This window comes from Bartonella rhinolophi, assembly GCF_036576165.1.
In the GTDB taxonomy this organism is placed as follows: domain Bacteria; phylum Pseudomonadota; class Alphaproteobacteria; order Rhizobiales; family Rhizobiaceae; genus Bartonella.
Window position 1 is genome coordinate 346028 of sequence record NZ_JBAFWY010000001.1, and the last position, 57671, is coordinate 403698.

Below are 57671 nucleotides of genomic sequence, written 5' to 3' on the forward strand. Positions count from 1 at the left end.
ATTATCACCGTGGCAAAAAACACAAGTGGCTCGCCATCCTGATCGTCCCCATTTTATGGACTATTCTGCGCAATTATTGAGTGATGTTACACCTTTGGCAGGTGATCGTAAATTTGCTGAAGATGAAGCTATTCAAGCAGGCTTTGCACGCTTTAAAGGTGAAGCAGTTGCGTATATAGGTCAAGAAAAGGGTCATGATACGCAAACACGTTTACGCTATAATTTTGGTTCTGCACGTCCAGAAGGGTATCGTAAAGCAGCACGTATCATGGAAATGGCTGACCGTTTTGGTTTGCCATTACTGACTTTTGTGGATACAGCAGGTGCTTATCCTGGTGTGAGTGCTGAAGAGCGTGGGCAAGCAGAAGCAATTGCTCAATCAACGGCAGCGACTTTGCGATTAAAAGTTCCTGTTGTTTCAGTTATTATCGGAGAAGGTGGTTCAGGGGGGGCGATAGCAATTGCTGCAGCCAACAAAGTGTATATGTTAGAACACTCAATTTACTCTGTTATTTCACCAGAAGGGGCAGCTTCTATTTTATGGCACGATTCAACTCGTGCCAAAGATGCGGCAATGAGTATGCATATTACTGCCCAAAATTTGTACCAATTAAAGATTATTGACGGCATTATTCCAGAGCCTTTAGGAGGAGCACATCGAGGAAAAGAGGCTACGGTTGATGCAGCGGGCAATATTATCTCAGCTGCTTTAAAGTCTATGGCTGGGAAAAGTGGTGAAATTATCAGACAAGAACGTTGGGAAAAATATCTTCAAATTGGCCGATCCCTAGCATAATACATTTTTTGCAAGGAATAAGAGATTGGAGTTTTATTTGATGATATTAAACAGATTTTTCGCAGTATGTATTTTGTTTGCGATTGGAACGTTGACAGCGTGTGAGGTAAGATTACCAGTTTCTGTTCAGGATAAAATTGAGCAGCCACTCCCGCAAGATGTTCAAGATAGGATGATTCTGTATAATGTTGATCAATATGCTCCGATTATGATGCGGTTTTTTAAGGAAGAAAATTTTGCAGAAATTTGGAAGCAGAATCGTAGAGGAATCTTTGTGCTTATTGCGCGCTATGGTATTTGCAAGTGGTCAGGTCAGCTTGGACCTAAATATAGGGAGGGAGATCGTCAAACACCAGAAGGTTTTTATACTATTAGTGCAGACCAAATGAATCCCTATTCAAAATATTACCTTTCCTTTAATATAGGGTTTCCTAATCTTTATGATCAAGCGCATGGTCGTACAGGAAGTCATCTTATGGTTCATGGTTCTTGCAGTTCTGTGGGGTGTTATGCCATGAGTGATAAAAATATGGCACAGATTTATGCTTTTGCGCGGGACGCTTTTAGAGGAGGACAGAGAGAATTTCAGTTCCACGCTTTCCCTTTCCGCATGACTGCTGCCAATATGGAACGTCATCGTGCTAGCCCACATTATCAGTTTTGGGTAATGTTAAAAGAGGGTTACGATTTTTTTGAATTGAAGCGTACCCCTCCAAAAGTTTCTGTTGATGATAAAAAACGTTATATTTTTAGTCATGATGCTCAGCAAGTTTCAGCCCCTGTAGTGCCGTGAGTGTAATTTTATCGTAAAGATAGAGGTTTCTTTATTGCTTTCAGAATGTTTTCTTCTTCTTCTTATAAAGGGGATGGGTGCGTTGATGTTTATGCTATCATCATAGGGGAGCGTGTTTAAAAATTTACCATAACATATATGTTTGTCAAAAATTTTTACTCATTAAGAATTGGAGAAAAAATTAAAATTTCATCCCTAGAATAGTTAAGGGATTCTCCAATAAAGCGGTTCTATCTGCAGTATCTATTGCTGGTCTGTTTAAAAAAGCATCAAAGAGCTTTTGTATTGCTTCTTTCTCAACCCCGTCAGCAATGATGACAAAGCGGGTTTGTGTGATTCCTTTTGGCCATGCTGAAAGCCTTATTGGTGGATGAAAAAATGTTTGTACGCCGTGCAAGACAAATGGTCGATGTGGGTCATCGCGCAATGCAATAATTGCTTTGATACGTAGTAATTTTGCACCATAGAGGTTTTTTAGGGTGTCTAAAAAAGCTTCTATCGTGGCATAATCAATAGGCTCATCACAGTCTAGTGAAAAGGTACGAATGGTTCTATGGTGAATGTGATCGTGTGGAGCAGCAGTGGTAAGCCATCGTTTAAGTGCAGCACTTTCTCCTTTTTTATCTGATAATGTTTTATTGGTTAATACGCTTGATAAGCATTGATCAGAATGCACATCGATGATTTGCGCTGTAGGATTAATCGCTTTGAGTGCACTGATGAGTGTACCAGAGAGCGTTTTTTGGTCAGTGAGATCTGTTTTTGTGAGGATAATTTTGTCAGCGAATACTAATTGTTTTTGTATTTCAGGATAACGTTCGAGTATGGAAAGTGTGCTTAATGTGTCAAATGTTGCAATAACAACATCAATGGACAGTGCTTGAATTAAGGTAGGATGGCTCAAAATAGCTTGTAAAATAGGAGCAGGATCAGCCAAGCCTGTTGTTTCAATAATAATGCGATTGAGTTGTTTTAGATGTCCTTTATGAATGCGATCAATCAAATCAATCAATGTATCAATGAGATCACTACGCAAATTGCAACATAAGCAACCATTGGCAAGCTCGATGATCCCTTCAGTCGTTTTTTTTACAAGAAGATGATCAATACTTACCTCACCAAACTCATTGATGATGACAGCACTATCTGCCAAAAGGGGATCTTGCAGCATTCGGTTGAGAAAAGTTGTTTTGCCAGAACCTAAAAATCCCGTAATAAGAGTAATAGGAATGCGTATTGTTTTCATATTCATCATTAATTATGGTTTGCTATCTTCGTGAAAGAGGAGGGGGGATTGGTTTGGGACGTGGTAGCGGTTTTGCTTTGATTTTATGTGTCTGTGGCGTGCTAATAAGTCGCACTGGTAAAGGAAGAATAGAAGAGGGTGAATCGGTGATTAAAGGTGAAGTAAGTATAATATTCCCTTTATTGTCATAAGAATCCACATTTACCTTCATAGCTTCAGGAGTACACGTGTGTTGCCTCATATCGGTTGCTTGTGCCATTTTTGTCCCATAGGGCTCTAATGTTGCTAATGTTAACTGGAGCGATCCTTGGTGTGAAAAGCCTGTGTCAAGAAGTTGTGCAGCTTTTTTTTCTCTTGAGCTAATGTTATGAGACCCTAAAACAACAGCAATAATTGTGCGTTGATTGCGGGTTGCTGAAGCAACAAGATTGAAGCCAGAGGCACAAATAAATCCTGTTTTCATGCCGTCTATTCCATCAAAACGACCAATGAGATTGTTTGAATTAGGCTGAATCTTTTGTTTATTACCAAAATCAATGGCTGGAATGGAAAAATAATGAGCATACTGAGGAAATTCTCGACGAATCTGAACTGCTAAAAGAGCAATATCACGTGCTGTGGAATAATTGTGTGGATTAAATAATCCACTCGCATTAGCAAAATGGGTTCCAAACATGCCTAAGCGTTGAGCTTCAGCGTTCATTTGTTGTACAAAAGCTTCTTGTGAACCAGCAACAGCTTCACTCATGGCAATGGCCAAATCATTGGTAGATTTAACCATAGTAATAGTTAAAGCGGTATCAAGTGTCAAAATGGAGCCCGCTTTATAACCTGAACGGTAAGCGGGAGCCTTTGCTGCATATTCGCTGATGATAACGTGTTTATTGGGTGAGATTTCCCCTGTGCTCATAGCGCGGAAAATGACATATGCAGTCATTAATTTTGTTAAAGAGGCAGGATACCAACGTTCAAAGGCTTGATTGTGTTCTAAGATACGTCCAGTTGCAACGTCAACAGAGATAAAGGGATGAGCGAGAGCAAGGGTGCTCATCAAACTTAACATGAAAGACAAAAACAAGTTATAGAATAGTTGCCGCATTAAGAAAATCCAATGACTTTTTACTAGATATTTAGAACTGTTTTAATGTATCATACAACGATTTTAAGTCTACACAATAAAGGACAAGTGGTTAATTAAGGACTCGTTTATTTTCAATGATAATCGAGTGTTTGTAATTTTTTCATTGCAGAGGGAGGTAGAGGGGGAGGAGTGGGGTCTTGAGCTGCGAGTAAAAGCAGTTCATCACAAGCTTTTTCCGTTTTTTGTATCAATTGATCTAGGAAATCACGTTTATTTAGTCCAGCTTCTATGGGAGGAAGAATACGAACACGAATTGTTCCTGGGTAGCGGCGAAAATTATTGCGTGGCCAATATAAACCAGCATTGTGGGCAATAGGAACAACAGGAAGTTTCAATTCATTATAGAGAGCAACAATCCCTGGTTTATAGTCTGGTTGTTGACCAGGGAGGCGACGTGTCCCTTCGGGAAAGATTAAAATTTGACGTCCTTGTTTTACTTTTTGTTTTGCCTTTTGTATTATGGTTTTAAGGGATTTAACAGGGGTTGTGCGATTGATTGGGATAATTTGTGTTTTCGCCATGTACCAGCCAAAAAGGGGAATCCAAGTAAGTTCACGTTTTAGAATGAGAACGGGATCATCTAAGTGGGGTACAAGGCTAAAGGTTTCCCATGCAGATTGATGTTTTGGAGCGATGATGTAAGCTCCATTTGGCAAATTTTCTATGCCTTCAATTTCATAATTGGTACCAGCAATATATTTTTGCAAAAATAATGTAACGCGTGCCCATGTTTTAGGTACAATCCATGCTTTTTTGCGTGGCATGAGAAAATAAAAGGGTGCATAAAGTATCATTTGAAAAAGGGTTGTTGTATAAAAAGCGAATGTAAAAAGAAGAGAACGAAAAACAAGCACTGTATTTTCCCATTTCGTATCTGAAAAAAGAAACCAATGTATAATGCAATTTACATGAAAAACATACTTCAATTACATATTTTTCTTTTAGATCTTCAAAAGAGACAGGGTTCATGACATCACAGATTGGTAAAGACACATTTTTTATTCCACGGATTTTATCTATTGCTGGAACTGATCCTTCTGGTGGAGCTGGAATGCAGGCGGATTTGAAGGTCTTTTCAGCAATGAAAACCTATGGCATGAGTGTGGTTACAGCTGTGGTTGCACAAAATACACAAGGTGTACGAGCTTTTCACGCATTGGATGCATCTTTTGTTGCTGATCAAATTGATTCGGTTTTTGAAGATATCCATGTTGATGCAGTTAAAATTGGGATGGTAGCGAATGCTCAAATTGCTCAGGTTATTGCAGAACGTTTAGCTTATTATAAGGTGCGTTTTATCGTTTTTGATCCTGTGATGGTGGCAAAAAGTGGTGATGTTCTTTTAAAACCTGATGCAATTGAAATGATTCGCGACGCTCTTGTTCCTATGTCAACTCTGATCACGCCAAATTTGCCTGAAGCTGCTATATTATTGGGAAATGAAGTGCAATGGTCGTTAAATACTATGCACCAGTATGGCGCACAGTTATTAGCACTTGGCTGTGGTGCAGTTTTATTGAAAGGTGGGCACTTAAACACTCTTGATCGCACGAAAGGGATCAATCACGACAGTTCTAGCCCAGATATTTATTGTGATTGTGAGGGTATTGTAACGCTTGAATCCCCCCGTTTCATAACCACCAATGATCATGGTACAGGTTGTACCCTTGCAGCTGCAATCGCAGCACTTTTACCGAAAGAATCTTTAGTTTGTGCAGTAAAGAGAGCGAAAAAGTATCTCAATAATACTTTAATAACTTCAAATGCTTTGAAAGTAGGAAAAGGGCGTGGTCCAGTTCACCATTTTTGTGAATTGTGGGATGAAAAATGAAGATGAAAAGGGGTCAAAAAAACATATTGTTCAAGGAACTCAAGTCAGGTAACATGCTAAAATGATTGTAATTTGACAGGAAATTTTGTACTAAGCGGGTAAAAGTAAGATTAGAAAGAAAATTATGATAAGCCATTGTTTTTACGAATAATTTCTTTCATTGAGTAAGTGTATTTTAATATCAAAAAATTGAAATTTAGTAGCAAAAAAGAGAGAGGGCTTTTAAAAAACTTTTTGAAAAAAATCAAACAAAGAGTGAAGTTAGCTTAAAAATCAACAAAACATCACTAACAAAAAGATTTTCACATTCATTTTTTATTTTAAATGGCTATTAAGCATGCGTTTTGTATCTTTTTAAATGTGCTTTTTCAGCTTCAATTTTATGCTTTAAATATAGTTTGAAAAGCGGTAAAGGCAGTTTTCGACTTCTTCTCTATCATGAATGTTTTAAACAAGCTCTTGCAGCTTTCCATAAGGTTCTGCCACTAACTCTGTTATACCTTTAGGGAGCTTTATTTTGAATCACGATAGGGGTCGTATAAGGGCTGCACGTTCATAAAATTAGAGAGAGTAGCTGGTACTTTAAAACTTGATGCTTTTGCTTTTGTTATGTCCATAAATATTTCATCTTCGCCAGTTATAAGCCAGTCTCATGCAACATCGCAAATATTTTTTAAGTTAAATCAGTTGCATAATTACAGATAGTGCTTTCGATGAATATTGGGAAAGATGCTTGGCAAATTGTTGCGCTCTGTGAACCCAAGTATATGTCGTATTTTACGAAACCGTTTTGCTAGTTCGATTTTAAGTTTTTTTCAGTTTGTGCCAAAAAAGTGCTCCAAATTCATATTTAGAGTTGAATAAGTCATAAATACGAATCACATTATTACTACCCATTATTATAGGTAGTTACTGTACGCATGATCCCACGACGGGTATATAGCGTCCGTTTCAGTAGGAGAAAAAGTTATGATAATCACAAAAATAGGATCATCATAGTATTTTAATCGAGCGATAATGCGTTGGAATATGGTCTTGGCAAAGCAAGAAAGTTTACCACATACCGTTTTCCAGTATTCAACACATTTGTGAAAATAGCCAAACGAAAAAACAAAACTGCACATTGCCGACTTCAATCGATGTTGATAGCATGGTTCACTGGAACAGAAAGTCCAGCTTGATGACCAGCTCATTAAAGACGATATTCCTTACAAAGATTACTCCAAATATGGTGTATTGCGCTATTATTCAGCAAAGAGTATCCATTATATGGTGATATTTGGGAAGACTAACTCAAAATTGCTACCACACAAATTACTGATTTCCACATGACGGAAATTGATATTTTCAAGTGCTCCAATTTTCTGAGGTGTGATCTACACGATGATGGTCGTTATTTCATTGTAACTGATTTTTGAAATTTGGAGTGGTGTTTTTTCCCGCAATGATAAATGGACGGGCGGTGCGCCGTTGGTGGTTGCAAAAACCACTCAGTGCAGCTTTTGATCGTTTGCAAGCGCATTTATATGTTTTGCTGCTGCGAATGATTGAATTAATCTATTTGAGACTGCAAATACGGCATACAAAACAAAAAACTAATTGTATCAGTTTAGCAACAGAAAATTAACTGCGCAAGCTCTTGCTCAAATATTGTAATGATTACAGTTTGGTCCGTTACAAAGTATCGGCGCTGATAATCATGTGTTTCAACAATGACTATTCATAAAATCATTGAAAATGGGCGATTCACTGCATGATTGATTCCATCAATTTTGGACGTAATTGCATGGTTAAGATACGGCATTTGCTAGGAGCACATATAGTTGAGATTGGTTCGGATAAAGTTTTCCAAAATTTACATTTACGAGCAAGCCACGATGCCGATTAAAGCCGTTATGGCGGTTTGCAGAGACGGATTTTTGTTGTAAGAAGCAATAAATTGAGAAGCTATGTTATGCTTGTGGCTTTAAAGTGCCAAACGTTTCAAAGATCATCTGATTTTGGATCTGCTGAAGCTGTTCTATAAAGTCGATAGCTTTAGCAATTTAGGTTGCTCCCTTTCATAATAAATGTGAAAGAGGATCTTCTCAAACTGGTTAAGTTTTTTGTGGTTGCGTTGCTTGATGTGCAAATGTCAACACTTTCACTGAGATCATGACGATTACAGCAGGTGAAGTACAGTACAGAATTTGGTGATGATGATGACAATTGCTTCATATTTCGCCCATGATATATAATTTAAACAATTCATAAATTTATGTCTATAGGGACAGATATTAAAAATGCTTTTTTACGTGTTTGCTGAGAAGTGTTTTTATAAATGACTGAAAAAATATTTTTATACTCTTGCCATTCTGCTTATCCGCTTTATTTGAAAGATAAAATTGCTCTTTAAGTAGGGGCGATGTTTGTATCAGGAGATAAATCGTTATGTTTTGGAATGGAGATTATACGATATTTGTATTTTTTAAATTGTATGTTTTCCTTCATTTTTTAGCTTGAATCCCTTCAATTAAAAGGGTTGGGGACTTTTATAGATTCAACATTTTTTCAGAGATTTCGGGATGATGCTGTGATGGATGTCGGTATCAGGGAGGGGTGTTTTGTCTTTATTTATTAATTTTTCTGGTGCGCAAAGCAAGAAAGCGTGAGAGTTTTTGTGCGTTGTGATGATGTTGGGCTTAGGTGGAGAAAGTTCTTATGAAAAAATTATATTCAAACAATTTGGTTAAAGCAGTTGCGTTTGGAAGTACAATGGCTGCACTCTTATCGAGTGTTTCCCCTGTTTTTTCTGCAAATAATGCTATAACAGAACAAACTATTCACAGCACAAGTAATCTTAATGTGGTTTATGCTAAAGGTAGTGATAGCAGCCCCATCTTAAGTGATGATGATAATTATTGTGCCTTGGCTGGTGATGGGCTTACAAGTAGTGATGGTGGTTCTATTGAAGCGTTAATGGGCAGTGGTACTAATATTATGCCCGATGTTTTTAGTATTTATGCTTTTGCAACTGATTGTAAATCTCCAGCAGTAGGAAATGATTTAAAAGCATTTAGTGTAAATAATGCAGCCGTAAAAGTTAGGAAAGCACGAGCCATATCTGTTAGTAGTACAGGCGGTTTTGCTGCGGGTGATGGTGCAAGTGCGCAGGGTAATTATTCTGTGGCTTTAGGTAATACTGCAAGTGCACAGGGTGCTTATTCTGTTGCTTTAGGGAGCGGTGCGCTCGCAAAGGTGGACTATGGGATTGCTATAGGCCGTCTGGCGGAAGCTAAAGAGCGAGGTGCTATTGCAATAGGTAGTATTGACGCTGCAGATAGCGGTACTAACCCAGGAATGACAAGAGCACTTGGTGAAGATGCGATTGCTATAGGTACTAATACTTACACTGATAAATTTCATGCAGTTGCTATTGGTGCTGGTGCACAGGCAACTGTTGTAGATGGTGTTGCTGTGGGTGCGGCGTCTATCTCTAATGTTGCCAAGTACACTTTTGGTTATGATCCTTCTCTGAGTGGTCAAACAACAGACACAGACATTGCATGGAGAAGTACTGCAGGTGCGTTTAGTGTTGGTGATACTGATGCTGATAGTGAAATAACACGGCAAATTATAGGGGTAGCAGCAGGGACTAACGACACTGATGCAGTAAATGTTGCACAGCTAAAAGCTCTGGAGAAATTAATAGCAGGAGAGTGGGAACTTTCTGTTAATGGAGAAACTGCAACAGCTGTTAAAGCGGGCAGTATAGTAAATTTTTCATCTGGAAGTAATAATAATATAAATATTACAAAAAACGAGAATAATCAAATCTTATTGGAGTTGAATGATACTATTACGTTGGCAACAAGTATTACTGTAGGAAATAACTCTTTAACGACCGATGGTTTAAAAATTACAGGTGGTCCGATGGTGCTTGTAGCTGGTATTAATGCTGGCAATAAAAAGATCACAGGATTGGCAAACGGGACTGCGGGTACTGATGCAGTTAATTTTGCACAATTAGAGGCTGTAAAAAATGTTGTTGAAGCGGGTTGGCAGCTTTCTATTAATAATGAAAATCCTATAACTATTGGACCAAACGGACGAGTAAATTTAGAATCATTTTTTAATAAGGATACTCAAACTGAAAATGACAGAAATATTATAATCGCAAAAGACAATAGTAACAATATAACATTTGATTTGGCTGAGCACATTCAAGTTGGTCGTGTTACAACAGGGCTTAGCAGTATAAGTTATGCTGGTTTTATGATTAAAGGTGGTCCAAGGATGACTGTTGGTGGGATTTATGGAGATTTTAAAGCGATTTCAGCAGTAGGAGATGGGGTGCTCGATAATGATGCAGTTAATCTTTCACAGTTGAAAGGGGTAAAACAAGAGTTAAAAGATTTAATAGCTGGCAGTATGGGTGATAGTGGTGGAGGCAATAATATTGTTGAGTATCACGAAGAAGGTGATGAAGGCGAGAGTTATATCTCTATCGGTGCAAAAAAAGACAGTGCTATAATCAATATTGAAAATAAAGATAAAAAATCTCGAAAAATTTCTGGCGTTGCAGATGGTACGCTTTCTAAAACTTCAACAGATGCAGTAAATGGTTCTCAGCTCTTCAAGGTCAATACTGAGATTACTGAACTTGTTGAGGACTTTAATGATCTGCAACAAGGTGTGTTCAAAATTGCTAAGAATACATCAAGCTATCTTGGTGGTGGTGCAAACGTGCTTGATGGTGTTCTACCAACTTATATTATTCAGAATAAAGAATATCATGATATTGGATCCGCTTTTGAGGGTGTTGATACTTCTATAACAGATCTTTATAAGCAAATTAATGGTGTTGCAAGCAATAACCTTGTTCAACAGAAGGGTGATAATGTTATCACTATTGGGGAAGCAACAGGTGGTACTGAAATCAATATTTCAAATAAGGATAAAAACCCTCGAAAAATTTCTGGTGTTATGGGTGGGAAGCTCACTGCAGATTCAACAGATGCAGTAAATGGAGCGCAGCTTTGGGAGACAAACAATCGTATTAATGGTGTTGAAAAGGATGTTCAGCACCTTGGAAATAGGGTTGACAATATTTTAGATACGATTGGAGATATTGGTGATATTGTTGAAGGTGCTGTTAGTTATGACGTAAATGAAGACGGTGAAAAGACAAATAAAATCACTTTAGCAGGAGGCGATGAAAGTGAACCTGTATTAATTGATAACCTTGCTGATGGTAGTATTAAAAAAGGATCAAAAGAAGCAGTAAATGGTGGACAGTTGCATGATTACACTGAACAGCAAATGAAGATAGCTCTTGAAGATGCAAAAAAATATACAGATCAACGGGTAAACAATATTGTTGTTGATGCTATCGATGATGCCGTTGAAAAGTCTAAACAATACACAGATATGAGATTTGATGTTTTAAATTATGGTATAGAAAATGCACGAAAAGAGGCAAGACAAGCCGCAGCTATTGGGTTGGCAGTGTCTAACTTACGTTATAATGACACACCTGGAAAACTGAGTATTGCATTTGGTACCGGTATATGGCGTAGTCAATCTGCATTTGCCTTTGGTGCTGGCTATACGTCTGAAAATGGGGATATCAAGTCTAATTTATCTTTAACAAGCTCTGGTGGTCATTGGGGGATAGGTGCAGGGTTTAATTTTACACTGAACTGACAGTGAATAAAATACATTAGCAAAAAGCTGTTCGCCCTTGTCTTGATTGAAGGCAAGGGCGAAATTTTATTTGCAAAAAATATTTACACTCAACTATGAGTCCCATAATAATGCTAAAGAAACAGTTTTTATAAAAATACACCAATATTTTTCCATTTTAATAAGAAAAATTGTATTATTATTTTATCTCGCATTATATAAAACAAAAAGAAATTTATTATGATTTATTTTAAAATAAATATTCTGATTACTGAAAGAAATAAAATTAAGATAGTTTATTAATAAATTATTATGAAATAATGATTTTTGTGTGCGAAAATTAAAAAATATTCTATTAATTACTGTTAAATTATAAATTATGTTTTTTTTATATTTATTTAATGAGCTTTTTAGTTTAAAGACTCATTACGAAAAAAACTTACTACGCATAAGCGTAAAAATTTAAGATTCTATACACAGTCACAAGAGAGTGAAACTAGCGGCGAAATATATCTTTTATGTTTTTAATATATTTTGATTGGGGGATTTCATGAAAAAATCATATTCAATACAAAGTTTGGTTAAAGCGACTCTTTTGAGAACTACGGGAGTTATACTTTTATCGAGTGCGTCTCCTGTTTTTGCTGCAAACTTTGCGATAACAAAATACCCTATCTTAAATATAGATAGTTCTCATGCACTTTTTACTCAAAGTAGTTACGATAATATTGTTTTCACTAATTATTACGACCACTGTGGTGTAGATAGGGTTATTGGTTGTAAAGGCAATACTTTAAGTTCTGATAAAGCAATAATTACAGGTATGATCACTCAAAAATTAAAGTGGACGGGTGATGATCTTGTGAGCGGGAATGATAATTATTTTGTGATGACTGATGTTGTTTCTGATGCTATGCGTGATGCTTATAAAATAAAGAGGGAACCAGTCTTTTGGGATGAAGATGCACGGGCATTAAGAGGAGCTGCAGTTTCTGTTAAATCAGCTACAGTAACATGGGATGAGAGTAGCGTTTATATTGGTTTAAATGCAACAGCACGAAGTGAGAATAGCGTTGCTTTAGGGATGCAGGCGTCTGCTGTAATGGCGTCATCAATAGCTATTGGGTTTAACGCATTAGCAATTGTTGAAGGTGGTATTGCTCTAGGTGAGATGTCTATCGCTCGTGTTGGGCGTGGTGTACTAGGTTATGATCCTTTAACAGATGTTAGTACAACTGATAACAATATTGTGTGGAGGAGTACTAATGGTGCTTTGAGTATTGGTGATATTGAAAATGGAGTAACACGGCAAATTATAGGGGTAGCAGCGGGAAGTGAAGATACCGATGCAGTAAATGTTGCGCAGCTAAAAGCTCTAAGAGAATTGGCTGTAAAAGGGTGGCAATTGTCTGTTAACGGAGAAGATCCAACACGTGTTACAATAGATGATTTGGTAGATTTTTCGGCTGGAAGTAAAAATTTCATCATTACAAGAGGTGATGGAAATAATAAAATACAGTTTGATTTAGCGAAGGATATTACACTCAATAGCGTAAAGATAGGAGGTAATACCTTAGATGCCACTGGTTTAGTAATGATTGATGGCCCAAAAATGACGATCGATGGTATTAATGCTGGCAATAAAGAGATAGAAGGCATTAAGGCTGGAGAACTTTCTCAAACTTCAAAACAGGCTGTTAATGGTTCCCAGCTTTTCGCTACTGATCAGAATGTTGCTAAGATTGCTGAAAATGTATCAAAATATTTCGGCGGTAGCGCGGATATATTGAATGGTGTCGCACCAACTTATACGGTGATGGGTGAGACATATAAAGATGTTGCTTCTGCGTTTGCTGGGGTTAGTGACTTTCTCACGGATATAGAGAATGGTGGTACTGTTGGCAATAAGCTTCCAAATGCTTTGTTGTGGAGTGATACTGATGAAGCTTTTGTTGCTCTACATGGAAAAGGAGAAGCAAAAAGCAATAGCAAACTTAAGTATCTTCTGGATGGAAGTATCTTTGAAGGTTCAACGGAAGCCATAACGGGTAATCAGCTTTATTTGATGAGTAATAAGCTTGCTGCGTATTTAGGTGGTAGCGCGGATATATTGAATGGTGTTGCACCAACTTATACAGTGATGGGTGAGACATATAGAGATGTTGCTTCTGCGTTTGCTGGGGTTAGTAACTTTCTCTCGGATATAGAGAATGGTGGTACTGTTGGCAATAAGCTTTCGAATGCTTTGTTGTGGAGTGATACTGATGAAGCTTTTGTTGCTCTACATGGAAAAGGAGAAGCAAAAAGCAATAGCAAACTTAAGTATCTCCTAGATGGAAGTATTGCAGCAGGTTCAACAGAGGCTGTAACAGGTAACCAGCTTTATTTGATGAGTAATAAGCTTGCTGCGTATTTAGGCGGTGGCGCTGGATATGTGGATGATCAGTGGATCTCTCCAAAATTTGAGGTTGTACAACTCAGTAATGCGGGTAAATCTGGTGAGAAGAATGTCTATAACACTGTTTCAGATGCTTTTGATGCTGTCAGTGATGGTCTGTTAAGCGTTAATGATCGTATTAATGATCTTGAAAGTAATATTCCATCTAATGGTTTAACTTGGGATAGTGATAAAGGTGCATATGACGCTAGCCATAATGGGACATCTAGTAATATTACCAATGTAGCCAAAGGTGAGGTTAACAAAGGTTCTACGGATGCAGTGAATGGAGAGCAGCTTTGGGAAACTAACCAGAAGGTTGATAGTGTTGCCAAGAAAGTAGACGATATAGATCAAAAAATAAAAGATGTTGAAAATAAGGTCGTTGATGGTGCTGTTACTTATGATAGAAACTCAGATGGTACAAAGACCAATACTATTACCTTAGCTGGCGAGAAGGAAGGTGATCCAGTTGTGATTGACAATGTTGCTAATGGCAGTGTTGAGATAGGCTCGAAGCAGGCAGTAAATGGAGGTCAATTGAAAGAAAAGACAGACTTTGTTCTTAGTAGTGCAAAAGAATACACGGATAATAAAGTAGCGAGTATCGTCAAGGAAACTCAATCCTATACAGATATGAAGTTTGATATTTTAAATTATGGTATAAAAAATGCACGAAAAGAGGCAAGGCAAGCTGCAGCTATTGGTTTAGCCGTATCTAATTTGCGTTATAATGATACACCAGGCAAGTTAAGTATTGCATTTGGTAGCGGCATATGGCGTAGCCAATCTGCATTTGCTTTTGGTACTGGGTATACATCTGAAGACGGAATTATTCAGTCTAATATATCAGTTACGGGATCTGGAGGACACTGGGGTATCGGTGCAGGATTTAATATGATGCTGAACTGATAAAAATACATCCCTAAAAACCTACTTGCCTTTGTTTTTATTGGCAAAGGCAAGAAAGCGATTCTGGTTCTATAAAACAAAATATACTATTTATACAAACTACCTCTATAGCTTTTATAAAAAGCAATCATTGCTTGTTACTATTTTGGTTAATACCCTATATATAGCTAAGCTAGCTGAATTTAATACCTATTATAGTTGCAATAAAATAAGCTGTTAAAAAATAAATCTCTTTTTATTTCTCACAGACACTTAAAAAAATCATTTACTTAGTTTTTCCTAAAGTATAAATGTACATTTATGTGTTTTAAATATGTTTTTATTAGGATATGAAAAAGTTATATTCGAATTAAAATTTAATTAAAGTGGTTTTGTTGGGAATTACGGTATTTATACTTTTATCGAGTGTGTCTCTTATTTTTGTTATGGATTTTACGATAACAGGGGCAGAGAATTTAGGTAACAATGATGTTGATCAGGTAAAGTATAATAAACGTTCTACAAAACAAAATGAGAAGATTTTTAGTTATGGTACTATCATTTTTACGAGTAATGATGATTTTGTGGTACAGATAATGTTATTGGTCGTGAAAAATCTAGTATTGATGAAATTAAGACAGGAATAACTGCAGAAGAGCAATTTAATAAATTTATTGAAAATGCACAATTTGGAATTGGAAACATGCATCTTGTGGCGTACGTGAAGAAGTGATGAATTTTATTGTTAAATCTCTGCTTATAATGAATTTGCTTATTGATCTCAGCTTATTATGAGGCGTCAGAATCTGAGTTCCCAGAACCAATGAAAATGGCTCAATTTTATTAGCAATGCTTTTGATAATTGTATCGCATCAGATTTAAAAGAAACGGTAAATGACAAAAAGTTATAAAATTATAGATTGGAGGTTATCCTCGAAAAGGTAAAAAATATGGATGGGCAAGTCAACAGTATTATAAGTGATGGTATTAATGAGGATAAATTATACTGATATGAAGTTTTAAGTGTTAAATTTTGTCATTGAGCGCTTTCAGAAAGAAGCGATACAAGTTGCGGCTATTAATCAGGTTCATATCTAAATTATATTACAAGTTCCAGAAAGTTCGATATCTCGTTTGGTAGCGGTATATGGCATAGTTAGCCTGCATTTATTTTTACACGGGTTATACATTTGAAGGTGGAAATATTTGTTCTAATTTATCAGTAACCAGTGCAAAGAGCTTAGTGTGGGGGAGGGGTAAAATGCCCTCTAAGATTAAAATGACGATAAAAAAAGTTAGTAAAATTATAAAAGAACAAAATATTTTAGTAGGATTTTTGCTTATATTTTTTTTATTAGGCAATTGTAAAAGCTTTGCTAATGAGAACAATGATGTTTATACGGTGCATCCACCACAATTGTCCGTTCCTAGAGGAGGACCTGGTGAAACGCGCCGAATCATTATGCAGTTTTATAATTGGACTTTGATCTGCGATGAAAAAAAATCACTTCATCAAGGTATATGCAATGTGACGCAGACTGTCCATGATCAAAGAGGTAACACTATTTTTAGTTGGTCTCTTGTTTCTACGAAAAATGGTCAAGCAGCCATGCTTTTTCGAACATTGCCAAAAGCTGATACGAGTGTTCCTATTCAAATGTTTGTAGATGGAGTTAAAAAGCCTATCCTTATTCATTATAAACAGTGCAATCGAATAATTTGTTTAGCGCAATCACCGGTAGGACCAATTTTAAGTAGGCAAATAGAGCAAAACAAGAATGTACGCATTTCCTATAAAATGAAAGAGGGGAACACATTTTCTTTCATTGTACCATTTAAAGGACTTAGTGCAGCACTTTATTCTTTGCAAAAATAGATTGTAAGGGTGGTATATTTAGTTTTCAAATCTGCATGGAGTGCAGTGATTAAACGATTTTATAAAGTATAAAGATCATTTATTTGAATTATGGTGTATTTTATGATCATAAAATCATAGTAGGCTATTTGTATGTAATAGAAAACCATTGTTTTCATAGAGTTTCATAAAGCAGGTCGTGTTAGTTTTTAACAGTAAAAAAAATCACTTAAATAACTTATAAAAATAAATGAGAATAAGCAAAAATATTTATTTTTCTTGAATAAGAAGGAGAAAAAATTTATTTTGTTTTTGTAAAAGTTGATATGGGTTTTTAGAAAAAGTTCAATTCAAAATAAATAGATATAAACTCAATTGCTATAGTATCTTTAGTTGGATCGTATAAGCTTTTGTTTTCCCCACAAATTGCTATTATACTGTAAATGCAAATGAGAGTAGTTACTTGAAGTATAAATTCATTTTTTTAATAAGATCATTTAAATGGGGAAGTTATTCATAGTCTTCTTTTTTGTTATCAAAGCGCAATATGTCTTCAATTTTTTTATAATAGAGTTTCTTAAAAACGCGTTCAGGATGAGTTATGCAAGGCAGGATGAGTTACGCAAAGAGAGTCTGGAAAATTAAAAATAAGTGCCAAAACATAAATGATTAATCTACAATTCTAAGTTTATAAAGAAAAATATGTTGTTGTGGGAAAATTTTTTTAACTGAGGTTTTGATCTCTTTATGTAGCCCTTTATCGAGGGAACTAATAGTTATCATTTTTTTATTGCGCTTTTTAATCGACTGAGGGTTTTTCATGTATTTTACAGTTGGAAGAAAGGTTATTAGGTAATGGCTTTGTTAATATACAAGCTATGGATCGTGCGATTGAAGCATTAAAGGTTTGTTATTTAAAGTTGAAGGATGCGAGTATGTTAAATTCTATTGTTTGATTACACCGGAAGTTTTCCACTCTGTTAAAAATACAAATATTTCATTTAACAAATTTTAGAAAAAATTGGTTTTGAATTAGAATTATTGATCAGGAAATAGAAATGTCTCCTGTCTTTTATGGTGCGATATATGCTGCCCATTGAATCATGTATCAATGTAATTTTTTTGAAGATCCCTTGAAAGCTCTTTTAAAATTCTTTGAAAAGAATAAATTAGCGCAAAATCTAGTGGAAGACTATAAGAAAAACGCAAATTATGGAGCGGGCGATGGGATTCGAACCCACGACCCCAACCTTGGCAAGGTTGTGCTCTACCCCTGAGCTACACCCGCTCATATATTTGGAACGTATTCCACTTTAAGCACTACCTGTATGGCGTAGGCTTATCTGAATTGCAACAAAAAAATAATGTTTCAGTGTAAATTTATTTTTTAATATTAAAAAAATGGAAATAATGATTAATTTTGAGTCCTCTTTAGAAGGACGTGTATTATAAGTTCAGAAAAACACAACCACGTTACGTCCTCTGTGATTATATAGCAAAAATTACAGAGAGGAGGAGTACTATAAGCTTTTACCTACTTTGCATTATGTTTCAAAATGCTTTTTCATCCTTAAAGTTTAATTGCGAATCTATATTGCGTTATGAATACGATAAAAAATGTTTTTAGCTATTTTTTAAGGTTTTTATCTTTTCAGTTTTGGCAATTTTAAGAGTTTTTAAGGTGATCATTTTCGTCATTTTTGAAATATAGAGACAATATACTCCTTACTAAGAAATTTTGTTACACAATTCAAAATAAATAAATCCATCAACTGTTACGTATCATTCTACAGAAGTCTAGATAATACTAGATTACTAACGATAAAATTTCTATTTTCTACAAAATTGAAATGACAAAATACGGCGTTGATATTAATTAATTTTACATCAAAATATAATTATTAATATAAATCTTTAGTGAATATATCTTGATTTTTTATGGTAAGCGTAAAGTGTTTACTTCAATTTAAAATTGATCACTATTTGCGTAGGAATAAATTGCTATACGACCAATAATAAGTTTGGAACAGAGTATAATGTAATGAATCTTAACACAGGAGAAATGGATTATTATACGGTAAATGAATAGGCGCAAGATGTGTGGTTAAGAGCTGCTGAGTTAGCGTGCTCGTTTAAAAAACGCAAAAGCTGTTAATGTTGCGTTTTTTTTTAAGGCACTATAAAATTTATTCCAAGAAAATAGATGAAATTTTTGATACAAATTTAGTGTGTTCCTTCGACTTTAATAAGTGCTTTGATACCCTAGGATAGCGGAAATGCTTGATAAATTAGGTAATTGGAGTGTGTAAAACAACAATGTTATTTGAAAAAAAATTGAGTTTTTATAGCAGGGTGTTTTTATTTTTCTTTGAGTTGCGCTGTCACTACCTGAAAATGTACAAAACGTGGAATAATGATTGCGTATTCATTGGAGTGCCATAAAAGGTTGGATGTGAATGGTTTCATAGATACGTTCCAAAGAAAATTTGTATTGAAGTTCTTGATGATAACAAGCTTTTAGTGGATTAATGTTTTGGCTCAAAAAAAAGCGCATGAAGTTGATCGTTTTCTAACGCGTTTTTCACGTTCTTTTCCCATTGTTCTCATTTATGGACCTGATCGTGGTCTTGTTTGTGAGCGTGTACAGCGTTTTATTAAGCTTGTGCAGGTAGCAGTGGAAGATCCTTTTGCAACTGTGCGCTTGGATGCAGCTGAGATTGATAAAGATCCTGCACGATTGGGAGATGAGGCACGTACTTTATCGCTTTTTGGTGGTGATCGTTTGATATGGATTTCTAACGGTGCTAATCAAAAAAATTTCCTTGCTGCACTTAAGCTTTTAATTAAAGAACCACCAGAAACAAGTTTTGTTTTAATTGAGGCAGGAGATCTAAAAAAAGGAACGGGACTGCGTAATGTTATTGAAACAGCATCCCCAGCAATGGCGTTGCCCTGTTTTGCTGATGATATTCGCTCTCTCGACACGTTAATTGATGAAATCTTAAGTCACTTTAATATGACTCTTTCTTTGGATGCACGCAAGTGGTTGCTTCATAATTTGGGAGGAGATCATCTTGTGTCGCGTGGTGAATTGGAGAAACTCTGTCTTTATGCCTTAGGAAAAACACATATTTCTCTTGAAGATGTGAAGGCTGTAGTAAGCGATGTCAGTGCGCTTTCTTACGACGAAGTAATTGATGCTGTTTTACTGGGGAATGTAGTGGGTTTTGAAGCATATTTTAGCCGACATGCAGCTATGCAAGGCACGCATTTTTTTATTTTGAGTACTGCACAAAGGCATTTTCAGCAATTACAACTTTTGCGTTATCAAGTAGATGTTGAAGGTAAAAGTGCTGCTACAGCGATTTCTCAAGCACGGCCGCCGATTTTTTTTCAGCGGAAAAAAACAATTGAACGTGCCTTGAAATATTGGGGAATGGAACAAATTTCTTACGCAATGGAGCGAATCCAACATGCTGTTTTGGATAGCCGTAAAAATCCGCTTTTGGGTGAAGCTATCATTCGTCAAGCTTTGTTGAGATTGACAATTATTGCGCGGCGCCAAATGAATTCTTAAAATATTTGCCAAATGGATTTTTAAAATATTTGATTGCAATGGTATATCTATTGCTTTTTATCAGAGTATTAAAGATATCACGTTTTTTGTTTGCATTATTGAGAAGAGAAGAGTGACTTTAGAGTTATCAGATCTCTCTGCATGGTTTCACTGAATGTTCAATGTAAGAAAAAGTTATGCGCACTATCGCAGATATAGAGGTATAAAATTATTTTATTTGCAAAGAGTTAAAAATAAAGCATTAAGTTGCAGGGATCTGATTGTGGTGAAAAATCAATGGCTTTTGTATAGATTTATTATCGTTTTTGATTAATAAATTTGTGGTAGAGAGAGCTTTTATTATGTACAATAGAGAATATTAACCAATGCATTAACAGTTTTAAGGTCGAATGTTACGCTCTCTTTTGCAGTTTTCTGATATATTTTCCAGATAAAACAATTTATTGGCGATTTGCGCGGTGGTTATTGGTGGATGCGTAGCTCTACTGCTTAGCCGTGATTGTCAAAATGCTTAACTATTTTATTATCAGTATCAGGTACTTACCGTGGTCTTATTATTATTTTAAAGGTGAAAAATGCCTCCTATTGGGTTTGAAAAAATAGCACTAATTGGAATCGGTTTGATTGGTTCTTCTTTAGCAAGGATTATTAAAAAGAAAGGTCTTGCAAACCAAGTCACTATCGCTACGCGTAGTCAAAAAACATTAGAAAGAGCACGCGAATTAGAGCTTGGAGATTTTTATACAACCGATAATGCAGAAGCTGTTAAAGGAGCAGATTTAGTTATTATTGCTGTGCCTGTTGGAGCTAGTGCGGAGGTAGTAAAAACCATTCGTGACCATTTAAAGTCGGGGACGATTGTGAGTGATGTTGGTTCTACAAAAGCATTGGTGATTGCAGAAATAGCGCATTTATTACCAAAATCTGTTCATTTTATCCCAGGACATCCAATTGCTGGAACTGAATATTCTGGACCAGATGCTGGGTTTTCTGATTTATTTATGAATCGTTGGTGTATTTTAACGCCTTCTGCCGATAATGATGCTGCTGCTGTAGCAAAATTAACTGCCTTTTGGGAAGCTTGTGGTGCACGTGTTGAGACAATGGATCCTAAGCATCATGATCTTGTTTTGGCTGTTGTTTCACATTTGCCGCATTTGATTGCGTACAATATTGTTGGGACAGCGAGTGATTTGGAGAAGGTAACCAATTCAGAAGTGATTGCTTATTCAGCTTCTGGATTTCGTGATTTTACGCGTTTAGCATCTTCTGATCCTGTTATGTGGCGGGATATTTGTTTGCATAATAGGGATGCTATCTTGGAAATGCTGAGCCGCTTTAATGAAGGTCTTGCATATTTAGAGAAAGCAATTCATCAAGGAGATGGGGAAGTGCTGTTTAATTTCTTTACGCGCACGCGAGAAGTACGACGCAGCATTATTGCTGCAGGGCAGGAAATTGATGCACCTGATTTTGGGCGTCAAGTAGTTCTTCAAGAGGGCATAGAAAAGGTGTAAAGTATTCACTTCTGCTTAGCGGAAAGATTTGTTTGTAAGTAATTCGGTATGTTTTAATATCTCAATTTATTTTCAGAGATGATGAAAAGTTTGGTACCAAGAGATGAATATGCTCATATTGTGTATGCAATCAGGATAGATCGTTGCTTATTATGAGTCATAATGATGCTTGCAAGGGTTCGTGTGCAAAATACAGTGAAGTGATTATACTTTCCTTTTATTCGCTGAAGGCCATTGAGAAGATTTGTTCATTCGTTTTTGATGATTTGATATATAGTGATTGCCGCTTGATTATATTTATTCTTGTTTTAAAAATATGCTTGATTTTTGCACGGGGAGACCTTTCTTTATCAAGTATAAATAATTTTTAAAATATAGGCCTTTAAAAGAAAGATTCCTTCAGAAAGTGTTAAATTTTGATAAGAAATGTGTTTGGGTATAGCTATCGTATTCTTGTCAATGCTGTGAGCCATTATGTGCGTGATAATGGGAATGCGTTTGCAAGCCATGTCGCGCTGTCTGGGCTTTTGTCGTTTTTTCCTTTTTTTATTTTTGGAACTTCTTTTGCCCGTTTTCTCGGAGCTTTTACCTATACACCGCAAAAAATAAAAGCACTTGTACAGTTATTGCCAGATGCGATTGCAGAGCCTTTGTCGCAAGAGGTTATCAATGTTTCAACTATTCATCGGGGAGGTTTGTTAACAATTTCTGTTATTGGAGCAGCATATTTTGCTTCTAATGGAGTGGAGGCTTTGCGTACAGCTTTGAATAAAGCTTATCGCGTCGTTGATCGGCGGAGTTTGTTTTTTTGTCGTTTGCAAAGCTTATTTTTTGTGATTATTGGAGCAATCGGTCTTGTGGTGCTTAGCTTTTCATTAATTATAGTGCCTTTGTTAATCAAAATTATGCGAGATCATTCTTCTTTTATTGATGAATATATTGGTGTGTTTCGTCTATGGCGCTACGCAATTGTATTTGTTGTCCTCTTCATAAGCCTTTTAATTATTCATAGATGGTTGCCAGCTGGGCGACGAAAAATTATAGATATTTTGCCAGGAGTTTTTGTAACTATGTTTCTCTGGTTTATAGCTTCTACGGCTTTTGCTCAGTATCTAGCAATGTTTAATTATATTTCTACCTATGCGGGATTAGCGTCCATCATGGTTGCTATTATTTTTCTTTATATGTTAAGTGCGATTTTTATTTTGGGAGGTGAAATAAACGCGGCAATTATGTTTTATCGCAATCATTTGCAACATTTAGATAAATGAAAGAGTCTGTTGTTGAGTGAGAGCCAACAGATGAATACACAGACAAAGCCTGCCATCACTTTGTTGGTTGATGCTGATGCTTGTCCTGTAAAGTCTGAAATTTATCGTGTTATGAATCGTTATCAGCTTAAAACATTTATTGTTGCAAATCGTTTTTTAGTCCTTCCAGATGAAGTGCTTCTTGAAAGAGTTATCGTTGCTAGAGAGCCTGATTGTGCAGATGACTGGATTGTTGAGCATGTGCATGAGGCTAGTATTGTAATCACGAGTGATATTCTTTTAGCTGCGCGCGTTGTGCGAGCTGGGGGTGTTTGCCTTTCACCGACAGGGCGCATTTTTGATGTCAATTCGATTGGTCAAGCTTTAGCAATGCGCAATCTGATGGAAGATTTACGCGGGCAGGGTAACGCGACAGGTGGTCCCCGCCCTTTTGGTCACAAAGACCGCTCTGTTTTTTTGTCGGCACTGGATTTAGCGGTACAACGTTTAAAAAGGCGCGGTTATTAAATTATTGTGTTTCTTTAATGGCAGCTTCTATGAACGCTTTGGCATCATCATTAGCCCATGGAGCCATACCGTTGAATGAAGCAATGAGATGACCATTTTTATCAATTAAAAATGTGACGGGCAATCCTAACGCTAGTCCTTGTTTCCTAATATTTGTAAAAATATCCATCGTTGGATCACGGTAGTAGATTAAATTATCAGCATCAATATTCTGTAAAAATTGCTGAATTTTTTCAGGAGAAGCTGCTTGCTCAACATTAATAGCTATTACATCGAAATTTTCTCCACCTATTTCACGCTTTAATTTTGCCAATTCTGGCATTTCAATGCGACATGGTAGGCACCAAATTGCCCACAGATTAACGAGCACCAGTTTTCCATGAAATTCAGCAAGTTTATGGTCTTTTCCTTGAATATCTTTAAAAGAAAGCTGACTCATATCATGAAGAGTATCAGCAAAGCGCATATGGGTAAAAAGGCCTTTAGTTGCCTTTTTTATTGCTATTATTTTTTCTTTTTGTTCTGGTGAAAGAGAGTTGGGAGTGAAAGATGTTTTTTGATCAGTGTGATTTATTGCTGCGTATATCCATATACTTAAGACGATAATCAAAAATGTGATGAAGAATTGCATTTTTCTATTCTTCTTGAAGTTGCTAAAAAATTGAGAAATCATAATTTTGCCCTTATTTATGGATGCTTTTAAAGTGTGACGGATGAGAAATGAAGAAATCAAATATAAAATTGGTTGAATGTAGTAAGGGTTGATGCAATTGCGAAAAAAATTAACATTTTAGTTAATTTTGATCAAAGATTTTATCGATAAGATACTGAAGATCCACTTTCTCATGTAGCAATGTTAACGTAGGTGAGGGTCATTCCACAATTCAATTATAAAAAAAATTGCTCATAGTTTAAAGTTTCTTCATCAAAACAAAGTTAATATATTTATTCTGTCACAAAAATTTGAAAATATTCGTAGGAATATTGGAATAGAATGAAAAAAATTGGTTGATTTTGTAGTAGAGTATTTGCCTATGGTGTATTCAAAAGCCTTTTGCCAAGTTACTTGTTGGAAAAAATGTCTTGTAATCACTTAGGTGATTTTATTTTTAACACAAAAAAATGCAGAAAGAGATCAATATGGGGAAAGAGGGCATATGAAAATTATTTTTAAGCGTTTGATGATTGTCCTTTTTTTGGGTATCGCTTGTGTGGGATGTGGGCGTAAAGGTGCATTAGAATTGCCTTCTTCAACTGTAGCGCAAGCGACGCAGGAGACACTTTCTTCCAAAAATACAGCAGATAAACCTTTTATTCTTGATCGATTGATACAATAGAGATTTCTATGCACTTTTTTTCTTATCATCAGGGTGTGCTCCACGCTGAAGGTCTTTCGCTTTCTGCATTGGCGCGGGATGTGGGAACACCTTTTTATTGTTATTCAGCGCGTGCGGTGGTTGCACGTTTTAAAGAGTATCAAAATGCATTTCAAGATATACCAAGTTTGATTGCTTACGCCGTTAAGGCTAATTCCAATCAGGCAATTTTACGGCTTTTAGCAATAAACGGAGCGGGGGCTGATGTGGTTTCAGAAGGTGAGTTGCGGCGTGCACTTTCTGCGGGTATTCCTCCTCATCGCATTGTTTATTCTGGCGTTGGTAAAACAGTGAGAGAAATAGATTTTGCGCTTGCGCATGATATTTGTTGTTTTAACGTCGAATCAGAGCCTGAACTTGAACAACTTTCAGCACGTGCTGTTGCGCTTTCAAAAACAGCGCGTATTTCATTGCGCATTAATCCAGATATAGATGCCAAGACTCATAAAAAAATTACAACGGGTAAATCTGAAAATAAATTTGGTATTCCTCTATCCTTGGCGTGGGATGCGTATAAAAAAGCCGCGCAATTGCCTAGTCTTCATGTGTGTGGTGCAGATATTCATATCGGTAGTCAGATCTGTGATTTGAAGCCGTTTGAAGATGCATTTCTTATCGTTGCAGATTTTGTGCGTCAGTTGTGGGATAATGGATATGCGATCACTCATATCGATATTGGGGGCGGGCTTGGTATTGCATATGGTAATGAACAACATTTAGTGCCGTCTCTTGCTGATTATGCAGCACTTGTAAGGAAGCATATTGCACCTTTGGGAATTAATATTATCATGGAGCCTGGGCGCAGTATTGTCGGAGAGGCTGGTGTATTGGTGACGTCTGTTGTATATTTAAAAAGAGGAGAAGGGAGAAATTTTGTTATTGTTGATGCTGCGATGAATGATTTTATGCGCCCAACGCTTTATGATGCTTGGCAAAATGTGGTACTTGTAAAACAAGCACCGATGGATGCCTCACTTATGAAAGCAGATATTGTGGGTTCAATTTGTGAAACTGGTGATTATTTAGGGTTAGATCGCTCTATTCCCGTTTTAGCGGCAGGTGATCTCTTGGCGATTACTGGAGCAGGTGCTTATGGTGCAGTGATGGCAAGCACCTATAATAGTCGGCTTTTGGTGCCAGAAGTTCTTGTTCAAGATACCCGCTACGCGATTATTCGTCCGCGTCTTGATTATACGCAACTCATAAACAGTGATCATGTTCCAGACTGGATCGAACATTGCTAAATATCTTCTGTCTTATTTTTACTAAACTTTGATGAAACAATTTATTTTCTGGAACTTGTCTTGCATGGAGTCTATGATCCCGATTTATTACTGTGAAAAAGAGCAAATATTTGTCTATGAAAAATGAAAACATCAAAAGTTCTGCGGTAATGAAGCTTTTATCTGTACGTGTTTTGGTGTGGTGTATCCTATTTTTTGAACGGATATGGCTGCGGTTGTTGCCGTTTTTTCTAATTCTGAGCTTCTTTTGTTCACTAAGTTGGTTTGGCATTTTTGGCATTTTGAGTTATTGGCTACATTTATTCTTACTGTGGTTGATGCTTTTTTTGGGTGTGGGGAGTCTGTGTTTTCTTGTCCGCTTTCGGTTGCCAACCATTAAGGATGTTCATCACCGTATTGAGCAAGTCAATGGTCTCAAAAATCAGCCTTTAAGTGTTCAAACAGATCATTTATGTCCAGAAAATGATGAAGGTTTGAATGTAATTATCTGGCGCGAACATCAGCGTCGCATGGCAGAACAATTGTCTCATTTAAAAACGGGATTTGCTTATCCCAATAGTGCAGCTTATGATCCCTTGGCTCTTAGGACTTTATGTATTTTACTTTGTGTGTGCGCTTTTAGTTTTTCTTTTGGCTCTCTAGGAGGGCGTTTGGCAGATGCATTTGATTTACGCCCTGTGGTGGATGAGGCGTCAATACGGATTGATGCTTGGATCACACCACCTGTTTATACGGGTGTTGCACCCATTTATTTAACACAAGGTGAGACAACACGATTTACAGTTCCTGAAGGCAGCAATATGGTTATACGTGTTGTCAATGGTGCTGGCGTTACAGTAAAAGCCATATCTGAAGAGGATGCGCGTGAAGTTTTTCTTTCGCAAAAAAGTGAAAAAACAGCTTTGAATGATCCAATTATTCATTTTGAAACACTTTTGGAACGTTCAATCGATTTGGTGGTGTCATCACGTCATAAGCAACAACAGTGGCATTTGCATGTGATTAAAGATCAGGTACCGGCAATTCATTGGCTGAGAAAACCAGAGCGGGTTTTGGCTGGCTCATTAGAGCTGCAGTATGAGATGGATGATGATTATGGAGTGACAAAGGCTTTTGTTGAAATCGAGTCTCTTCTTGGACAGCAAAAAAATGCTACTTCCCTTTATAAAGCACCTGAAATAAAACTTCTTTTAGCGCGTGGTGGAAAGGGTAAAATGCGGACGGTACAAGATGTATCAAACCATCCGTGGGCTGGCTCAGAAGTCAAAATTACTTTGGTGGCAGAAGATGGAGCGGGACAACAAGGTCGCAGTAAAACTTTTGGTATGATATTACCACAGCGTATTTTTTCGAACCCTGTTGCTCGCGCAGTGAGTGAATTGCGTCGCTTATTGGCTCTTAATGCTTCTGCCCAAGAGCATGTACTCGATATGCTTTCTGCTTTGCTTGTGCGTCCAGAAGATGGTCTTCAAAATGTGACGCATTTCCTTGTCTTACAGAGCGCATGGACAAGGCTTTCACTGGCAAAAACAGAGGATGAGCTGCGCGATGTGGTGGATTATTTATGGCAAATTGCTTTGGGTATTGAAGGCAATCAAAATGAATCCGTTCAGAAAAATTTAAAACAAGCGCAGGCTGCTTTGCGTGATGCGCTTCGCAATGGCGCTTCAACAACAGAAATTGAACGGCTTATGGCAAATTTACGCCAAGCTATGGATGATTATATTCGCGCTTTGGCTGAAACAGCGCAAGATAAAAGCAGTCCTCATAGCTCCAATCTTTCTGAGGATACATTACAAAAAAAGCTGAATTTAATTGAAGAAATGGCTAAGGTGGGTTCTTCCTTTGCGGCTGAACAATTATTGGCTGAAGTTGAAAAGATTCTTGATCATTTGCAGGTTCACAAAGGCAATCAGGATAAGGGAGAAAATAATAGCCAAACTGCGCAGATGAAAAAAAAGATTGATCAGCTTAGTGATTTGATGCGTCGTCAGCAAGAAATTCTTAATGAGACATATCAGTTAGAAATGGAACAACGACGTGGGGAAAGTGTACCAAAAAAGCGAAGCGAATCTTTGCAAAAACGTCAGGCGGAGTTGCATTCTAGGTTATCAGAATTGGGAAAGGGGTTATCAGAGCAGGGGATTGAGCAGGGCGATGCATTGAAAAAAGCAGAAGAAAACATGAACTCTGCAGAGATCGCTCTTGATTACGGAAACTATGGAATGTCTAAACAAAACCAATTAGATGCTTTAGAAGCTTTGAGGCAAGGCGCACAAAATGTTTTAAAAAAGATGCGTGAAGTACTCGAAAAAGCTGGAAATAATCAAAATTCTACTTCTGGTCCTAAAGATCCATTAGGGCGTTCACTTTCTTCAAAAACTGATCAAGGACAAGAAGACGTTGTTGTGCCACAGGAAAGTGATCAAATGCGTGCGCGGCAGATTTTGGAAGAAATTCGCAAACGCCTTGGTAAAGAGCATATTCCAGAGACAGAGAAAAATTATCTTGAAAGATTGCTTCATTTTAATTAACCATTTGCTTTTTTTTCGCTAACGTCAAAAATAGCGTAGTGAAAGCTTGTATGGAGCGCAGAATCAAAGATAAAGAACACGTCAAAACATTTGCTGTGAAGCGATTATAAAGATTGCTGTGCCGCTTTTGGGATTATAAGGGCTAAAAATATGAAATATTAGAGTTTTTGCCATTGTGGAGAAAAGGCAGAAGTCCATATAAATTGGGTAAAAGCCTGTGATGTTTGAATTTTGTTTCTGCATGGTATATTGAATTGGATATAATCACACTTAAAGATTTTTACGCTTCTGCACTTGGTATGCGTGTGCAAGAGACTTTGTGTGACCAATTAAATTTATATTGGTCAGATCTTACAGATAAACGAGTCATGGGTCTTGGTTATGCACTTCCTTATCTTTCTGTGTTGCGGAAACGTGCACAACAATGTTTTGCTTTTATGCCCGCTGGTCAGGGGGCTTCGCCTTGGCCTTGTGCCAATAAAGTTGCCACGGCGCTTGTTTTTGAAGAAGACTTGCCACTTCCTGATGCTTCCATTGATTGTGTTTTATTGGTACATGCACTTGAATATACAGAAAATTCTTTTGAAACGCTGAATGAAATATGGCGCATTTTAGCCCCTAATGGTCATTTGATCGTTATTGTTCCTAATCGCTCTGGTTTTTGGGCACGTAACGGTTGTACACCCTTTGGTTATGGTGAACCTTATAGTCGACAACAAATCACGCGTTTGTTTGAAAAAACAAATTTTATTTCTGGACCCGTGCAGGAAATTATACATTACATGCCTTCTTCAGGTTATATTTCGCGATTGTTTTCATTTTTTTATGAGCCATTTGCACGCCATCTTTTGCCTTATTTTGGCGGTCTCTTAATATGTCAGGCTCAGAAATGTGTTTATCAAGGCTTGCTTGCACAGCGCCGCCAGTCGCGGCGTGTTTTTATTCCTGCATTGTCACCACAAGCACGTGAAAGCTCTCTTTAATCTTCGCTTATTTTGCTTCTTGCTTCAGAAAAGAGAAATTAATGGTGCCAAAATCAATTTTGAAGCAATAATTACGATAATTATAAGCAATACTTAAAGATTAAGACGATATCCATTATTGTCTGTAATGAGAATTTGTGCGTTGGAGGGGTCTTTTTCTATTTTTTGTCGCAAACGGTATATATGGGTTTCTAGCGTATGGGTAACAATTTTCTCATTATAGCCCCAAATTTGTTCTAAAAGTGTTTCACGATTTACGATTTTATCGCTGGTGCAATAAAGATATTTAAGAATCGCTGCCTCTTTTTCTGTAAGACGAATTTCATTGTTGTGTTGATCAATGAGGAGTTTTTGCCTAGGTTTAAACGTATAAGGACCAATGTAAAATGTTGCATCTTCATTTTGCTCATATTGGCGTAGTTGGGCACGGATTCGCGCCAATAGCACCGCAAAGCGAAAGGGTTTTGTTACATAATCATTGGCACCTGTTTCAATATCTAAAATGGTATCACAATCTGTATCATAATTTGTAATCATGATAATGGGAGCACGAAAACCTTGAGTGCGTAGTTTTTGAATAGCTGTACGACCATCAAGATCGGGCAGTTCAATACCAAAAATGGCTAGATCAATATTCTCTTCTTGGGCTATTGTGATTCCTGCTTCAGCTGTTTTTGCTTGCAAAACTTTAAATTCTTTATGAATTTGTAATTGTTTTACCAAAATAGGGCGCAGATCATCGTCTTCTTCAACGATTAAAAGGGTATAGCGGTTCATTTGTTTTCCTTATAAGGTATGTTGATATGACGATTTGTGAAAAATAGTTTCATGAAAAATAGGATCTCATGCAAGGAAAATTAAAAAAGAAACCCTATAAAAAACAAACTTTTGTTTCTTTTATGACCGTTCGTCGACAAGCAGGGAAATGTACACGGGGTATTTTGTGCGCTGGTAAAAATCATTTTTTTTGCGCCTTAGGACGGGCTGGCATTTCTGCTTTTAAGCGTGAAGGTGATGGTGCAACACCTTTAGCACGTATGCGTTGCTTAAGAGGATTTCGAGGCAATTTTTCTCGCTCCTTCCCACGTTCTATTTTGCCTTTTCATCGTATTCGTGTCCAAGATGGCTGGTGTGATGCAAGTGGCGATGCCAATTACAATCGCTTGGTACGTCTTCCTTATGGTAACAGTGCTGAAAAGATGTATCGTGAAGACGGTCTTTATGCAATTGTCTTAAGTCTGGATTGGAATATTACAGAACGGAAAATGGCAAGAGGAAGTGCCATTTTTATGCATTTAGCGCGAGAAAATTATACGCCAACAGAAGGATGTATTGCACTTTCTCGTCGTGATATGGAGCGTCTTTTGCCGCACATTAGTCGAAAGACAAAGATTGTTGTTTTAGGTTAAAAATATTTCCATCTTAAGGTTGCCCATTAAGCAGACTTCTCTCCATTCATCTTCTGTGACAGGTTGCACTGATAAGCGACTGGCATTAACCAGTACCATATTGTTCAGTTTTGGATTCGCTTTAATCTGTTTTAATGAAACAGGGGTTGGCATATCACAAAGAGCACGGATATCCACACATTCCCAACGTGGATCAGGGGTTGTAGAATCAGGGTGTGCTTCAGCACAGACCTCTACAATTCCTACGATTTCTAACCCCTTATTTGAGTGATAAAAAAAACCTTTATCGCCATATTTCATGGCACGCATATTGTTGCGGGCTTGATAATTGCGTACACCGTCCCACTGTTCACCCTCAGCACCTTTTTGTTTCTGCATATTCCATGACCATTTATGGGGTTCAGATTTAAAAAGCCAATAAGCCATGAGCTCTCCTTTTCATAGGTTGTGCTATATTTCATAAGTCACGAGCGTCTGTTTATAAATATTTGTATCATACCATCAAGAATGATTGTGGAATTTAAAGTGGTATAAAGAGTGTTCATTACCGATTTGTTTCTTTCCTTTTCGAAACAAGAGAGTTGTAGGGGTAGAAATGTGCCATGTTTCCGATATATTTTCATGTGTTGTATAAAAGTGCTTTGATTTGGTTTATTGCTAAAACAAGGTATTGCGGGTGTGTGGAAGAGCAATGGAAAACTCAGTCATTCTTTCAATTTCATAAAGATCACAAAGGATATCATAATTGGGGTATTGTTAACTATATTCCAATTGTGATCTGAAAAAATATAGCATCATTGAATTTGAGAAAACGTGGTAAGAAAATCAATCTTCAAAAAATCAAATATCATAGAGATAATGCAAAAAGGTAAGAGGTTGCGATAAGAGTAATAGATAAAGTGCCAAATGGTGGTGATTCATCCCGTGTTGTGTAGGGGATATAAATCTTAATTTATCTTTATGCTTTTGTTCCACGGCGTCCCATTCCGATTAAAGGTGCAGCTTTTTCATCTAATGGCCAGCGTGAGCGAGGAGCAATATCAAGGGAGCTTGTTTCCCCCCGTGCGAGCCGTTCTGCACCAGCAAAAGCAATCATGGCAGCATTGTCGGTACACAAGGAAAGGGGCGGAGCTATGAATTCAAAACCATGTTGATGCGCAAGTTCTTGCAGCGTGGATCGAATAGCTTGGTTGGCAGCTACTCCACCTGCGACAACTAAAGCAGGAGGGCGGTGTCCTTGATAATGAGAGAGGGGATACAGGTTGGTAAAATGTTGCAAGGCTAAGCAAACGCGATCATGCACTGTATCGGTTACTGCTGCTTGAAAGCTTGCTGCGATGTCAGCAACGTCGCTTTCTGTGAGAGGAGCCATGGCTGTTGCAGCTTTTCGCACAGCGGTTTTAAGACCAGAAAAGGAAAAATCTAGCCGCTTTTCACCTTTTAAAGGTCGTGGAAGAGGAAGCCGATTTTTATCACCCAGTAAAGCCGCTTTTTCAAGTGCTGGACCACCAGGATAAGAAAGACCTAAAAGTTTTGCAGTTTTATCAAAAGCTTCTCCTAATGCGTCATCAATAGTAGTTCCTAAACGTTGGTAATTTCCCACTCCGTGAACAAGGATGATTTGCGTATGTCCGCCTGAAACCAACAGCAACAAATAGGGAAACTTGACGTTATGCGTTAAAACAGCTGTTAAAGCATGTCCTTCTAGGTGATTTACGGCAATAAAAGGTTTTCCAGTAGCCAGACAGAGTGCTTTTGCACTCATTACTCCTACTAAAAGACCTCCTATCAACCCTGGGCCACTTGTTGCTGCAATGGCGTCAATATCTTGCAATTTTGTGTTAGCTTCTGTCAGTGCTTTCAGAATCAAACTATCGAGAATTTCAACATGGGCACGAGCAGCAATTTCAGGCACAACACCACCGTAAGGTGCATGATCGTCAATTTGGCTCCAAACAATATTGGAAAGAATTTTGCTGTTTCCTCCATTGTTGTGTTCAATAACGGCGGCAGCAGTTTCATCGCAACTTGTTTCTATTCCCAACAGGCGCATTTTAGATAAAACCTTATGTTGAAGACTCTTTTATGTGTGGGTACCATGAGATAGGTAAAGATGCAAAAAACTTCTCTTAAATTCTGATATATCTGATATAATTGCTATGTTGACTAAAGCTGAATAAGGCGTGTTTTTTAGTATAAAATGCTTATGTATTTTCAAAAACTTGTTTATCAAACTATATCATTATAATGATTTTCAGTGAGGATGCAGTGTTGAAAATTTTGACGAAGAGATATTCTTGATAAGAAAAGTGTAAAACAAGGTATGCTATCTAAAATATTCAAAAAATGCTTCATTTTTAAAACTTTTTTCATCTTGTTATTGTATTATTAAAGAAGGTGCAAAAAAAGTGACTCATATGGTAGATTCTTCAAAATCAAAAGTTAAACCGCATGATACGCATGCTCGTCGTAAAAAATCTGTAATTGAGCATGAAGTTATGAGCCATGATACAGAACAAAAAACACAAAATTCTGTAGAATCAGTTGCAATAGAAAAACAAAGCACACAGAATAAACACACGTCTCATATAAGCTGGATTTTCTTGCTGATTTCAGGCATTTTGGGTGGTCTCATCGCTTTGGGGCTTTGGGTGGGTGGACAATGGGCAGGTGTTCTTCCTTCCTCTTTGGTAAGCAGTCATGCTGGAGAGAAGAGAGCTTTGCAGATTGCTGAAGACGCAAAAAGTCAAGCAGAAGAAACAATGGGGCAATTAGGGCGTGTGCTTCAAGAAATTGATACGTTGAAAGCAGAGTTTGCTTCTTTTTCACCGCAGCACGTTGAAGTTGTTCAAGGTGATGAAATCTCACAAGAGGAAAGCAGAAAAGCTTTTGCAGCTTTAGAGAAAAAAGTAAATGATCTTGAAGAATATGTGCAAGCTTTAGTAGGCGTATCAAAAGATATAAAAACGGTTTTGTTCGTGGGACAGAACAATGCAAATGACCTTGCTGCGTTAAAGCAACAGTTTGAGACTGTGAAAGAAAAGATTGTTGCTAAAAATGACGAGAAAGAATCTATGAATACTGCACTGTTTATTGCAGTCAATTCGCTGAAAAATGCTGTAGAGCGCGGTGGATCTTATGTAGACGAATTAAAACTATTACAGCAATTATCACCTTCGATTGATGGACTTGACTTGCTGCAACAAACAGCCACTATGGGTCTGCCAAATTCAGTTCAATTGTCAGCTGATTTTGCGCATGTTGCAGATGCAATTGTTGGTACGCAAAATATTGCTGCATCAGATGCGCACTTTTTTGAACAGCTTTGGGCATGGATAAAAAGTCTGGTTGTTTTGCGACCTGTCGGAAACGTTGAAGGTATGACACTGGGAGCGATTGCAGCGCGGATGGAAGTTGCAGTTCAAATGGGTGATTATGAAAAAGCTTTGAGTGAATGGAAAACATTACCTCAAAGTGCAAAAGATGTTTCAATAGATTTTGTTCAAAAACTTGAAAGACATATTGCTGTTTGCCATCTTCTCCAGCAGTTGCTTGTGCTTGCACAACAAGAATCTTTTAAGGCGACGAAAATGTAAATAGGCTCAAGATGATACGTGTTTTCATTTATAGTTTTGTTGTATCTATCCTTGGTTTGGCTTTTGGGTGGGTTGCCAATCACAATAGTGTTTTTGTTATAACATTTTTGCACTTTCGCTTTTCTGTTTCGTTGTTGACAGTTTTAAGCGCAATCATTTTATCGTGTGGAATTGTGGCGCTTGTATGGTGGCTTTTGTCTGTTATCTTTTCTGTACCGAGTGTTTTATCCAATTATTTTTATAAACGTCACCAAAAGCGCGGTTATGAAGCTCTTTCACAGGGGATTCTTGCGGTTTTTGCTGGCGATGGTCTTTTAGCACAAAAAATGGAAGCGCGTGCTGTAAAATATCTTGCAGGCAGTTATGAGTCGTTAGTGAAACTCTTACAAGCGCAAACCCTATCTTTGCAGAATAATTCTGCTCGTGCCATTGGCCTTTATGAAGAGATGAGAAGAGACACATCGACTAAACTGGCTGGGCTTTACGGTTTATTTCGTGAAGCTATGAAGACCAAAGCTTACGAAGCAGCGCAGCAATATGCGCAGGAGGCACTAACTTTGTCGCCAGCACTTTCATGGGCTCATCAAGTCGTTCTTGATCGATTGAGTGCTGAAGGAAAGTGGGATAAAGCACTTGATGTTTTTGAGCGTGCGCAAAAAGCTTTACCGTATTCTGCTCGCTCAACAGTCGAGCGTTATCATACACAAGCGCTTTTATTGAGCGGGAAGGCACTTCATCTGTTTGAGACGCATCCTGTGGAAGCACGTACAGCTATTTTGAAAGCACATAAATTAGTACCTAATTTTGTGCCGATAACAGTCATTGCAGCGGATATTCTTTATAAATTAAATGAAACACGTAAAGCTGATAAAATGATTATTGCTGCTTGGCAGAGGGAGCCTCACCCTGATTTAGGGGCGCTTTATCTTGCAAAAGAAGAAGGGGCAGCTGGGCGGTTAAAAAGAGCTAAAACACTAGTTTCTTATAATAAAGATACATTTGAATCAGCTTTCTTGATTGCCAAAGCTGCTTTAGATGCGGGGGAAAGAACATTAGCGAGAGAATACGCACAAAAAGCACTTCAGTATCATCCGCGGGAAAGTGTTTATTTATTGCTGGCAGAGATTGAAGAAGCACAGGGAAATAATCAGGGAGCAGTGCGTCAATGGCTTTCTTTGGCACTGCGTGCTGAGCGTGATCCAGTATGGATGTGTGATGGTACTATTTTTTCTTCTTGGTTAGCAGTTTCTCCAATAAGCGGACGCTTGGGTTGTTTTAAATGGCAAGCGCCTCCCTGCAAGCCCCCTCTAACATTAGAGGCTGATAATGTCGCTCTGAAAAAAGAAATTGTGCTGAAAACACACGATAAAGAAAATATCGTGGGCAAAAATACGGTTGTTGAAGGGAGGTTTCTTGAAGAATTTCCATCTGTAAAGGCTGACTTTTTACATCACGATCAGACAAAAAAACAAGAGACAAAAGTCTTCAGTGCAACCCGTTTAAATGTCGATGATCCAGGGATTAAAACAGAAGAAGAAGAGGTGCCGTTGTCGGAAAGAAAGTTTCGATTATTTTAAACAGAAAACCCATAGTGAATGTTATTCACTAAAACTATTTTCTTGTTTTTAGAAAGCTGAATTTAGTTTGGTTGCAAAGGTGATTGGTTAAAAAATGTTTTTGATACAAAAATGTCTTGGTAAGGAGCAAAAAAGCAGTAAACCAAGAATTGCAGTAGTTATTCATCGTCAATCTACATATATTGGTCGTTTAGGAAAATTTTTGCAGAAAAGTGGTTTTATTCTTGATATTTATCGTCCTATTTTAGGGCAAAAACTTCCCAATACATTGGAACATTATGCAGGTGTTGTTATTTTGGGGGGAATGATGAGTGTGAATGATAAGGATGCGTATATTGGTGAAGAAATTGATTGGATTTCTTTATTGCTGAAAGAGGATAAGCCTTTTTTAGGAATTTGTCTTGGAGCGCAAATGTTAGCACGAAATTTGGGGGGGCGTGTTGGTACAAGAAGCGATGGAACCGTTGAGATCGGCTGGTATCCATTGGAAGCTACTCCACAAGGTAGAGAACTTATGGATTGGCCAGAAATGGTTTATCATTTTCATGATGAAGGAATTTATGATTTACCCAAAGAGGCGGTGCTTTTGGCAACAGGTCACACATATCCTACACAAGCTTTCCGTTACGGAAACAATGCGTGGGGATTGCAATTTCACGCTGAATTTACACATGCTATGATGCAGCGTTTGGTAGTGAGTTCAGCACACAAATTAACCAAAAAAGGTGCCCAACCTGCTTCTGCGCACTTGAAAGGCCGTTTAATATATGATCAAGCTTTGAGCCAATGGTTTGAAAATGCATTGCGACAGATTTTTGGTGTATCGGCTGCATTTGCGTGAATTTTAAGAATTATGATCCTATTGATTGCTATCATGAAAAAAGGAAAATTTTAATTTTGTTTATATTGTCTCAATTAACATCCTTATGGAAAAGTTCATCTTTGCGCTATTTGCTTTGTGGACTATTTTGTCTTTTTTTGATACTCATTTATAGTTCACTCTGGTTTTTTTTTCACGTAAAATAGAGACCCGTGTTTCCGATATATTCGCAAGTGCATCATCTCATGAGATGATGGTTGTGTGCAAAAATATAAAAAAGAATGGTTATCCGTTACGTATCGGTGTTGGTTGTGACAAATTTCAGTTTTCTTGGCCTTTGCATGATTTTTCTCTCTCAACTGAATCTGTGATGATTGGTGCACCAATTTATGCACCACAGCTAATCGAAGTTGATATTCATTCTCCTGCATCAATTGTTGTAGATAAAAGAATGCCTATTGTGTCACGTTGGCGCAATTTGGTTATTGAAACAGAGCCTTCTTGGAGGTTACCTAAGACATTTAAGCTTATAGCTGAAGAGCTTGAAATTTTTCCCTTAGCGTTCTCTCTGGGAGACAAAAAATTTCAGGAAGCATTAGAATCAACAATCACAGATAGAAAGACGACACAGGAGAGTGTTGAAGGTCAGGTCTCTTTGGAAAATGCTGATGATATGACTGTGCTTTCGTTAGATCAAAAGAATCCGCTTCCAAAAATAATGGCAAAGTTTGTACGATTTGATCTTAAAAATGAGAAAAATGATTTATCAGGGCATGCTACTTTTGATAGCATTGATCTTTCAGCTTTTATGGCACATTCCTTTGTTGATTTTCCAAAAATTAATGGAAATTTGACATGGATCCTTAATGATATGTCCAATCTGTTTGATGTAAATGGTAAAAACGGTTGGAAACAGCACTTATATGGAAAAAAAGGTACTTTAAAGCGCGGTGAATTGATGTTTCATACAGGCGGTATGTTGCGCGTAAGTGGGCCTTTTTCTTTTGATGATGAAGGATATTTGACGGCAAAATTTGAACTTGCCTTTGTTCAGCACACAGAGTTTGTTACGACTATGCAGCACTTATTTCCTGAACAAGCCAACAATCTTCAAGTTTTATTTTTTATTTTGAGCTCTATGCCTAAAAATACAGACAACCAACCCGTTCTCCCCTTGCTGGTTACCCATGGATGGGTAAGCTTAGGGTTTTTAAAGCTTGGTCGTCTTGCACCGCTTTAAGTTTAAAAAGCGGTGTTTGTAGTTGAGCATTGTTCAGCACGCAGAGTTTGTTGCTGCCGTGAGGCATTTATTTTCTACGCAAGCTAATATCTTCAAGTTTTATTTTGAGCTCTATGCTTAAAATGCAAACAGCCAAACCATTTCCCCTTTTCTGGTTCTCCATGGATGGGATAAACTTTAGGGTTTTAAAGTTTGGCTGTCTTGCACTGCTTTTAAGTCTAAAAAGCAGTGTTTTGCAGTTGTGCAATCATCCCTGCTACATAGGTAAAGCGAGAAATGCTGAGATCGTTTTCAACAAGGGTGCCAATGCGATTTGTGACATTGTGAATATGATCTTCTTTTGTTTGACTCCAAGCCGTGAATGGGTCGTTTTGCTCTCCATAATTTTTCAAGATTTTCGTAATGATTGCTCGTAAGCTTTCAGCAATGTTTTCTTTAGCTTGGCTTAAAGCTATATTATCATAATAATCAAGCACAGGGATTGTTCGACTTGCTTCATTAACACGGCTGGCACGAATGATTTGAGTAAGTGAGAAATAAATTTCTGCAGTTTTAATCAGATCACTATTATTTTGTTTTGCAATCAGAGAAATATCACAAGTTACTGGGGCAGCTTCCAAAAGAGCCAGTTGTTCTGCTAAATCTTTTGGTGCTCCTTCTTCACTATAATGGATCACTTTCTCTCTAATTTTTTGATTAATATCTTTATCGTTGGAACACAAAAGCTTTTTTTCAATAATGTTACGTGCTTGCTTAATTGTTTTCACAAGTTCTTCTAATGGAACAGAGAGATCCATATTGCGTAAACCCCAATTGGTTGCTTCAAAGAGCATAGAGGTAATTGTTGCATAAAATTTATTTTGAACAAGACCAGGTATCTTATTATCGAGACTATCAATTTTATCAGATAACTGAGGAATTTCAAATCCATCACGAAGTGCGATGAAAACACGAATAATATTTTCAATCTTTTGCTCTGTTGCATCTTGTAGATGATTAACAAAAGTAGGTCCTCCACGATTCACAATATCATTGACAATAAGGGTTGCAATAATATTGCGACGCAATTGGTGATGTATGATTTCTTTCTCAAAGTTTTTCTGAATTTGGGTTGGAAAATAGTGCAGTAAAGTTGTGTCAAAATAATTATCATCAACAATGGAGCTGTGAGCAATTTCTTCCTTAAGGGTTAATTTAGCATAAGCTAAAATAACCGCAAGTTCTGGACGGACAAGACCTTGACCTTTGGTTATTCTTTGACGCAAAGTTTGCTCATCAGGAAGAATTTCAACTCTGCGATCCAGAAGCTTTTTCTGTTCCAGATCTTGCATAAAGCGTATCTGATAAGGCAAATCAGCGATGCTTTGGTTTTCAGCCAAAGATAAAGCAAGTGGTTGCAAATAATTATTGCGCAAGACTAACTGCTCAACTTGTGAGGTCATTTTTTTCAAGAGTTCGTTGCGCGCTTCACGGGTAAGTGTTTTTGCACGAAGTGCTGAGGCAAGAACAATTTTGATATTAACCTCAACATCAGAACAATTAACGCCTGCAGAATTATCAATAGCATCTGTATTGCATCGTCCACCGTTTAAGACATATTCAATCCGACCACGTTGTGTCATGCCCAGATTAGCCCCTTCACCAACAACCTTTGCACGGATTTGTTCACCCGTAATACGCAGTGCGTCATTTGCACGATCACCTACTTGGGCATCGGTTTCTGTTGCTGCACGTATATAAGTACCAATGCCACCAAACCATAAAAGATCAACAGGTGCTTTAAGAATAGCAGAGATAATTTCAAAAGGTGTGCCTGTTTGTTTGTCATAGCCAATAGCTTGTGCTGCTTCAGGTGAGAGAGTAATGGTTTTTGCTGTGCGTGAAAAGATACCACCGCCCTTTGATAATTTTGTTTGGTCGTAATCTTGCCAACTTGAGCGAGGGAGCTGAAATAAGCGCATACGCTCTGCATAACTTTCCGCTACGTTTGGATCTGGGTCGATAAAGATATCGCGGTGGTCAAAGGCAGCGATAAGCCTTGTTTGTTTGGAAAGTAACATTCCATTTCCAAAAACATCGCCAGACATATCGCCAACCCCAACACAAGTAAAAGGGGTTGTCTGAATATCATGATTAAATGATTCCCGAAAATGTCTTTTAACCGCTTCCCATGCACCTTTAGCTGTAATCCCCATGGCTTTGTGGTCATAGCCTGCTGATCCTCCAGAGGCAAAAGCATCATCGAGCCAAAAGTGATCCGCTTGGCTGATAGCGTTGGCAGTATCAGAAAAGGTTGCAGTGCCTTTATCGGCCGCGACAACGAAATAAGGATCATTTCCATCATGGCAGATGATATTGTGGGGTGTACTTATTTTGCCATTAATCAGATTATCGGTAATGGAAAGTAAAGCCGTGATAAAGTCAACATAAGCTTGTCGCGCGGCTTCTGCTATCATGGCACGGTCGTTTGTTTGGGGAAGGCGATGAGGATAGAAGCCACCTTTTGCGCCTACAGGAACGATAACTGCATTTTTAACTTGTTGTGCTTTGACTAAATCAAGCACTTCAGTGCGATAGTCTAATGCGCGATCAGACCAACGAATCCCACCTCGGGCGATAGGACCAAAACGCAGATGAACCCCTTCAACTTCTGGTCCGTAAACGAAAATTTCTCGATAAGGACGTGGCTCAGGCAAACCTTCAATTTGTCGTGGATCCAACTTAGTTGCTAAAATACGCCGTGGACTACCATCTTGCAGAGGGGCAAAGGCGTTGGTTCGTAAACTTGCGTTGATGAGATTACGGTAGCGGCGTAAAATGAGATCATCATCTAAACTTGGTACTTTTTGTAATTTTTCTTCAATGCGTTGTTGAATGATTTGCTGGTTTTTTTCCCGCTCTTTTTCTGTATGGCTTTGGTGAAACTTCAAATGGAACAAAGCATAAAGATCTTGGGTAATATCAGGATAGGTGTTTAAAGTTTGGGCAACGCGTTTTTGTGAATAAGGAATGCCAGTTTGTTGGAGATAGCGTCCATAATGACGTAAAATAACAATTTCGTGCCAATTAAGTTGCGCCGTCTGGGTTAAGGCATTAAAGGCGTCATTGTCAGCGTCTTGCGACCAAATGGCTTCGAATGTTTCAGCATGCTTTTGCCCCATTTTGTCAAAATCAATACAGAGCTGGAAAGCACTTTCCAGTTGCATATCATGAAGATACACAGGATGTCCGTTGCCATCTGGTAATTCAAGTGTTTGTTCGGTAAGAACCCGAAATCCCATATTTTCAAGAAGTGGGACACGTTTAGAAAGGGCAAGTGCCTCATAACGGTGAAACAATCTAAGTGAAATTGTTTGTTTTTCTTTATTGTGTGCGTGATAAAAAGTAACAAAAAGCGGTTTTTTATCATTGAGATTTAAAATATGTTCTGCATCTTTAATTGCATCTTCAGCTGAAAATAAATCACGATAGCTGTTGGGAAAATGACTTGCTAAACGTGTTTGTTGAGCTGTTGTTTTGCGGGTAAGAGCTATGGCTTTTACACTGTCTTCCCAATTTTGTGCTATGGAACGCACATTTTTTTCAAGTGTGGCACGCTCAATAACAGGAGCGCTCTCACTTCTTTTGCGATGAATAATATAATGGACGCGTGTGAGTGTGCTTTCTAAAAATAGCGGATAGGATTCAAAAAAATCACCTTTGTAAAGTTCAACAAAATACTCGCCAATTTTTTCACGAATATTGCTGCTATATTGGTCACGGGGTATATAGACAAATATAGAAACAAAACGTCCAAAAGAATCCGTATGGGCGAGAACCCGTAAACGTGGGCGCTCGTCTAATTGCATGATAAGCTTGGCATTTTCCGTCAATGTATCAACATCAGAGCGAAACATTTCATCTCTCGGGTAAGTTTCTAAAACACTGATAAGGGCTTTTCCAGAATAATCAGCGCGATCATATCCAAGACGTTGAATAATGGTTTTGGCTTTCTCTTTTAAGAAGGGAATTTGTAAAATAGAGTGTGTGTAAGCTGAGGAGGTAAAGAGCCCGACAATGCGTAATTCTCCACACAAATGGCTTTCTTTATCAAAGATTTTAAGACCAATATAATCGAGCCAAACAGGACGGTGAATTTTTGAGCGACTGTTGGCTTTTGTCACAATAAGTAGCTTATCACTTTCCATAAAGGACAAGATTTCTTGGGGAGGTTCTTCTACGCGTGCATCACCAATAATGCGAATAGAGGCATCAGTGAGAATGCCCAGCTCAATGTCACTAACTGTAAAAGCTTTTGTGGGCTCTTGATCTTTGATAAAATTATAAGCGCGCATGCCAAGAAAGATAAAATTATTGTCCATCAGCCAGTTAAGAAATTCAATGGCTTTTTCACCTTCTTGTTTGTAACTTGATGGGAGGTTTGTTTGATAGGCATGAATATGCTTCTCAACTTGCTTCAGCATAGGTTTCCAGTCTTGTACAGCAGCATTAACCTGCTCAAGAACTAAGGCAAGTTCGTCTTTGAGTTTTTGTATTTGTTGTTCGTTTAATGATTCGATGTGGATTTGCATCAGGCTGATGCGTTGTCCAGAGGAACAATCAAGGACGGGATGCGCGATCAGATAAATGTGATTTTTGTGCTGATTGAAGACATTTAAAATAGAATCAAGAAGGAAGGGTTTGTTATCGTTGACGAGCGTGACAGCGGTTATGGGTTTGTTATTGCGGGTTAGGTTTTTTTCAAAGCAGATAGTACTTTTCCCTGTTTGATGAAGATTAAAGGCTTCAACGGCAGCGGTTGCAGCCTTTTGGAGTTCTTTGTCTTCATAACAGGCAATATCTTCTTTATCGGTATGAGAAAACAGGATTTGTTCTATTTTATCTTGATTACTTCTTGTCTCTGATGCTGTTTGTTTTAACACAATGATTTTCCCTTTTTTCTTTATTGGTGATTTTTCTCTTCATAAGAACAGGTTTTTACACCATTTTCCGCAATGTATCATTTAGCTGCTTCTTTCTGCAAGGAATAGTTATTTTAGTGATGATAATAAACTTATTTCTTTATGTTATAGTAATAATAATAGTAAAGTTATAGTAATAAATTGATATATTAAGAATTAATTTACGATGATGAAAGAATATTTTTAATTGTTTTGTATGTTAATGATTTGTTTTTAAATTATACAAGATGAAAGTAGAGAGAATGGCGTATTTACCAGAAAAACTTTTAAGTGGTTATCAGTCTTTTATAAAAAATCATTTTTCATATAAAACAGTAGAGTATCAGCAATTAGCAGTTAAAGGACAAAAACCTGAGATTTTAGTTATTTCTTGTTGTGATTCGCGTGCAATACCAGAAACAATTTTTAATGCAAAACCGGGTGAAATTTTTGTGCTGCGCAATGTGGCAAATTTGGTTCCCCCTTTTTCTCCTGATCATCAATATCATGCAACATCAGCAGCTATTGAATATGCAGTGCAATTGCTAAAAGTTAAGCATATTGTTGTTTTGGGGCATGCTTATTGTGGAGGTGTAAGTGCTGCTCTTCAAGGAGCGTGCAAATCTTTATCGTCAGATGACTTTATTGGTCAATGGATAAACCTTTTGGCATCAGCAGCACAAATAGTTGTTCGCGATAAGTCGTTGACCGTGCCAGAGCAACAGATGGCGTTAGAGCAACTTTCTATTCGTCATTCGTTGAAAAATTTAGAAACATTTCCATGGATAAAAACACGCAAAGATCAGGGCGTTTTGATGTTGCATGGAGCTTGGTTTGATATCTTAAGTGGTGAATTGTGGAATATGGAGCTAGAAACAGGCAATTTTGTGCGCATTGAGGTTGAGAATCCTAAACAGTCATGAAAATGTTTGCTGTTTTTTTTGCTTTGTATAAAACTGTACGATAAACCTTGACAAAGTGGGGGTTTTGTTGTTTGAAAGAGAGAGCTTTCAGTGACAAGATGAGCTTGGAGCCACCGACTGAGACCCCGTATTATGGGTATGAAGAGATCTCAGAGGTCAACATCCGACGACGCGTTGCGTTCTCGGATGCTCGTTTGGTTTGTTTATTGTGCAGTAATGGGGTAAATGATGTTTGAGTCCTTGCAAGAACGGCTTGGTTCCATTCTGTCTCATTTGACAGGGCGTGGTGCTTTGTCAGATCAAGATGTCGCGGCGGCGCTGCGCGAAATTCGTCGCGCTTTATTGGAAGCTGATGTTGCACTTGATGTCGCTCGTTCTTTTATTGATAGGGTTCGTGAAAAAGCTGTTGGATCTGCAATTGTTAAATCAATTAAACCTGGACAGATGGTTGTTAAGATTGTCCATGATGAACTGGTTAATATACTCGGAAATGAAGGCGTTCTGAGTGATTTAAATGCTCCAGCACCTGTTGTTATTATGATGGTAGGTTTGCAAGGTTCTGGAAAAACGACGACGACAGCAAAACTTGCAAAACGTTTTACTGATAAACACAATAAAAAAGTTTTAATGGCGTCATTGGATACACGCCGTCCTGCGGCACAGGAACAGTTGCGTCAGTTAGGGGAGCAAGCAAAACTTGCAAGCTTGCCAATTATTGCAGGCCAATCTCCTGTTGATATTACAGAACGTGCGGTACAAGCAGCCAAGTTGGGCGGTTATGATGTGCTTCTTCTTGATACGGCAGGTCGTAGTCATATTGACGAGGCCTTGATGCTCGAATTGGCTGAAATTAAAGCTTCTTCCCTCCCTCATGAAATTATGTTGGTTGCTGATAGTCTTACGGGACAGGATGCGGTTCATCTTGCACGTTCTTTTGATGAGCGTGTAGGGATTACAGGCATTATTTTAACACGTATGGATAGTGATGGTCGTGGTGGTGCAGCCCTTTCAATGCGTGCTGTTACGGGGAAGCCAATTAAAGCAATCGGGGTTGGTGAAAAAATAGATGCTCTGGAAGAGTTTTATCCTCGTCGTATTGCAGATCGTATCCTTGGAATGGGTGATATTGTTTCTCTAGTTGAAAAAGCTTCCGAGGCGATGGATCATGAAAAAGCGGCAGCTTTTGCAAAAAAGCTACAGGCTGGAAAATTTGATCTGAATGATCTTGCAGACCAATTGCAAAAAATGAAAAAGCTTGGAGGTATGGGCGGCCTTATGGGAATGTTGCCTGGTTTGGGTAAGGTAAAAGATCAGATTGCAGCAGCAGGTCTTGACGATCGTTTGTTTAATCGTCAATTGGCTATTATTTCATCAATGACGCCTAAAGAGCGTGCCAATCCAGAGATTTTGAAGCATAGCCGCAAACAACGAATCGCTAAGGGATCTGGCACGAGTGCTGCTGATATTAATAAGCTTTTAAAAATGCACCGCCAAATGGCTGATATGATGAAAGCCATGGGAGGAGGGAAAGGAAAAAGTGGTTTAATGGGGAAAATGTTAGGAGGGTTTGGTTCCAAAATGGGGCTTGGTGGTATGGGAGATTTTGGCAAAGCTTCAGGAGCTGTGCCTGATTTATCAGGGTTTGATCCAAAGCAATTATCGGCACTACAAAAGCAGATCGAGAGTGGGAATGGGGGAACAGTGTTGCCTGGTCTTCCAAAACGTGGATTCACATTTCCTAATTTTTCCAATGAAGCTGCTGGTGGTGAAGAAAAATTTCCTCAGCATCCCAAGAAAAAATAAGATGCAACGAGAAAAGGAAGTATGATGCAGGAAAAAATATTGGACGAATTGGCGCATTTACGAGCATCTATTGATAATTTTGATGCAGCGTTGATTCATATTTTAGCAGAACGCTTCCATTGTACACAGACAATTGGGCATTTAAAAGCCCGTTATGATTTGCCTACAGTAGACCCTTTGCGTGAGCAACATCAGGTAGCGCGTTTGCGTCAATTAGCCCTAGACAGTCATCTTGATCCAGATTTTGCTGAAAGATTTTTAAAATTTATCATTAAAGAAGTAGTGCATCATCATGAGATGATTGCAGAAGAGCAAAAAGCAAAACAAGTAAATTTAAACGAAAGCCAGAGCTGATAATAGGAGATAAATATGGCATTGAAAATTCGTTTGTCCCGTGGAGGTTCAAAAAAACGTCCTTACTATCACATTGTTGTTGCGGATGTTCGTAGTCCGCGCGATGGGCGGTTTCTTGAGCGTGTTGGTGCATGGGATCCAATGTTGCCTAAAGATGGACCGCGTGTAAAACTTAATGAAGAACGTATTCAATATTGGCTTGGTCAAGGTGCTCAGCCAACAGATCGCGTTTTGCGGTTTTTGGATGCTGCTGGTTTAAGAAAGCGTCCAGTTCGCAATAATCCACGCAAAGGTGAACCTGGCAAAAAAGCACAGGAGCGTATAGCTGCTGCAAAACAAGCTGCTGAAGAAGCATTAGCTTCTGCTTCAGAAGAGGCATGATGATTCGCAAATATAATCAACTATGCTTTTAAAGACTTTTATATATAAGATAGCGATCATTATCCGTTTCTTTATAAAAACAGATCTTATTGAAAAGGGTGTTTGATTTTTTAAAAATCAACATGAATCTTTTAAAAGTCGATGGCGCGGCCTTTAATTTCCCAGTCTCCATAGCGTGAAGGGTCTTTGCCGCCGCGTCCACCGTTTTCTAAAGGTTTATTTTCATTGGTTTCATGTTTACGCCTTTCTTCAGCTTCCATGAGGGCGCGTTGCGCTTCGGGAGAAAGAGATTGGGGATTCTCTATTATTGCATTTTTTTCGCGTAGTTTCTCGTTTTTTTTGTCCATTTTACACCTCTATTCCATTGAAGAAGAAGAAAGAAAGCCCCATCATATAGGAATGATTATGTTTTATCATGGAGTTTTTTGAGTAATGAACATAATGCGCACAGTAATGCTTTTGGCTTTTATGACCGCTCTTTTTATGGCAGTTGGTTATCTGGTTGGGGGCAGCAATGGTATGGTTGTGGCATTTTTAATCGCGGGAGGGTTGAATTTTTTTTCTTATTGGAATTCGGATAAAATCGTTTTACGCATGTATGGTGCGCGTGAAATTGATCAGCATTCATCTCCCATTTATTATAAGATTGTGAGCGATTTAGCGCGAAGAGCTTCTCTTCCTCAACCAAAAGTTTACATTATTGATAATATGCAGCCAAATGCGTTTGCTACGGGACGCAATCCTCAAAATGCAGCTGTTGCTGCGAGTACTGGCTTATTAAAGCAGTTGAGTGTGGAAGAAATTTCTGGGGTTATGGCACATGAGTTGGCACATATTGAGCATCGTGACACATTAACAATGACTCTAACCGCAACGATTGCGGGGGCAATTTCAATGCTTGGTAATTTCGCTTTTTTTATGGGGGGGCAGCGTAATTCTTCAGAAAATTCTCATGGTGCTGGAGCGCTCGGGAGCATTATTGCTTTATTTGTTGCGCCTTTTGCAGCTATGCTTGTGCAAATGGCTATTAGCCGTACGCGTGAATATGCTGCAGATCGGCGGGGTGCTGAAATATGTGGGAATCCCTTATGGCTAGCTTCAGCGTTGAGTAAAATTGCAGGTGGTGGACATACGATACTTAATGAAGAAGCGGAACATAATCCAGCAACAGCGCATATGTTTATTATTAATCCGTTGAGTGGTGAAGGAGCTGATAGCCTTTTTTCTACTCATCCAGCAACGGCGAATCGTATTGCGGCTCTTTGTCGGCAAGCTGAAGAAATGAACGAATCAATGGTTAAGAGCATGAAGCGGAATGCAGAAGGTGTTTTTTATGCAGACAACAAGGGTTTAGATTTTGAAAATCTGAATCACAGTGCTCAAATCAGTGTACCAAGCAATCAAGAAAAAAGTGCTTCGCAGCGCGTTAAAAAACGTCCTTCTTGGCTTCGTTATAAAGAGTCAAAGAAGTCTTAATCATAAAGAACGTAAAAAAATACAAAGTATTAAGGCATTATTGTGAAGCATGAGAAAGCGGGTCATGTGGCTGAGAAAAATACTCCAGGATTAAGTGTTAGGAAGCTGTGTGTCCGTTTGTTAGGAGCAGTGCTTGATAAGCAAACGTCTCTTTCTGGTTTGACGGATAATGAGCATGGACATCCGCAGTATTTAGAGTTGACACATCGAGATCGTTTGTTATGTCGAGCTATTTTAAGAACGACGTTGCGTCATCGAGGGCAAATTACAGCTATTTTATCGCGCTTTTTAACGCGGCCTTTGCCTGCACAAGCATTTTCACTTCAGCATCTTGTGCATATTAGTGTGGCACAAATTCTTTATCTTGATATTCCCGATCATGCTACGATTGATTTAGCTGTGCGTGTGGCGAAAACTGATCCTCGTATGCGCCGTTTTTCAGGGGTTGTAAATGCCATTTTACGTAATGTTGCACGTGAAGCGGTGTTTTTACGCCAAAAAGCTCCTGTTCTTGAAGGAGTTCCAGCTTGGTTTGGGCAGCTTTTAGTGTCCACCTATGGTACAGAAGTGGCAAATCAGATTTTGGCAATGCAAAGTACTGAGCCACCAATCGATTTGACTGTGAAGTCTGATAGTATTGGGTGGGCTGAGCGGCTTGGAGGTATTGTTTTGCCCAATGGTTCAGTTCGATTGAACAATTTAAATTGTTCTGTCACTGATTTACCAGGATATGCAGAAGGAGAATGGTGGGTTCAAGATTTTGCGGCAGCATTGCCTGCTCGTCTTCTTGGCAATATTCATGGCAAACAGGTTGCCGATCTTTGTGCCAGCCCTGGGGGGAAAACAGCACAATTGGCTTTGCAAGGGGCTGATGTGACAGCAGTTGATATGTCTGCTAATCGGGTAAAGCGTTTAAAGGCAAATATGGAGCGGCTTCATTTTTTGGTTCACTATTGGAAGGGGGATGTGAAAAATTTTCATCCTAACCAGCTTTTCGATGCTGTTCTTCTTGATGCTCCTTGTTCTTCTACAGGAACAATACGTCGTCATCCAGATGTTTTATGGACAAAATCGATGAGCGATATCGTCAAGCTAGCGGCAGTACAATATGACTTGCTTTTGGCAGCAATTGCTTTGGTGAAGAAGGGAGGACGCATTGTTTTTTCTAATTGTTCGCTGGCAAGAGAAGAAGGTGAAGATCTCGTTGAAAAAATTTTATCGACACGCAATGACATTGTTTTAGAGCCTATTGGCAAAGAAGAAATGAAAAATATGGCACATTTACTTTCTGTTAAGGGAACTGTGCGTACAACGCCTGCTGACTTTTGTCATGAAAATTTTGATGCTGAGAAAAAAGCATTGTCAGGAATGGATGGTTTTTTTGCAGCACGTTTCCAGAAAATAATTTAATTAACGGTTCATTTACTAAAATGGCTGAAATTGTGCTCAATTGAGCATATACGGAGATGGAATTGTGGCGGTTGCGATAAAAGGCCCTCAGATAAAAGTATCAGCTTTTATATATATAATGCACCAATGGATGCGGCGTTTATGGGTGGGGCCGTTGTTTCGTTGGCGTTTTTCAGGGTTTAGTCCTCAAAAAATTTTAGCCCATCCCATTGATTTACAATTAGCTGATCCAGTAGCAGCACATGAATTTTATCATGGTCGTTTTGCTTTTGCTGGTCATATTGTTCATTCTGGTGCTGCTTCACCTTTTTCGCTTATTCCACCAACGCCAAAATGGGAAGCAGATCTTCATAATTTTCATTGGTTGCGTCATATGAGTGCAGCAGACAGTGATTTAGCTGCAGCTCATGCGCGCGCTTTACTAGAAGATTGGCTTGACCATAATGGCAAGAAAATAAAAGGACTTCCTTGGAGTGGAGCAGTGGTAGCACGGCGCCTGATTTCATGGATTTGTCATTCGCAAATGTTGTTGGAAGGGGCAGGTGAACGGTTTAAAAAGCGTTTTTTGCGTGCGATTGGTTTCCAATTTCGTTATTTGCGCATCATCATTTGCAGTATGGAGCACAATGATCAACGTTTACAGGCGGCAATAGCTTTGACATTTGCATCTCTTGCTTTGCCTGTTTCTGTAGCAATGAAAAAAAAGGTGAAGATTCATCTTGCAGAGGAGCTTTCGCGCCAGATTCTTGTTGATGGTGGACATATTTCACGCAGTCCTGCCGTCTTGCTTAACTTGTTATCGGATTTATTATCTTTACGTCATCTTTTTATGCATAGTAATGAAAAGGCACCGCGCATTTTAATTGATTCAGTTGAGCGTATGTTGCCAGCTTTGCGGTTTTTTATCCATGAAGATCAAACATTGGCACACTTTAACGGGGTGGGAGCTGTTTTGCCTGAACGTTTATCGACCATTTTAAAGCTTGATGAAACAGTGGGACATCCTTTTAGTTATGCACGTTATTCAGGGTTTCAACGTTTACATGCTCATCAAACGACAGTACTTGCAGATACAGGAAAATTTCCACCACGTTTTGCGGCAGAGCATGCTTGTTCGGGCTGTTTATCTTTTGAAATGTCTTCACAAGGGAGCCGTTTTATTATCAATACAGGTGTTAATTCTTATGGGTGTGAGGGGTATCGACGTTTCGGGCGTGTTACGGCAGCACATTCAACGGCAACAGTTAATGATTGTTCGGTGGGCGTTTTTCGTAAAAAAAAGAGATCTGATGCTTCCTTTTTACTTGAGGGACCCACAGATATTAAAGTACATCGTATAGAAGATTCAGAAAAGATAGGTTTTATTGCGCGTCATAATGGTTATGTGCGACCTTTTAATCTTGTTTATGAGCGTGGTCTTATCTTAGCAAAAAATGGTGCAATGATTGAAGGTTTTGATCGTTTTTTTACACCGCAAAAAGGACAATCAAATCGATGCAAGGTTATTCAAAGGGAACAAAATAATGTTGCTGTTCGATTTCATCTTCACCCAAAAGTGGAAGTCAATTATGATGGTGATTGCGTACGTTTAGCTGTAGAGAGCGGACAAGTGTGGTATTTTATATCACCTGATACTGATATTTACCTTGAAGATTCGATTGATTTTACTGGGTTAAAAGGTCCGCAACGCACACAACAGATTGTTTTGTATTTTCGTCCTGCAGTTCAAGAAAAAGTTCGTTGGCGCTTAATTCGTCGCCAGTTAAAATAATGAATTTGCTTCCCCATGGTATGCAGACAGAAGAAGCCAAGCCATTCTTTATTGTGTTAAAAAAAGAGACATTATACCCTTGCAATGTATTTTGATAAAGACGTATGCTATAAAACATAAGCTTATTTTACTGATATTTTAACCATTTTATTTTTAGGATTTCTGTTATGGGTGTTGTTGCAAAGAATTTTCCCATACCTGATCTGCATCGGGTTCGTCGTGCTCTTCTCTCTGTGTCTGATAAAACAGGAGTGGTTGCGTTTGCGCAAGCGCTTCACGCTTATGGTGTTGAATTAATTTCAACAGGAGGCACAGCTAAAGCTCTTATGGAGGCTGGTTTACCTGTAAAAGATGTGGCACAAGTTACGGGGTTTCCAGAAATTATGGATGGACGTGTCAAAACACTTCACCCCTTGATTCATGGTGCTTTATTAGGTGTAAGACAAGATCCTAGTCATACAGTTGCTATGGAGAAGCACGGCATTAGTGGGATTGATCTTCTGGTTGTGAATCTTTACCCTTTTGAAGAGACGTCCCGATCTGGAGCTGATGGGCAAACAATTCTTGAAAATATTGATATCGGTGGACCAGCAATGATTCGTGCTGCGGCAAAAAATCATGCTTATACTGGTGTTATCACAACGGTGAGTGATTACGATTTTGTTCTTGATGAATTAAAGCAGCATGATGGGTGTTTAAGTTTTGCTTTGCGACGTCAGTTGGCAATGCGTGCTTATGCGCATACGGCTGCTTATGATTCGGCGATAGCAGCATGGTTTGCGCAGGATTTAAAAATTGAAAATCCGTCTTGGCGGAGTTTTTCTGGTCACCTTGAAAGTGTTATGCGCTATGGGGAAAATCCGCATCAACAGGCAGCTTTTTATCGCAATAGTGATAAGCGTTTTGGTGTTGCAACAGCAGAACTTTTGCAAGGCAAAGCACTCTCTTATAACAATATGAATGATACAGATGCAGCATTTGAACTTGTGGCAGAGTTTGATCCTCAAAAAACTGCTGCTGTTGCCCTTATTAAACATGCCAATCCTTGTGGTGTTGCAGAAGGACACAGTTTGAAAGAGGCTTATTTAAAAGCTCTTATGTGTGATAATGTGTCGGCATTTGGTGGCATTGTCGCTTTAAATCAACCTCTTGATGAAGAATGTGCGAGGGAAATTGTCAAAATTTTTACAGAAGTCATTATTGCTCCTGATGCAACAATGGCTGCGCGCGAAATCATTGCGCAGAAAAAAAATCTTCGTTTACTGATCACAGGTGGGGTGCCTGATCCTCGTTGTGGAGGGCTTACTGTCAGAACACTTGCGGGGGGAATTTTAGTGCAATCACGTGATAATATGGTTGTTGATGATCTTAAATTGCAAGTGGTGACAAAGCGGGTACCAAACCAAGATGAAATGCGTGATCTGCAATTTGCTTTTCGTGTGGTAAAACATGTTAAATCAAATGCCATTGTTTATGCAAAAAATAGTGCAACGGTTGGGATTGGTGCTGGGCAAATGAGCCGCATTGATTCAGCTAAAATTGCTGCACGTAAAGCTGAAGAAAGTGCACAAAGAGCAGGTTTAACAGAAGTTCCCACTAAAGGGTCGGTGGTTGCGTCAGATGCATTTTTCCCTTTTGCAGACGGTTTGTTAGCAGCTGCTGAAGCTGGTGCAACGGCGATTATTCAACCAGGGGGATCAATGCGCGATGAAGAAGTCATTGCTGCAGCTGATGCGCATGGTTTGGCTATGGTTTTTACGGGAGTACGGCATTTCCGTCATTAATAGTTTTCTTCTGAGTGGTTGATCTTTTCGAATAAGGTGAATTTTAAACGCACTTTTCATGTTGTAAATGCATATCAGTTATGCAGTTATAGCACAGTTATTTTTTGTATTTTGCTCTACTTTTATCTTAAAATATGACAGAAGGCTTAAGGAGAGAAGGTATGAATATTTTGCGTTCTTACAGTAATTGGCGCCGTTATCGTCGGACAGTGAATGCGTTAAGTGATCTTTCAACGTATGAACTCAATGATCTTGGCATTAATCGCGGTGATATTGATTCGATTGCACGGCGTTATTCGCGTAAGTCTTGTTGATTTTTAGGTGCTAGGGGGTGAAAGTTTTGTTTTAGGTTATACACTCAGGAGTGATGTTGGGTGATCTATGCGTTTTTTGATAAGGTGCTGTTACTTTTAGAACAGAAAATATCAAATATGTAGTATTTTCTGTGTGATATGTTGATAATAGCTTTGTAATGAAAATACGTTTTTTGAAGTAAAAATTCTCAAGAATCTGTTTAAAGGTACAAAATGTTTTTTATGTACCTTTATTCATGTCTTTCTCGCAGAAGGAAAAGAGAAGCACCTAAAACGCCAGCAGCCAAGATAAACCACGTGATAGCATAGACAAGATGATTATTGCGAAAATGTACAACAGTTAAACCAGCAATGGGAAGGTTTTCCTGTGTTGCTGTTTTTGCTTTTGCATCAATGAAATAAGGAGCAACAGCAGAAAGTTCGAGCTTGTGTGCCATAGCGGGGAGGTCGCGTGTATACCATAGATTGCGATCTGGATTATTTTTGCGGGGAAAAAATCCATTTTTTTCGCTCATGCGTAGCAGGCCTATAATTGTGGTTTGTTCTGTGTTCATGACAGAAGAATGATTAAGGGTATTGTGCGCAGATGATTGCTCTAAGCGTTGAAAGGGATGACGCGCATCCATGGGGACAAAACCACGATTCACAAAAGTTAATGTGTTATCAGCTGTTTGTAAGGGGGTCAAAACCCAATAACCACTTGTATCTTGTGCCATTGCAATAACAAAGATATTTTTGTCTTTCAGAAGTTTTCCTGTGATAGTGACAGGTCGATATTCATCTTTTTCAAAAGTAACATGCGCCCATTGATCTTGGGGTGGTGCTTCGATAGGAGGCAAGTGAATACGCTGATGAGCGCTGGTGATAAGATTTTTCTTCCAATTTAATCGTTGTATTTGCCACACACCTAGTGCACTGAAGAGGAGGAAAAAAAATACACATAAAATACCAAACAGAATAGAAGAAAAACGGGTGCGTTTGTGTTGAGATTCTATCATGGGTGATCTATTTTGTTCGTGTTTAACGATTCTTTTAGCAGGGTAAGCATTAGAAAATTAGCACGGTGCGTATTAAAAAAAAACATTTTTTACAAAAAAAACAGGAAAGTTAGCTGATAAGAGCTATAAAAGAATTCACAAAAGACTTGACCTTTCATTGCGGACATCTTATTAAAAACACGATTTCTCAAGAGTGCCCGCTTAAGGCAGTGTATATTCATTCTGTTTTGCTGGGATTGGGGTTTAAAAGTTTCTTAGAATTTAAAGGTGAAGTCTATGTCTCGTGCTTGCGAATTGACAGGAAAAACGGTTCAGTACGGCAATAATGTTAGCCATGCAAATAATAAGACCCGTCGTCGTTTTTTACCAAATCTTTGCAATGTGACATTGATTTCAGAAGTGTTACAGCAAAGTTATCGTTTACGTGTTGCAGCAAGTGCTTTACGTTCTGTTGAGCACCGCGGTGGTCTTGATAGCTTTTTGGTAAAAGCTGATGATAAGGAATTGTCACAGCGGGCGCGTTTATTAAAGCGCCAGGTCGTTAAAAAAAAGGCTGAACAAGTAGCATAGTCGTTTAGCTTTTTACAAAACTGAATTGCTTTCTCTCATTTTAGGGGAGAAGAGGATTGTTTTTTAGTTTTTGACTGTTTGATCGCTGTATTTGATGCGTTCCATTTCTTGGGTTTAAAAGATGTTTTCAGCACGCGATCTCTCACTAACACAGCAAAAAAAAAGATATATTGTTTTTTCCAGTTTTGCAATGTGTCTTGCTGTGACCCTTTCTAACATTTTGGTTCAGTATCCTGTCTACTGGTTTGATTTGAATGAACTGTTGACTTATGGTGCTTTTACCTATCCAATTGCTTTTCTGATTAATGATTTGACCAATCGTTTTTATGGTCCAGCTGCGGCGCGGTGCGTGGTTTATGCGGGTTTTTTTGCAGGTTTTTTTGTTTCTTGGATGTTGGCTACACCGCGGCTTGCAATTGCCTCTAGTTCAGCATTTTTATTTGGGCAACTGCTCGATATTATCGTTTTTTCTCCTTTGCGGCGTAAAGCATGGTGGAAAGCACCTTTAGCTGCAGCATTGGTTGGTTCAGCTTTGGATACGATTTTGTTTTTCGCTCTTGCCTTTGCTAGTTCTTTTGCCTTTATCGATCAGATGACAGGTTATGCTAATAGTTCTCTCGCCCAGAGCAGTGTTTTCTTTGGGGTTGAGGTTCCAGTTTGGCTCTCACTTGCTTTCGGCGATTTTTCGGTAAAAATTGTTATGAGTCTTCTTATGTTGATTCCCTATGGAACAATCCTGACCAATTTGAAACTTCCTCTTTATCAGAGTCATTCAAAAAGTAATTTTCTTTAATTTGTAATAAATAACAAAATTTGTTTTCTTATTTTTTTACAAAGAGAGAATATTGCATATTCTGTTTCCAGAGGGCAGCACTTTAGAGATATGTTTGCTAAAGATATTTTTGTTGATATGCGTGTTAAAAATATCTACCCATTACTAATTTAGAAGGGATTTTATTAAAATCTTTTATGAGAATGAAGATTCTTATCACTAAAGAGCTCTGCTAATTGTTTTGTTATAGCGTCGGCTAATTCTTCGGCATTCATAATTGTAACAGCGCGTTGATAATAGCGTGTAACATCATGGCCAATTCCAATGGCAATGAGTTCAATGGGCGAATATGTTTGGATTTTTTGAATCACTGCGCGCAAATGTTTTTCAAGATAATTGCTGAGATTAACGGAAAGTGTTGAATCATCGACAGGTGCTCCATCGGAAATAACCATGAGAATACGACGTTGTTCACGCCGTGATAAAAGGCGTTGATGAGCCCAAATAAGTGCTTCACCATCGATATTTTCTTTCAATAATCCTTCCTGCATCATGAGACCTAAATTGCGTCGTGCTCGACGCCATGGTGCATCGGCACTTTTATAGATGATATGGCATAAATCATTAAGACGCCCAGGATTATTGGGCTTATTTTGGCTGAGCCACTGTTCACGCGATTGCCCTCCTTTCCAAGTTTTGGTAGTAAAGCCTAAAATCTCAACTTTGATTCCGCAACGCTCTAAAGTTTGCGCTAAAATATCCGCACAGCTTGCTGCAACAGTAATCGGTCGTCCTCGCATTGATCCTGAATTATCAATGAGTAAAGAAACAACAGTATCTCGAAATTGGGTATTGCTTTCCATTTTGAAAGAAAGTGGTTGCATTGGGTCAATAATAAGACGTGGAAGTCGTGCTGTGTCGAGATACCCTTCCTCAAGATCAAAATTCCAACTGCGATTTTGTTGTGCCATAAGGCGGCGCTGTAGGCGATTTGCTAAGCGCCCAACAATGCTTTGGAGATGATTGGTTTGCTTATCAAGATAATGACGCAAGCGATCCAATTCGCTTTCAGAACAAAAATCAGTCGCTGCCAAAATTTTATCAAATTGGCGAGTGAAAACTTTATAATCAGCAAGTTCTTCCATTTTTTCCAAAACAGCGAGAGGACGTTTGGATTTGCTCGTTTTTTCTTGTCGATGGCTTTTTTGCTCGTCGTCAGCTTTATCTTTATCATTGTCATTTGAGTGAGTTGCTTGCGTTTTCCCTTTGTCTTGCACATCGCTTTCTTGTTCAGTTGTTGTTTGCTCTTTGCTTTTGGCGTGTTTTTCGTTTTCATTTTCTTTTGCTATTTGGTTTTCAGCTTCACATCCGTTTTTTAATTTTTTATTGTTTACATTGTCAGAAGTTTCTTCGAGTTCAACTGCCATTTTTAGTGCAGAAAGCATTTGACGAACGATCTGTGCGAAAGCATGCTGGTTATGAATATGGTGTGTAAGTTCGTTCAACTCTGTTGCTATCTTTTGCTCAATTGAGTGACGCCATAACTCCAACACAGGTCCAGCTTCTTTTGGGGGAGGGCGCTTTGTTATTTTTTCACGCAATAAAAGTGCAATCGCTTCTTGGATCGGGGCTTCACTCTGGGTATTAATTTTTTGATAATGGGCTCTTTGATATTTATCGGCAAGCATACTTTCAAGATTTTTTGCAATTCCTTCCATGGCTAAAGTGCCGATTGCTTCGACACGTGTTTGTTCCAGAGCGTCAAAGATGGCGCGTGCTTCTGATTCTACTGGAGCAAATCGCATGTGAATGGCATTATCATGCCACGCTTTGCGTAGAGCCATGGAATCACCTAATCCACGGGTAACTG

43 protein-coding genes and 1 tRNA gene (2 of these 44 running past the window's edge) are annotated in these 57671 nt (G+C 38.3%); 32 read left to right on the forward strand and 12 right to left on the reverse strand.

Features of this window, described 5'->3' with window-relative positions; genetic code table 11:
• A protein-coding gene (locus V5N67_RS01360; protein WP_332059999.1) for an acetyl-CoA carboxylase carboxyltransferase subunit alpha crosses the window boundary here: on the forward strand, positions 1-796 show its 3' portion. 161 nt of this gene lie to the left of the window's left edge; the window shows 796 of its 957 coding nt (coding positions 162-957); the start codon falls outside the window, past its left edge; it ends in the stop codon at positions 794-796.
• 40 nt (positions 797-836) lie between these two features.
• Complete coding sequence (locus tag V5N67_RS01365; RefSeq protein ID WP_332060000.1) at positions 837-1589, forward strand: L,D-transpeptidase family protein; 753 nt, start codon at positions 837-839, stop codon at positions 1587-1589.
• Positions 1590-1770: 181 nt separating this feature from the next.
• Here V5N67_RS01365 and V5N67_RS01370 read toward each other — a convergent pair whose 3' ends face one another.
• From V5N67_RS01370 to V5N67_RS01380, 3 genes are all read right to left on the reverse strand, one after another.
• Positions 1771-2835 (reverse strand): CobW family GTP-binding protein, encoded by a 1065-nt coding sequence (locus V5N67_RS01370; protein ID WP_332060002.1) that lies wholly within the window; start codon positions 2833-2835, stop codon positions 1771-1773.
• 22 nt (positions 2836-2857) lie between these two features.
• A complete protein-coding gene (locus tag V5N67_RS01375) occupies positions 2858-3934 on the reverse strand; it encodes a D-alanyl-D-alanine carboxypeptidase family protein (protein WP_332060003.1) in 1077 nt (358 codons plus the stop codon).
• Positions 3935-4047: 113 nt separating this feature from the next.
• Positions 4048-4830, reverse strand: a complete 783-nt coding sequence (locus tag V5N67_RS01380) for a lysophospholipid acyltransferase family protein (protein ID WP_332060005.1) — start codon at positions 4828-4830, stop codon at positions 4048-4050.
• A 113-nt stretch (positions 4831-4943) separates the two neighbouring features.
• Between V5N67_RS01380 and thiD the strand changes: the two genes are divergently transcribed.
• The 6 genes from thiD to V5N67_RS01410 all read left to right on the forward strand — a co-directional run bounded on the left by thiD (position 4944) and on the right by V5N67_RS01410 (position 16675).
• Positions 4944-5807, forward strand: coding sequence for a bifunctional hydroxymethylpyrimidine kinase/phosphomethylpyrimidine kinase (gene thiD, locus V5N67_RS01385; RefSeq protein WP_332060007.1), 864 nt, complete (start codon positions 4944-4946; stop codon positions 5805-5807).
• A gap of 1444 nt (positions 5808-7251) precedes the next feature.
• Positions 7252-7434 (forward strand): hypothetical protein, encoded by a 183-nt coding sequence (locus tag V5N67_RS01390; protein ID WP_332060008.1) that lies wholly within the window; start codon positions 7252-7254, stop codon positions 7432-7434.
• A 126-nt stretch (positions 7435-7560) separates the two neighbouring features.
• A complete protein-coding gene (locus V5N67_RS01395; protein ID WP_332060010.1) occupies positions 7561-7695 on the forward strand; it encodes a hypothetical protein in 135 nt (44 codons plus the stop codon).
• Between the two features lie 812 nt (positions 7696-8507).
• Positions 8508-11492, forward strand: a complete 2985-nt coding sequence (locus tag V5N67_RS01400) for a YadA-like family protein (protein ID WP_332060011.1) — start codon at positions 8508-8510, stop codon at positions 11490-11492.
• Positions 11493-12021: 529 nt separating this feature from the next.
• Complete coding sequence (locus tag V5N67_RS01405) at positions 12022-14820, forward strand: YadA-like family protein (RefSeq protein WP_332060013.1); 2799 nt, start codon at positions 12022-12024, stop codon at positions 14818-14820.
• Between the two features lie 1258 nt (positions 14821-16078).
• Positions 16079-16675 carry an invasion associated locus B family protein gene (locus tag V5N67_RS01410; RefSeq protein WP_332060297.1) on the forward strand — a complete coding sequence of 199 codons (597 nt, stop codon included), beginning with the start codon at positions 16079-16081 and terminating at the stop codon, positions 16673-16675.
• A gap of 1192 nt (positions 16676-17867) precedes the next feature.
• Here V5N67_RS01410 and V5N67_RS01415 read toward each other — a convergent pair.
• Positions 17868-17942: transfer RNA gene (locus tag V5N67_RS01415), tRNA-Gly, on the reverse strand.
• Positions 17943-19187: 1245 nt separating this feature from the next.
• Here V5N67_RS01415 and holA point away from each other — a divergent pair.
• The 4 genes from holA to V5N67_RS01435 all read left to right on the forward strand — a co-directional run bounded on the left by holA (position 19188) and on the right by V5N67_RS01435 (position 23526).
• Entirely contained in the window at positions 19188-20231 is a 1044-nt protein-coding gene (gene holA, locus V5N67_RS01420; protein ID WP_332060014.1) for a DNA polymerase III subunit delta, read from the forward strand.
• Between the two features lie 575 nt (positions 20232-20806).
• Positions 20807-21748 (forward strand): prephenate/arogenate dehydrogenase family protein, encoded by a 942-nt coding sequence (locus tag V5N67_RS01425; protein ID WP_332060016.1) that lies wholly within the window; start codon positions 20807-20809, stop codon positions 21746-21748.
• Positions 21749-22164: 416 nt separating this feature from the next.
• Positions 22165-23019 (forward strand): YihY/virulence factor BrkB family protein, encoded by an 855-nt coding sequence (locus V5N67_RS01430; RefSeq protein ID WP_332060017.1) that lies wholly within the window; start codon positions 22165-22167, stop codon positions 23017-23019.
• Between the two features lie 30 nt (positions 23020-23049).
• Positions 23050-23526 (forward strand): YaiI/YqxD family protein, encoded by a 477-nt coding sequence (locus V5N67_RS01435; protein ID WP_332060018.1) that lies wholly within the window; start codon positions 23050-23052, stop codon positions 23524-23526.
• Position 23527: 1 nt separating this feature from the next.
• On the opposite strand, the gene V5N67_RS01440 is transcribed toward V5N67_RS01435, so the two are convergent.
• Entirely contained in the window at positions 23528-24199 is a 672-nt protein-coding gene (locus tag V5N67_RS01440; protein ID WP_332060020.1) for a TlpA disulfide reductase family protein, read from the reverse strand.
• A 484-nt stretch (positions 24200-24683) separates the two neighbouring features.
• On the opposite strand from V5N67_RS01440, the gene lptM reads away from it, so the two are divergent.
• The 4 genes from lptM to V5N67_RS01460 all read left to right on the forward strand — a co-directional run bounded on the left by lptM (position 24684) and on the right by V5N67_RS01460 (position 29663).
• Positions 24684-24863, forward strand: a complete 180-nt coding sequence (gene lptM, locus V5N67_RS01445; RefSeq protein WP_332060021.1) for an LPS translocon maturation chaperone LptM — start codon at positions 24684-24686, stop codon at positions 24861-24863.
• Positions 24864-24871: 8 nt separating this feature from the next.
• Positions 24872-26146, forward strand: coding sequence for a diaminopimelate decarboxylase (gene lysA, locus V5N67_RS01450; RefSeq protein WP_332060022.1), 1275 nt, complete (start codon positions 24872-24874; stop codon positions 26144-26146).
• 116 nt (positions 26147-26262) lie between these two features.
• A complete protein-coding gene (locus V5N67_RS01455) occupies positions 26263-28680 on the forward strand; it encodes a TIGR02302 family protein (RefSeq protein ID WP_332060298.1) in 2418 nt (805 codons plus the stop codon).
• A 224-nt stretch (positions 28681-28904) separates the two neighbouring features.
• Positions 28905-29663 (forward strand): class I SAM-dependent methyltransferase, encoded by a 759-nt coding sequence (locus V5N67_RS01460; RefSeq protein WP_332060023.1) that lies wholly within the window; start codon positions 28905-28907, stop codon positions 29661-29663.
• Between the two features lie 93 nt (positions 29664-29756).
• On the opposite strand, the gene V5N67_RS01465 is transcribed toward V5N67_RS01460, so the two are convergent.
• On the reverse strand, positions 29757-30440 hold the full coding sequence (locus V5N67_RS01465; RefSeq protein WP_332060025.1) for a response regulator transcription factor: 684 nt from the start codon (positions 30438-30440) through the stop codon (positions 29757-29759).
• A gap of 68 nt (positions 30441-30508) precedes the next feature.
• Between V5N67_RS01465 and V5N67_RS01470 the strand changes: the two genes are divergently transcribed.
• On the forward strand, positions 30509-31072 hold the full coding sequence (locus V5N67_RS01470; RefSeq protein WP_332060026.1) for a L,D-transpeptidase family protein: 564 nt from the start codon (positions 30509-30511) through the stop codon (positions 31070-31072).
• Here the strand turns inward: V5N67_RS01470 and V5N67_RS01475 are convergent.
• Both V5N67_RS01475 and tsaD read right to left on the reverse strand, forming a co-directional pair.
• Positions 31064-31498, reverse strand: a complete 435-nt coding sequence (locus V5N67_RS01475; protein ID WP_332060028.1) for an EVE domain-containing protein — start codon at positions 31496-31498, stop codon at positions 31064-31066. The two genes, V5N67_RS01470 and V5N67_RS01475, sit on opposite strands and share 9 nt — an antisense overlap.
• Positions 31499-32030: 532 nt before the next feature.
• On the reverse strand, positions 32031-33125 hold the full coding sequence (gene tsaD, locus V5N67_RS01480; RefSeq protein ID WP_332060029.1) for a tRNA (adenosine(37)-N6)-threonylcarbamoyltransferase complex transferase subunit TsaD: 1095 nt from the start codon (positions 33123-33125) through the stop codon (positions 32031-32033).
• Positions 33126-33489: 364 nt separating this feature from the next.
• Between tsaD and V5N67_RS01485 the strand changes: the two genes are divergently transcribed.
• The 4 genes from V5N67_RS01485 (at position 33490) to V5N67_RS01500 (ending at position 38305) form a co-directional block, all read left to right on the forward strand.
• On the forward strand, positions 33490-34668 hold the full coding sequence (locus V5N67_RS01485) for a COG4223 family protein (RefSeq protein ID WP_332060031.1): 1179 nt from the start codon (positions 33490-33492) through the stop codon (positions 34666-34668).
• 11 nt (positions 34669-34679) lie between these two features.
• On the forward strand, positions 34680-36245 hold the full coding sequence (locus tag V5N67_RS01490) for a heme biosynthesis protein HemY (RefSeq protein WP_332060033.1): 1566 nt from the start codon (positions 34680-34682) through the stop codon (positions 36243-36245).
• Positions 36246-36339: 94 nt separating this feature from the next.
• The gene (locus tag V5N67_RS01495; RefSeq protein ID WP_332060034.1) at positions 36340-37086 is read left to right on the forward strand and encodes a glutamine amidotransferase; all 747 of its coding nucleotides are present in this window, start codon (positions 36340-36342) and stop codon (positions 37084-37086) included.
• A 229-nt stretch (positions 37087-37315) separates the two neighbouring features.
• Entirely contained in the window at positions 37316-38305 is a 990-nt protein-coding gene (locus V5N67_RS01500; RefSeq protein WP_332060036.1) for a DUF2125 domain-containing protein, read from the forward strand.
• Positions 38306-38523: 218 nt separating this feature from the next.
• On the opposite strand, the gene V5N67_RS01505 is transcribed toward V5N67_RS01500, so the two are convergent.
• Positions 38524-43227: an NAD-glutamate dehydrogenase gene (locus tag V5N67_RS01505; protein WP_332060037.1), complete on the reverse strand. Its 4704-nt coding sequence runs from the start codon at positions 43225-43227 to the stop codon at positions 38524-38526.
• A gap of 281 nt (positions 43228-43508) precedes the next feature.
• Here V5N67_RS01505 and V5N67_RS01510 point away from each other — a divergent pair, with 281 nt between their 5' ends.
• The 4 genes from V5N67_RS01510 (at position 43509) to rpsP (ending at position 46706) form a co-directional block, all read left to right on the forward strand.
• Entirely contained in the window at positions 43509-44168 is a 660-nt protein-coding gene (locus V5N67_RS01510) for a carbonic anhydrase (RefSeq protein ID WP_332060038.1), read from the forward strand.
• Between the two features lie 228 nt (positions 44169-44396).
• Complete coding sequence (gene ffh, locus V5N67_RS01515) at positions 44397-45971, forward strand: signal recognition particle protein (RefSeq protein ID WP_332060039.1); 1575 nt, start codon at positions 44397-44399, stop codon at positions 45969-45971.
• Between the two features lie 24 nt (positions 45972-45995).
• A complete protein-coding gene (locus tag V5N67_RS01520) occupies positions 45996-46325 on the forward strand; it encodes a chorismate mutase (protein WP_332060299.1) in 330 nt (109 codons plus the stop codon).
• A 15-nt stretch (positions 46326-46340) separates the two neighbouring features.
• Entirely contained in the window at positions 46341-46706 is a 366-nt protein-coding gene (rpsP, locus tag V5N67_RS01525; protein WP_332060042.1) for a 30S ribosomal protein S16, read from the forward strand.
• A 131-nt stretch (positions 46707-46837) separates the two neighbouring features.
• Here rpsP and V5N67_RS01530 read toward each other — a convergent pair whose 3' ends face one another.
• Positions 46838-47053 carry a DUF1674 domain-containing protein gene (locus V5N67_RS01530; protein WP_332060043.1) on the reverse strand — a complete coding sequence of 72 codons (216 nt, stop codon included), beginning with the start codon at positions 47051-47053 and terminating at the stop codon, positions 46838-46840.
• Positions 47054-47138: 85 nt separating this feature from the next.
• Between V5N67_RS01530 and htpX the strand changes: the two genes are divergently transcribed.
• The 5 genes from htpX (at position 47139) to V5N67_RS01555 (ending at position 53461) form a co-directional block, all read left to right on the forward strand.
• Positions 47139-48182: a zinc metalloprotease HtpX gene (htpX, locus tag V5N67_RS01535; protein ID WP_332060045.1), complete on the forward strand. Its 1044-nt coding sequence runs from the start codon at positions 47139-47141 to the stop codon at positions 48180-48182.
• 42 nt (positions 48183-48224) lie between these two features.
• On the forward strand, positions 48225-49592 hold the full coding sequence (locus V5N67_RS01540; protein ID WP_332060047.1) for an RsmB/NOP family class I SAM-dependent RNA methyltransferase: 1368 nt from the start codon (positions 48225-48227) through the stop codon (positions 49590-49592).
• A 64-nt stretch (positions 49593-49656) separates the two neighbouring features.
• Positions 49657-51363, forward strand: a complete 1707-nt coding sequence (locus V5N67_RS01545; RefSeq protein WP_332060048.1) for a heparinase II/III family protein — start codon at positions 49657-49659, stop codon at positions 51361-51363.
• Between the two features lie 167 nt (positions 51364-51530).
• The gene (purH, locus tag V5N67_RS01550) at positions 51531-53147 is read left to right on the forward strand and encodes a bifunctional phosphoribosylaminoimidazolecarboxamide formyltransferase/IMP cyclohydrolase (RefSeq protein WP_332060050.1); all 1617 of its coding nucleotides are present in this window, start codon (positions 51531-51533) and stop codon (positions 53145-53147) included.
• Positions 53148-53308: 161 nt separating this feature from the next.
• Positions 53309-53461: a DUF1127 domain-containing protein gene (locus V5N67_RS01555; RefSeq protein WP_332060051.1), complete on the forward strand. Its 153-nt coding sequence runs from the start codon at positions 53309-53311 to the stop codon at positions 53459-53461.
• Between the two features lie 230 nt (positions 53462-53691).
• On the opposite strand, the gene V5N67_RS01560 is transcribed toward V5N67_RS01555, so the two are convergent.
• On the reverse strand, positions 53692-54459 hold the full coding sequence (locus V5N67_RS01560) for an SURF1 family protein (protein ID WP_332060052.1): 768 nt from the start codon (positions 54457-54459) through the stop codon (positions 53692-53694).
• A gap of 276 nt (positions 54460-54735) precedes the next feature.
• Here V5N67_RS01560 and rpmB point away from each other — a divergent pair, with 276 nt between their 5' ends.
• Both rpmB and V5N67_RS01570 read left to right on the forward strand, forming a co-directional pair.
• Positions 54736-55029 (forward strand): 50S ribosomal protein L28, encoded by a 294-nt coding sequence (rpmB, locus tag V5N67_RS01565; protein WP_332060054.1) that lies wholly within the window; start codon positions 54736-54738, stop codon positions 55027-55029.
• A gap of 121 nt (positions 55030-55150) precedes the next feature.
• On the forward strand, positions 55151-55822 hold the full coding sequence (locus tag V5N67_RS01570; protein ID WP_332060055.1) for a VUT family protein: 672 nt from the start codon (positions 55151-55153) through the stop codon (positions 55820-55822).
• Between the two features lie 164 nt (positions 55823-55986).
• On the opposite strand, the gene cobT is transcribed toward V5N67_RS01570, so the two are convergent.
• A protein-coding gene (cobT, locus tag V5N67_RS01575; RefSeq protein ID WP_332060057.1) for a cobaltochelatase subunit CobT crosses the window boundary here: on the reverse strand, positions 55987-57671 show its 3' portion. 220 nt of this gene lie beyond the right edge of the window; 1685 of the gene's 1905 nt are visible here — the last part of the coding sequence; its start codon lies off the right edge, out of view; it ends in the stop codon at positions 55987-55989.

Coding starts and splice junctions, on each gene's coding strand:
- V5N67_RS01365 (WP_332060000.1), top strand. CDS start 837: ATGATATTAAACAGATTTTTCGCAGTATGTATTTTGTTTGCGATTGGA.
- V5N67_RS01370 (WP_332060002.1), bottom strand. CDS start 2,835: ATGAAAACAATACGCATTCCTATTACTCTTATTACGGGATTTTTAGGT.
- V5N67_RS01375 (WP_332060003.1), bottom strand. CDS start 3,934: ATGCGGCAACTATTCTATAACTTGTTTTTGTCTTTCATGTTAAGTTTG.
- thiD (WP_332060007.1), top strand. CDS start 4,944: ATGACATCACAGATTGGTAAAGACACATTTTTTATTCCACGGATTTTA.
- V5N67_RS01390 (WP_332060008.1), top strand. CDS start 7,252: ATGATAAATGGACGGGCGGTGCGCCGTTGGTGGTTGCAAAAACCACTC.
- V5N67_RS01395 (WP_332060010.1), top strand. CDS start 7,561: ATGATTGATTCCATCAATTTTGGACGTAATTGCATGGTTAAGATACGG.
- V5N67_RS01400 (WP_332060011.1), top strand. CDS start 8,508: ATGAAAAAATTATATTCAAACAATTTGGTTAAAGCAGTTGCGTTTGGA.
- V5N67_RS01405 (WP_332060013.1), top strand. CDS start 12,022: ATGAAAAAATCATATTCAATACAAAGTTTGGTTAAAGCGACTCTTTTG.
- V5N67_RS01410 (WP_332060297.1), top strand. CDS start 16,079: ATGACGATAAAAAAAGTTAGTAAAATTATAAAAGAACAAAATATTTTA.
- V5N67_RS01425 (WP_332060016.1), top strand. CDS start 20,807: ATGCCTCCTATTGGGTTTGAAAAAATAGCACTAATTGGAATCGGTTTG.
- V5N67_RS01435 (WP_332060018.1), top strand. CDS start 23,050: ATGAATACACAGACAAAGCCTGCCATCACTTTGTTGGTTGATGCTGAT.
- V5N67_RS01440 (WP_332060020.1), bottom strand. CDS start 24,199: ATGATTTCTCAATTTTTTAGCAACTTCAAGAAGAATAGAAAAATGCAA.
- lptM (WP_332060021.1), top strand. CDS start 24,684: ATGAAAATTATTTTTAAGCGTTTGATGATTGTCCTTTTTTTGGGTATC.
- lysA (WP_332060022.1), top strand. CDS start 24,872: ATGCACTTTTTTTCTTATCATCAGGGTGTGCTCCACGCTGAAGGTCTT.
- V5N67_RS01455 (WP_332060298.1), top strand. CDS start 26,263: ATGAAAAATGAAAACATCAAAAGTTCTGCGGTAATGAAGCTTTTATCT.
- V5N67_RS01465 (WP_332060025.1), bottom strand. CDS start 30,440: ATGAACCGCTATACCCTTTTAATCGTTGAAGAAGACGATGATCTGCGC.
- V5N67_RS01470 (WP_332060026.1), top strand. CDS start 30,509: ATGCAAGGAAAATTAAAAAAGAAACCCTATAAAAAACAAACTTTTGTT.
- V5N67_RS01475 (WP_332060028.1), bottom strand. CDS start 31,498: ATGGCTTATTGGCTTTTTAAATCTGAACCCCATAAATGGTCATGGAAT.
- tsaD (WP_332060029.1), bottom strand. CDS start 33,125: ATGCGCCTGTTGGGAATAGAAACAAGTTGCGATGAAACTGCTGCCGCC.
- V5N67_RS01485 (WP_332060031.1), top strand. CDS start 33,490: ATGGTAGATTCTTCAAAATCAAAAGTTAAACCGCATGATACGCATGCT.
- V5N67_RS01490 (WP_332060033.1), top strand. CDS start 34,680: ATGATACGTGTTTTCATTTATAGTTTTGTTGTATCTATCCTTGGTTTG.
- V5N67_RS01495 (WP_332060034.1), top strand. CDS start 36,340: ATGTTTTTGATACAAAAATGTCTTGGTAAGGAGCAAAAAAGCAGTAAA.
- V5N67_RS01500 (WP_332060036.1), top strand. CDS start 37,316: ATGATGGTTGTGTGCAAAAATATAAAAAAGAATGGTTATCCGTTACGT.
- V5N67_RS01510 (WP_332060038.1), top strand. CDS start 43,509: ATGGCGTATTTACCAGAAAAACTTTTAAGTGGTTATCAGTCTTTTATA.
- ffh (WP_332060039.1), top strand. CDS start 44,397: ATGTTTGAGTCCTTGCAAGAACGGCTTGGTTCCATTCTGTCTCATTTG.
- V5N67_RS01520 (WP_332060299.1), top strand. CDS start 45,996: ATGCAGGAAAAAATATTGGACGAATTGGCGCATTTACGAGCATCTATT.
- rpsP (WP_332060042.1), top strand. CDS start 46,341: ATGGCATTGAAAATTCGTTTGTCCCGTGGAGGTTCAAAAAAACGTCCT.
- V5N67_RS01530 (WP_332060043.1), bottom strand. CDS start 47,053: ATGGACAAAAAAAACGAGAAACTACGCGAAAAAAATGCAATAATAGAG.
- htpX (WP_332060045.1), top strand. CDS start 47,139: ATGAACATAATGCGCACAGTAATGCTTTTGGCTTTTATGACCGCTCTT.
- purH (WP_332060050.1), top strand. CDS start 51,531: ATGGGTGTTGTTGCAAAGAATTTTCCCATACCTGATCTGCATCGGGTT.
- V5N67_RS01555 (WP_332060051.1), top strand. CDS start 53,309: ATGAATATTTTGCGTTCTTACAGTAATTGGCGCCGTTATCGTCGGACA.
- V5N67_RS01560 (WP_332060052.1), bottom strand. CDS start 54,459: ATGATAGAATCTCAACACAAACGCACCCGTTTTTCTTCTATTCTGTTT.
- rpmB (WP_332060054.1), top strand. CDS start 54,736: ATGTCTCGTGCTTGCGAATTGACAGGAAAAACGGTTCAGTACGGCAAT.
- V5N67_RS01570 (WP_332060055.1), top strand. CDS start 55,151: ATGTTTTCAGCACGCGATCTCTCACTAACACAGCAAAAAAAAAGATAT.